At 71.2% G+C, this 42,823-nt stretch carries 45 protein-coding genes and 2 pseudogenes; 18 read left to right on the top strand and 29 right to left on the bottom strand.

The window, feature by feature from the left end; genetic code table 11:
• The 5 genes from ABD785_RS38720 to ABD785_RS38700 all read right to left on the bottom strand — a co-directional run.
• Positions 1-1,072: hypothetical protein (locus tag ABD785_RS38720; protein WP_344839109.1), on the bottom strand; the 1,072-nt coding region annotated here is incomplete at its 3' end.
• Positions 1,073-1,208: 136 nt separating this feature from the next.
• Entirely contained in the window at positions 1,209-3,380 is a 2,172-nt protein-coding gene (locus tag ABD785_RS38715; RefSeq protein WP_344839106.1) for a protein kinase domain-containing protein, read from the bottom strand.
• 130 nt (positions 3,381-3,510) lie between these two features.
• Positions 3,511-3,906, bottom strand: coding sequence for a VOC family protein (locus ABD785_RS38710; protein WP_344839103.1), 396 nt, complete (start codon positions 3,904-3,906; stop codon positions 3,511-3,513).
• Between the two features lie 33 nt (positions 3,907-3,939).
• Positions 3,940-5,406: an amidase gene (locus tag ABD785_RS38705; protein ID WP_344839101.1), complete on the bottom strand. Its 1,467-nt coding sequence runs from the start codon at positions 5,404-5,406 to the stop codon at positions 3,940-3,942.
• Between the two features lie 143 nt (positions 5,407-5,549).
• Complete coding sequence (locus ABD785_RS38700) at positions 5,550-7,028, bottom strand: MFS transporter (protein ID WP_344839099.1); 1,479 nt, start codon at positions 7,026-7,028, stop codon at positions 5,550-5,552.
• Between the two features lie 86 nt (positions 7,029-7,114).
• On the opposite strand from ABD785_RS38700, the gene ABD785_RS38695 reads away from it, so the two are divergent.
• Both ABD785_RS38695 and ABD785_RS38690 read left to right on the top strand, forming a co-directional pair.
• Entirely contained in the window at positions 7,115-7,582 is a 468-nt protein-coding gene (locus tag ABD785_RS38695; RefSeq protein WP_344839097.1) for a MarR family winged helix-turn-helix transcriptional regulator, read from the top strand.
• 103 nt (positions 7,583-7,685) lie between these two features.
• On the top strand, positions 7,686-9,302 hold the full coding sequence (locus ABD785_RS38690; protein ID WP_344839095.1) for a GMC family oxidoreductase: 1,617 nt from the start codon (positions 7,686-7,688) through the stop codon (positions 9,300-9,302).
• Between the two features lie 72 nt (positions 9,303-9,374).
• On the opposite strand, the gene ABD785_RS38685 is transcribed toward ABD785_RS38690, so the two are convergent.
• The 4 genes from ABD785_RS38685 to ABD785_RS38670 all read right to left on the bottom strand — a co-directional run bounded on the left by ABD785_RS38685 (position 9,375) and on the right by ABD785_RS38670 (position 12,621).
• Complete coding sequence (locus ABD785_RS38685; RefSeq protein WP_344839093.1) at positions 9,375-10,334, bottom strand: pirin family protein; 960 nt, start codon at positions 10,332-10,334, stop codon at positions 9,375-9,377.
• 30 nt (positions 10,335-10,364) lie between these two features.
• Positions 10,365-11,018 (bottom strand): phosphatase PAP2 family protein, encoded by a 654-nt coding sequence (locus ABD785_RS38680; protein ID WP_344839090.1) that lies wholly within the window; start codon positions 11,016-11,018, stop codon positions 10,365-10,367.
• 71 nt (positions 11,019-11,089) lie between these two features.
• Positions 11,090-11,941, bottom strand: coding sequence for an alpha/beta fold hydrolase (locus ABD785_RS38675; protein ID WP_344839088.1), 852 nt, complete (start codon positions 11,939-11,941; stop codon positions 11,090-11,092).
• Between the two features lie 53 nt (positions 11,942-11,994).
• Positions 11,995-12,621: an isochorismatase family protein gene (locus ABD785_RS38670; RefSeq protein WP_344839085.1), complete on the bottom strand. Its 627-nt coding sequence runs from the start codon at positions 12,619-12,621 to the stop codon at positions 11,995-11,997.
• 129 nt (positions 12,622-12,750) lie between these two features.
• Here ABD785_RS38670 and ABD785_RS38665 point away from each other — a divergent pair, with 129 nt between their 5' ends.
• From ABD785_RS38665 to ABD785_RS38650, 4 genes are all read left to right on the top strand, one after another.
• Entirely contained in the window at positions 12,751-13,335 is a 585-nt protein-coding gene (locus ABD785_RS38665; RefSeq protein ID WP_344839083.1) for a TetR/AcrR family transcriptional regulator, read from the top strand.
• A gap of 71 nt (positions 13,336-13,406) precedes the next feature.
• The gene (locus tag ABD785_RS38660) at positions 13,407-13,940 is read left to right on the top strand and encodes an MFS transporter (protein ID WP_344839081.1); all 534 of its coding nucleotides are present in this window, start codon (positions 13,407-13,409) and stop codon (positions 13,938-13,940) included.
• A gap of 74 nt (positions 13,941-14,014) precedes the next feature.
• Positions 14,015-14,689: a YcnI family copper-binding membrane protein gene (locus ABD785_RS38655; protein WP_344839079.1), complete on the top strand. Its 675-nt coding sequence runs from the start codon at positions 14,015-14,017 to the stop codon at positions 14,687-14,689.
• Entirely contained in the window at positions 14,686-15,177 is a 492-nt protein-coding gene (locus tag ABD785_RS38650) for a copper resistance CopC family protein (protein WP_344839076.1), read from the top strand. The genes ABD785_RS38655 and ABD785_RS38650 overlap by 4 nt, the downstream gene beginning before the upstream one ends.
• A gap of 1 nt (position 15,178) precedes the next feature.
• Here the strand turns inward: ABD785_RS38650 and ABD785_RS38645 are convergent, their stop codons facing one another.
• Complete coding sequence (locus ABD785_RS38645; protein ID WP_344839074.1) at positions 15,179-16,585, bottom strand: bifunctional phosphatase PAP2/diacylglycerol kinase family protein; 1,407 nt, start codon at positions 16,583-16,585, stop codon at positions 15,179-15,181.
• A gap of 95 nt (positions 16,586-16,680) precedes the next feature.
• Here ABD785_RS38645 and ABD785_RS38640 point away from each other — a divergent pair, with 95 nt between their 5' ends.
• Positions 16,681-16,890, top strand: coding sequence for an EF-hand domain-containing protein (locus ABD785_RS38640; protein WP_344839072.1), 210 nt, complete (start codon positions 16,681-16,683; stop codon positions 16,888-16,890).
• 58 nt (positions 16,891-16,948) lie between these two features.
• Complete coding sequence (gene recQ / locus ABD785_RS38635) at positions 16,949-18,964, top strand: DNA helicase RecQ (protein ID WP_344839070.1); 2,016 nt, start codon at positions 16,949-16,951, stop codon at positions 18,962-18,964.
• A 19-nt stretch (positions 18,965-18,983) separates the two neighbouring features.
• Here recQ and ABD785_RS38630 read toward each other — a convergent pair whose 3' ends face one another.
• The 4 genes from ABD785_RS38630 to ABD785_RS38615 form a co-directional block, all read right to left on the bottom strand.
• Entirely contained in the window at positions 18,984-19,553 is a 570-nt protein-coding gene (locus ABD785_RS38630) for a TetR/AcrR family transcriptional regulator (RefSeq protein WP_344839068.1), read from the bottom strand.
• Positions 19,546-20,379 (bottom strand): alpha/beta fold hydrolase, encoded by an 834-nt coding sequence (locus tag ABD785_RS38625; RefSeq protein WP_344839066.1) that lies wholly within the window; start codon positions 20,377-20,379, stop codon positions 19,546-19,548. Before ABD785_RS38625 ends, ABD785_RS38630 begins: the two co-directional genes overlap by 8 nt.
• 277 nt (positions 20,380-20,656) lie before the next feature.
• Complete coding sequence (rho, locus tag ABD785_RS38620) at positions 20,657-21,778, bottom strand: transcription termination factor Rho (RefSeq protein ID WP_425547870.1); 1,122 nt, start codon at positions 21,776-21,778, stop codon at positions 20,657-20,659.
• A gap of 255 nt (positions 21,779-22,033) precedes the next feature.
• Positions 22,034-22,918 carry a LysR family transcriptional regulator gene (locus ABD785_RS38615; protein ID WP_344839062.1) on the bottom strand — a complete coding sequence of 295 codons (885 nt, stop codon included), beginning with the start codon at positions 22,916-22,918 and terminating at the stop codon, positions 22,034-22,036.
• Positions 22,919-23,010: 92 nt separating this feature from the next.
• Between ABD785_RS38615 and ABD785_RS38610 the strand changes: the two genes are divergently transcribed.
• From ABD785_RS38610 to ABD785_RS38600, 3 genes are all read left to right on the top strand, one after another.
• Entirely contained in the window at positions 23,011-23,535 is a 525-nt protein-coding gene (locus ABD785_RS38610; RefSeq protein WP_344839060.1) for an anthrone oxygenase family protein, read from the top strand.
• A gap of 64 nt (positions 23,536-23,599) precedes the next feature.
• On the top strand, positions 23,600-24,292 hold the full coding sequence (locus ABD785_RS38605; protein ID WP_344839058.1) for a MerR family transcriptional regulator: 693 nt from the start codon (positions 23,600-23,602) through the stop codon (positions 24,290-24,292).
• Positions 24,293-24,375: 83 nt separating this feature from the next.
• Positions 24,376-25,221 carry an SDR family oxidoreductase gene (locus ABD785_RS38600; RefSeq protein ID WP_344839056.1) on the top strand — a complete coding sequence of 282 codons (846 nt, stop codon included), beginning with the start codon at positions 24,376-24,378 and terminating at the stop codon, positions 25,219-25,221.
• A gap of 19 nt (positions 25,222-25,240) precedes the next feature.
• Here ABD785_RS38600 and ABD785_RS38595 read toward each other — a convergent pair whose 3' ends face one another.
• Positions 25,241-26,152: a DUF5954 family protein gene (locus ABD785_RS38595; protein ID WP_344839053.1), complete on the bottom strand. Its 912-nt coding sequence runs from the start codon at positions 26,150-26,152 to the stop codon at positions 25,241-25,243.
• A 146-nt stretch (positions 26,153-26,298) separates the two neighbouring features.
• Positions 26,299-26,772, bottom strand: coding sequence for a VOC family protein (locus ABD785_RS38590; protein ID WP_344839051.1), 474 nt, complete (start codon positions 26,770-26,772; stop codon positions 26,299-26,301).
• Between the two features lie 153 nt (positions 26,773-26,925).
• On the opposite strand from ABD785_RS38590, the gene ABD785_RS38585 reads away from it, so the two are divergent.
• The 3 genes from ABD785_RS38585 to ABD785_RS38575 all read left to right on the top strand — a co-directional run bounded on the left by ABD785_RS38585 (position 26,926) and on the right by ABD785_RS38575 (position 29,113).
• Complete coding sequence (locus tag ABD785_RS38585) at positions 26,926-27,369, top strand: T3SS (YopN, CesT) and YbjN peptide-binding chaperone 1 (RefSeq protein ID WP_344839048.1); 444 nt, start codon at positions 26,926-26,928, stop codon at positions 27,367-27,369.
• Positions 27,369-28,265 carry a S1C family serine protease gene (locus tag ABD785_RS38580; RefSeq protein ID WP_344839046.1) on the top strand — a complete coding sequence of 299 codons (897 nt, stop codon included), beginning with the start codon at positions 27,369-27,371 and terminating at the stop codon, positions 28,263-28,265. Before ABD785_RS38585 ends, ABD785_RS38580 begins: the two co-directional genes overlap by 1 nt.
• A gap of 77 nt (positions 28,266-28,342) precedes the next feature.
• Entirely contained in the window at positions 28,343-29,113 is a 771-nt protein-coding gene (locus ABD785_RS38575; protein ID WP_344839044.1) for an arylamine N-acetyltransferase family protein, read from the top strand.
• Here the strand turns inward: ABD785_RS38575 and ABD785_RS38570 are convergent.
• The 4 genes from ABD785_RS38570 to ABD785_RS38555 all read right to left on the bottom strand — a co-directional run bounded on the left by ABD785_RS38570 (position 29,110) and on the right by ABD785_RS38555 (position 31,581).
• Entirely contained in the window at positions 29,110-29,541 is a 432-nt protein-coding gene (locus ABD785_RS38570; RefSeq protein WP_344839042.1) for an acyl-CoA thioesterase, read from the bottom strand. The two genes, ABD785_RS38575 and ABD785_RS38570, sit on opposite strands and share 4 nt — an antisense overlap.
• Positions 29,541-30,170, bottom strand: coding sequence for a TetR/AcrR family transcriptional regulator (locus ABD785_RS38565; protein ID WP_344839039.1), 630 nt, complete (start codon positions 30,168-30,170; stop codon positions 29,541-29,543). The genes ABD785_RS38570 and ABD785_RS38565 overlap by 1 nt, the downstream gene beginning before the upstream one ends.
• Before the next feature lie 95 nt (positions 30,171-30,265).
• Positions 30,266-30,727 (bottom strand): heme-degrading domain-containing protein, encoded by a 462-nt coding sequence (locus tag ABD785_RS38560; protein ID WP_344839036.1) that lies wholly within the window; start codon positions 30,725-30,727, stop codon positions 30,266-30,268.
• A gap of 92 nt (positions 30,728-30,819) precedes the next feature.
• Positions 30,820-31,581: an SDR family NAD(P)-dependent oxidoreductase gene (locus ABD785_RS38555; RefSeq protein ID WP_344839034.1), complete on the bottom strand. Its 762-nt coding sequence runs from the start codon at positions 31,579-31,581 to the stop codon at positions 30,820-30,822.
• Positions 31,582-31,711: 130 nt separating this feature from the next.
• On the opposite strand from ABD785_RS38555, the gene rnhA reads away from it, so the two are divergent.
• The gene (gene rnhA, locus ABD785_RS38550; protein WP_344839032.1) at positions 31,712-32,170 is read left to right on the top strand and encodes a ribonuclease HI; all 459 of its coding nucleotides are present in this window, start codon (positions 31,712-31,714) and stop codon (positions 32,168-32,170) included.
• 79 nt (positions 32,171-32,249) lie between these two features.
• Entirely contained in the window at positions 32,250-33,233 is a 984-nt protein-coding gene (locus ABD785_RS38545) for an endonuclease/exonuclease/phosphatase family protein (RefSeq protein ID WP_344839030.1), read from the top strand.
• Here the strand turns inward: ABD785_RS38545 and ABD785_RS38540 are convergent.
• Positions 33,215-34,252: an NAD-dependent epimerase/dehydratase family protein gene (locus tag ABD785_RS38540; RefSeq protein WP_344839028.1), complete on the bottom strand. Its 1,038-nt coding sequence runs from the start codon at positions 34,250-34,252 to the stop codon at positions 33,215-33,217. The genes ABD785_RS38545 and ABD785_RS38540 overlap by 19 nt on opposite strands.
• Before the next feature lie 134 nt (positions 34,253-34,386).
• Here ABD785_RS38540 and ABD785_RS41425 point away from each other — a divergent pair.
• Both ABD785_RS41425 and ABD785_RS41420 read left to right on the top strand, forming a co-directional pair.
• Positions 34,387-34,842: pseudogene (locus tag ABD785_RS41425) on the top strand (TerD family protein); the annotation flags it as partial.
• Positions 34,834-35,571: a vWA domain-containing protein gene (locus ABD785_RS41420; protein ID WP_425547871.1), complete on the top strand. Its 738-nt coding sequence runs from the start codon at positions 34,834-34,836 to the stop codon at positions 35,569-35,571. The pseudogene ABD785_RS41425 and the gene ABD785_RS41420, both read left to right, overlap by 9 nt.
• A gap of 16 nt (positions 35,572-35,587) precedes the next feature.
• Here ABD785_RS41420 and ABD785_RS38530 read toward each other — a convergent pair whose 3' ends face one another.
• The 8 genes and pseudogenes from ABD785_RS38530 to ABD785_RS38495 form a co-directional block, all read right to left on the bottom strand.
• Entirely contained in the window at positions 35,588-36,796 is a 1,209-nt protein-coding gene (locus ABD785_RS38530) for a hypothetical protein (protein ID WP_344839022.1), read from the bottom strand.
• Entirely contained in the window at positions 36,793-37,284 is a 492-nt protein-coding gene (locus ABD785_RS38525; RefSeq protein WP_344839019.1) for a SigE family RNA polymerase sigma factor, read from the bottom strand. The genes ABD785_RS38530 and ABD785_RS38525 overlap by 4 nt, the downstream gene beginning before the upstream one ends.
• A 75-nt stretch (positions 37,285-37,359) precedes the next feature.
• A complete protein-coding gene (locus ABD785_RS38520; RefSeq protein WP_344839017.1) occupies positions 37,360-38,190 on the bottom strand; it encodes an NBR1-Ig-like domain-containing protein in 831 nt (276 codons plus the stop codon).
• A gap of 126 nt (positions 38,191-38,316) precedes the next feature.
• A complete protein-coding gene (locus tag ABD785_RS38515) occupies positions 38,317-38,535 on the bottom strand; it encodes a hypothetical protein (RefSeq protein ID WP_344839014.1) in 219 nt (72 codons plus the stop codon).
• Entirely contained in the window at positions 38,532-38,774 is a 243-nt protein-coding gene (locus ABD785_RS38510; protein ID WP_344839011.1) for a hypothetical protein, read from the bottom strand. The genes ABD785_RS38515 and ABD785_RS38510 overlap by 4 nt, the downstream gene beginning before the upstream one ends.
• Before the next feature lie 224 nt (positions 38,775-38,998).
• Entirely contained in the window at positions 38,999-41,503 is a 2,505-nt protein-coding gene (locus ABD785_RS38505; RefSeq protein WP_344839009.1) for a hypothetical protein, read from the bottom strand.
• 664 nt (positions 41,504-42,167) lie between these two features.
• Positions 42,168-42,455 (bottom strand): hypothetical protein, encoded by a 288-nt coding sequence (locus ABD785_RS38500; RefSeq protein WP_344839006.1) that lies wholly within the window; start codon positions 42,453-42,455, stop codon positions 42,168-42,170.
• Positions 42,452-42,688: pseudogene (locus ABD785_RS38495) on the bottom strand (transposase family protein); the annotation flags it as partial. The gene ABD785_RS38500 and the pseudogene ABD785_RS38495, both read right to left, overlap by 4 nt.
• Positions 42,689-42,823: the final 135 nt, after the last annotated feature.

Raw genomic sequence — 42,823 nt, 5'->3', positions numbered from 1 at the left:
CGCCCTCCGGACCCCGGCCGTTCGCGCTGGCCGGGGGCTGCGGGAGGGGCGTCGCCGCGTCGGCGCGCAACCGCCCGGCCATGTCCGGGACGGCCGTCGTGTGGGCCGCGGCGCTCGCGGTGATGGGGATGACGGCGTTGAGGCCCGCGGCGTCCGGGGGACGGACGGAGGCGGCGTCCTCCCGGGGCCGGACGGTCTCGGCGGCAGGGGCGGCCGGGGCGGTCCAGGGCGAGGCGGGCCGGAGGTCCAGAAGGCCTTCGGCGTTGTAGAGGACGCCGAGCTGGCCGAGCAGCCGGTCGCGCTGCTCCTGCTCCGTGCCGAGCCCGCCGTGCTCGACGGCCCGTTCCATCGCGCGTTCCAGGTTCTTCATCGCGCGCCGCCGGGGGAGGCGCCGCAGCGGGCCGGTGCTGTTCCTGAGATCGCGGGCGCGCTTGGCGGCGAGGGCGAGGCGGAGCAGACGGCGGTCGGTGTCGGCCTCGCCCGCGGTGCGGTCGGTCGGGTCGGCCAGGCCGAGCCGCACGAAGATCCGCTCCGGGGTCAGCTTCCAGTTGATCCGGGCCCGGCCGGTCAGCCGGATCCGCTCGATGGCCATGCCGCGCTCCCACAGCCAGGCCGCGACGAGCGGAGCGGCCAGCCGGAACACCGCCTCGCCGAAACTGCGCGAGTCCAGCGACGACAGCACGGCCGACAGGCAGGTCAGGACCCACACGGCGAGGCCGTCGACGCCCGCGGTGTGCCGTTCGCGCATCGACCGCCTGGCCCGGACGGCCGACGACAGCACCGCCACCTCGATGAACGCGAACATCATCACCCGGAGCGGGCCGGCGAGCTGCAGCACGTCGCCGAAGAAGCGCCACATGCCCTGCGCCGCCACCGCGGTCGCGATCCCCGCGGCCACGAGGGTCAGCGCCTGGTCGGCGGCCACCCGCCCGCGGCTTCGCCGCCATCCCGCGACGGCGATCCCCAGCACGAGCACGGCCCCGGCCCCGATCGCGACGGCCATGACCGGGTTGGCCTCGACCGCCCGGACCACCGGGTCGGCGGCGGCGGGCTGGGGGGAGCGCGTGATCATCTCGTTCCTCTCACGGGGACACCGGGTCGACTTCGGCCGATCTTCGCTGCGCCAACCCTACGACCGGCCCCCCGCGAAAACCACCAAACCCACCCGAACCGGAATACCCGCTGGTAACGCCGGTGGGTTCGGGACGTCATGGCGCGGGCGACCAGACGGCCGAGGTCAGTGGGGGCTTCAAGGGGAGGGCGGACTTGCCGTCGGTCGCGGAGAGATCGGTGGAGCGGAGACGGCCGGGGGCGGTGAGCTGCACGGCGTCCGTGGTCACGGTGACGGTCCCGGTCTCGGTGAGACGCCAGCCGCGGACGGACGGGGTGTCGAGGAGCAGGCCCGGGGTCGTGAGGGTGAAGCGGCCGCCCGTCAGGCAGTACTTGGCGGGCGCGATGGTGCGGGTGCCGATGCGGGGCGTCCGGGATCCCAGGTCGGCGTCGTAGGCGGTGGCGCACAGGCGGCCCTCGGGGTCGCGGAAGGCCTGGAGGATCTCGACCCCGCCGTTGTCGAAGATGCCCTCGACGACCTTCCGGTTCTCCAGGTCGATGACGCGGATCAGGACGTTCCGGGGCGGATCGCCGCCGCCGCACTCGAAGGGCTCGCTGAACGTCCGCATCATCAGGGCGCGGTCGTCCTGGTAGAGGGGCAGGCCGCCGCAGACGGTCTCCTGGCCGCCGGAGAGGGTGTGCGCGGAGCCGGGGAACAGCGGTGAGACGGTTCCGGAGGCGTCGATCCGGACGGTCAGGACCGAGTAGAGGTCGTCGGCGCCGCCGTCGGAGGCGTCGAGGGCGGCGATCAGGGAGCCGCCGACGATGCCCACGGGCTGGACGGTGCTCCAGGTGCCGCCCTGCGGGGCCTTGGGGAGGCCGCGGAGGGGGACCTCCCGGACGGTGCCGCCGGTGGCGGGCATCAGGCGGAGCTTCGGCGCCGCCTCGGTGGTCGAGGTGGCGACGAGATCATCGCCGAGGAATCCGGCGAAGGCGCAGCCCGAGGGCTCGGCGGTGGCGCAGAGCGGGAGCCGGGACGTCCGCCCGGTCGCGGCGTCGGCGACGAGGACGGTGCGGTTGGCGTCGTCGTAGGGGGCGTCGCGCCGCCAGGCGACGAGGCGCCCGTCGGGGGACCATCGGGGCACCTGGGTGGCGAGGGCCCGGGGGAAGGTCGCCAGGACACGGTCCCGTCCGTCCGGGGTGAGGACCCTGAGCTGGGTCTCGTTGGTGTAGGCGAGCGACGGCCGAGCGGCGGCGGCCGCCACCGGCGGCTCGGGCTTGTCGGCGGTGACGGAGCGGACGGTGAACACCCCGCCGGTGACCAGCAGGACCGCGGCGGCTCCCGCACCCGCCCCGGTGATCGTGCTCGCCCCCGATCCGCCGAACAGCTTGGCCAGGACGCCGCCGGACTTGGGGACCACGGTCGAGACGGCCAGATCGGTGACCGGGGTCGCGGCGGGCCCGCCGCCGAGGAGCCAGGCCAGGCCCGCGGCGGAGACCAGACCACCGAGCGCGGCCGCCAGCGCGTCGCGGCCGTGCCGCTCCCAGTCCGGACCGTACGCGGCGGCCGCGACCGTCTCCAGCTCGGTGGCGAAGGCCCGCGCGTCCGGCGGCCGGGCCGCCCGCTCCTTCGCCATGCCGGCCTCCACCAGCCCGGCGAGCCCGGGCGGGACGAGCTCCACCGGAACCGGCTCCGCCAGATGGGCGGCCCTCAGCCGGGCGAGGGCGGCGGCCGGGTAGGGAGGACGGCCCGCGACGCACTCGACGAAGACACAGGTCGCGCTGTAGACGTCGGACGCCGGGGTGACCGGGTCGCCCTGCCACTGCTCGGGAGGCATGTAGCGGGCGGTCCCCGCCGGCGTGACGGGCTCCCCGACGGCTACCGCGATCCCGAAGTCGATGAGCTTGCTGGTCCCGCCGGCCGAGACGATCACGTTGTCCGGCTTGTAGTCACGGTGGACGACCCCGGCGTCATGCGCCGCCGCGAGCCCCAGCAGCGACCCCTTGAGCACCGCCAGCGCCGCCTCGGGCGGCATGGCCCCGCCGGCGATGACCTCCTTCAGGCTCCGCCCCTCGACCGCCTCCATCACGATCGCCGGCCCGCCGTCGTCCGGCGGCACGTACTCGTACACCCGTGCTACATGCGGATCCCGCACCGCCGCCAGCGCCCGGGCCTCCCGGGCGAGCATCGCCGCGCCCCCGGCGGAGGCGTTCGCCAGGTACTTGACGGCGCACGCGGTCCCGCTCGCCCTCTCCACGGCCAGGACGACCCTGCCGAACGCCCCGGCCCCGAGCTCCCGCCCCATCTCGAACCGCTCGGCCCACACCACTCCGCCCTCCAGCCGTCACCCGGAACACCGGTACCGATGCCGTGCTCCGGCATCAGACCAGGATCCCGGCTCGGCCTGGTGCGGGAACACCGGCCCCGGGGCCCTGCCCGGCCGCATGCGGTCAGGGTGTTCAGGCGAGGGGGCGGAGGCCTTCCGGGGGGCCGACGCAGAGGCAGAAGGGGTGGCCCGCGGGGTCGAGGAAGACGCGGAAGGACTTGCCGTCGTCGGGCTGGTGGGCCGTCTTGGTCGCGCCGATGGCGAGGGTCAGCCGTTCGGCCTCGTCGAGGTCGTCGACGGTGAAGTCGAGGTGGAGCTGCTGAGGATGGGCGGGGTCGGGCCAGCGGGGCGGAAGGTAGTCGGGGGTCCTCTGGAAGGCGATGCGGTGGCGCCCCTGGTCGGACAGGACGACCCATTCGCCGTCGTCGGCGATGATCTCGCCGTCGACCAGGTTCCGGTAGAACGCGGCCAGACCCCGGGGGTCAGGACAGTCCAGGACGGTCGTCCTGATGTGCGCGATGGCTGCCATGGCGTCCTCCTCGTCGGATCCTCTCCGGTCGGCCTACCCGGCGTCGCGCGGGGAAACGCCGGGACGCCGGTCCGAAGATCGGGATCCGGGTCGATCGGTGAGGACCGAGGGGCCGCGGCCGGACCAGGGGACGGCCTGTTCCAGATGGGCGGCGGTGCGGAGGAGGAGGTCCTCGCGGCCGTGCGCGGCCACGAGCTGGACGCCGATCGGGAGGCCTTCGCGGCTCTGGCCGAGCGGGAGGCTGATCGCGGGGTGGCCGGAGATGTTGAACGGGGCGGTGAAGGGGCCGTAGTCGAACAGGCGCCGCAGCCAGTCGCGGATCGTGGAGGGGGAGTCGTAGGCGAAGGAGCCGAGGGGCGCGGGCAGATGGCCGATGGTGGGGGTGAGGAGCAGGTCGTGGGCGGTGAGGAAGGCGGCGGCCGTCCGGGTCACGCGGTTCTGGGCGTCGAGGGCGCGGGCCACGTCGAGGAGGGTCGCCGCGGCGGACTCGGCGAAGACGCTCCGCGAGACGGCCTCCCATCTTTCGGTGGCGATCGGGAAGGGCAGCAGCAGGAAGGCGGCCCCGGCCGCGTAGGCGCCGAGGACGAGCCCCTCGACCAGATCGCCGGGGTCGAACGGGGGAGCGGCCTCGGTGACGGTGTGCCCCATCCATTCGAGGACACGGCCCGCGTCGGCCGTCACCTCGGCGACCTGGGGGTCGACGGACGTGCCCGACCAGGACGCCGTGGTCACCGCGACCCGGAGCCGTTCCGGACCGGCGGTGAGCTCCCTGACATAGGGGCGCAGCGGCCGCGGGGCCACCGACTTGTCACCGATCGGGGTGGCCGACACCGCGTCGAGGAGATGCGCCGCGTCCCGGACGGTCCTGGTGAGGGCGAACTCGACCGTCTGGCCGAAGCCGACCTCCCCGGCGAACGGGCCGCTGGGGGTGCGCCCCCGCGACGGCTTGAGCCCGACCAGCCCACAGCACGAGGCCGGGATCCGGATCGAGCCGCCGCCGTCGTTCCCGTGCGCGATCGGCACCGCCCCCGCCGCGACGAGCGCCGCCGATCCGCCGCTCGACCCGCCCGGGCTTCGGCCGAGAGCCCACGGATTGCGGGTCGGGCCGTACCGGACGGACTCGGTGGTGAAGTTGAGGCCCAGCTCGGGGGCCGTCGTCTGGCCGAGGCCGGCCAGCCCGGCCGCCCGGAACCGCCGCATCAGATCGTGGTCCTCCGCCGCGACCGCGCCCAGCACGCCCCGGCTGCCGAAGGTGAACGGCACGCCGCGGGCGAACGGCCCGCTGTCCTTGATCAGGAAGGGCACACCGCCGAGCGGACCATCCGGATCATGATCGAGCGCGGTCTCGAACGGCGGCATCGTGAGGGCGTTGAGCTCCTCGTCGGCGCGGCCGAGCGCCCGCCGGGCGACGTCCTCGACCTCGGCGGCGCTCACCTGCCGGGACACGATCAGCTCGCGCAGGCCGACGGCGTCGAGGGCGGCGTACTCGTGCAGGTCCACCCGCCCACCATGGCGCACCCTCCGCGAACCGGCGACCGGATTTCCCCCTGACACGGTGAAGGCCCGCCCCGGGGGGAGCCGGGACGGGCCTGATGACCGTGATCTGTTCGGTTGTACGTGATCTGTTCGGTTGCGGAGCCGGGTCAGGCGACCAGATCGAGTTCGCGCTCGCGGTCGAGTTCGTCGTCGAAGTCGGTCCTGCGCTGGTGGGCCCAGCCGCGGAGGGCGGCCGCGAGACCGATGACGGCGATGACCGTGATGAAGCCGATGGCCGGGTAGAAGGTGTCGGGCACCTCGCCGGGCTTGACCTCGGTGCTGCCGACGATCGCCGAGGTGATCGCCAGGACGACCGCCCCGCCGATCTGGAAGGACGTCTGGACCAGGCCGGAGGCCAGCCCCTGCTCGTTGTCCGCGACACCGGTCGTGGCCTGGACGTTCAGCGAGGAGAAGGCCAGCGCGAACCCGAAGCCGAGCAGCACCGCGGTCGGCAGGATCACCGTGACGAGGCTGGGTTCGGCGTCGGCCCGCAGGAACAGGGCGTAGGCGGCGGTGAAGGCGACCATGCCGATCGTGACGAGCGGCGCGGTGCCGTACCGGGTGATGAGCTTGCCCATGGTCGGCCCGGAGGTCGCGACGATCAACCCGGCGGGAAGCAGGGCCAGCGCCATCTCCAGCGGGCTCCACCCGAGGACGGTCTGCAGGTACAGCGCGACCACGAACTGGAAGGCGGCGTAGGAACCGAAGACCGTCATGGCCGCCAGGTTGGCCTGGACCAGCAGCTTGTTCTTGAAGATGCCGAGCCGGACCAGCGGGTGGGCGAGGCGGTTCTCGGTGAGGAGGAACGCGGCGGCCAGCACCGCGACGAGGACGAACGAACCGATGGTGCGGAAGGTGGCCCAGCCGGCCTCGGGCGCGCTGACCACGGTGAACACGAGCAGCAGCAGCGCGGACGTGGACAGGACCGCGCCGAGGATGTCGTGCCCGCCCTCGGCCTTCTCCGAGGTCTTCGGGATGAACTTGATGCCCGCGACCAGGGCGGCCAATGCCAGCGGCGCGGGCAGCAGGAACACGGCCCGCCAGTCGATCTCCGACAGCACGCCGCCGAGGATCAGGCCGGAGGAGAAACCGGACGCTCCGAACACGGTGTAGATGCCCAGCGCGCGGTTGCGCACCGGTCCCTCGGCGAAAGTGGTCGTCAGGATGGAAAGGCCGGCGGGCGCGGTGAACGCCGCGGCCACGCCCTTGATGAACCTGGTGGCGATCAGCAGGGTGCCGTTGTCGACGAACACGCTGAGCAGTGATGCCCCTGCGAACACCGCCAGCGCGATCAGAAGGACCCTGCGGCGGCCGAGGAGGTCGGCGGTGCGGCCGCCCAGCAGGAGCAGGCCGCCGTAGCCGAGCACATAACCGCTGACGATCCACTGGAGGGTCGAGGTGGACAGACCCAGATCCGCCTGGATGGCGGGAAGCGTGACGCCGACCATCGAGATGTCGAGGCCGTCGAGGAACAACACGGTGCACAGGACGAGCAGGGTGCCCCAGAGACGGGGGGTCCACCGGGCGTCGGGTGTGTCCTTGGCCGCGGAAGCGGACGTGGGGGGTTCAAGGTTGCTCTCGGTCATGGAGAGAACGTTACATGCACGCGCATTCAATGCGCAAGCATCAAATGTATTTGCATAAGATTCTCGCGCATGGTACCCTCGGCGTTGTGAGCGAGGTAACAGAAGCGGTGGACGCCTGGCGGGAGATCGCCCGGCAGGTCGCCAACGTCAGCTGCCGCCTGGACAAGGCGCTCGGCGACGGTTACGGCCTCGGCATGAGCGAGTTCGAGATCCTCGATCGCCTGGCCGAGAGCGAGGAGGGCTCGCTGCGCATGCACGAGCTCAGTCAGGCGGTCCACCTGACCCAGAGCGCCCTCTCCCGCGCCGTCGCGCGGCTCGAGAAGGAGGGTCTCGTCAAGCGCGAGATGTGCACCCAGGACCGTCGCGTCGTGTTCGTCTCCCTCACCCGGCCCGGCAAGGCCCGCTGGGAGCTCGCCTGGCCGGTCCACCGCAAGGTCGTGTGCGAGGTGTTCGGCCACGAGGGCGTGATCCTCGCCGACGTCGCGTGCGACGCCGCGGACTCCCCGGACGGCGCCGCGGCCCCCGAGGAGGCCCCGGTCTCGGCCGCGATCTGATCGCGCCCTCCGGCACTTGACCAAGCGCACGCTTGGTGGAGTAGATTGCGCCGTGGGCTGCGGTTTCCCGTGGTTCTCCGTCGCGTTTTGCTGTGAGGTCTTCATGGGTCAGACCGCCGACTATGTCATCGTGGGAGCGGGCAGCACCGGCTGTGTGCTGGCCAAGCGCCTCGCCGAGTCCGGCGCGAGCGTCATCCTGCTCGAGGCCGGCGGCTCCGACCGCACCGCCCTGGTGCGCAAACCGGGCCTGATCGCCGTCTTCCACAACATCCCGCAGCTCAAGAAGAAGCTCGACTGGGGCTTCTACAGCGCCCCGCAGGCCGACGCGCTCAACCGGGTGATCCCGCAGACGCGGGGCAAGGTCCTCGGCGGCTCCGGCTCCATCAACGGCATGGTCTTCGTGCGCGGCAACCGCAGGAACTACGACGACTGGGCGGCCGACGGCTGCGCGGGCTGGTCCTACGAGGACGTCCTGCCGAGCTTCAAGAAGATGGAGAACTGGGAGGACGGCGGCACCGACCTGCGCGGCGAGGCCGGCCCCATCAAGGTCACCCGCGCCAAGGACATCACGCCCGCCACCGAGGCCTTCATCGAGGCGCTCGCCGAGACCGCCGGGGTCAAGAAGAACCCCGACTACAACGGCGAGGAGCAGGAGGGCTCGTCCCTGTTCCAGCAGAGCGCCCACGGCGGGCTGCGCTACAGCTCGTCGGTCGGGTACCTCGACGACCACGTCGACGGCAAGCCCGCCCTTCCCAACCTCACGGTCACCACCGGCGTGACGGTCGCCAGGGTCGAGATCTCCAAGGGGCGGGCCACGGGCGTCCGGCTCACGGACGGCACCACGATCAGCGCGTCCCGCGAGGTGATCCTGTCGGCGGGCGCGTTCGGCTCCGCCCAGCTCCTCATGCTGTCGGGCGTCGGGCCCGCGGCCCACCTCGCCGAGCACGGCATCGAGGTCGCGGCCGACCTTCCGGTGGGCGACAACCTGCACGACCACATGTTCCTGCCGATGAGCTTCCTGATGAAGTCGGCGCGGAACAAGGGCACCGCCCCCTACTTCGCGCGGGGCGTCATCAAGGAGTCCCTGCGCGGCAACACCTGGGTCGGCCGCAGCGTCTTCGAGGGCGTCGGCTTCGTCCGCAGCCCGCAGGCCACCGACATCCCCGACCTGCAGATCCACGTCCTCCCGTGGGGCTATCCCGGCCCGAACCAGGACGCGCCGATCCGCCACAAGGTCGACCCGCGCCCGTCGCTGACCCTGCTGGCGACCCTGATCTACCCGAAGTCGCGCGGCACCCTGCGCCTGGCGAGCGCCGACCCGACCGCCGCCCCGGTGATCGACCCGAACTACCTCCAGGCCGCCGAGGACCGCCTCCTCCTCCTGGACGGCATGGAGCTCGTCCGCGAGACGATGGCCAGCAAGCTGATCTCCAGCGGAGTCTCCGGCGAGCTGAACCCCGGCCCCTCCTACAAGGACCGCGCCGCCCTCGAGCCCGAGGTCCTCAACCGCGCCACGACCGTCTACCACCCGGTCGGCACCGTCCGCATGGGAGCCGACTCCGACCCCCGCTCGGTCCTCACTCCCGACCTCAGGGTCCGCGGCATCGAGTCCCTCCGCGTGGCCGACTGCTCGATCATGCCCTCCATCACCGGCGGCAACACCAACGCCCCCGCCATGATGATCGGCGAACACGCCGCCGCCCTCATCCTCACCCCCTGACCCCGGCCCGAGAGGGTTCCGGAACGGCGAAAAGCCCCGGCCTCGGCGGAGGTCGGGGCTCTTCTGGGCGGGTCAGGCGTGTTCGGCGGGGATGACGCCCAGGCGGCCGGCCTGGAAGTCCTCGAAGGCCTGCTGGAGTTCGGCGGTGGTGTTCATGACGAAGGGGCCGTAATGGGCCACGGGCTCGCCGATGGGGCGGCCGCCGAGCAGGACGACGTCGAGGTCGGGAGTGGGGGAGTCGGGCTTGTCGGTGGCCGACAGGGTGATGGAGCCGCCCTTGCCGAAGACCGCGAGCTGGCCGTCGTGGATGGGACGCAGGCCGGTGCCGACCGTTCCGCGGCCGGACAGGACGTAGGCCAGGCCGTTGAACTCGGGGTTCCACGGCAGGGTGATCGAGGCGCCCGCGCTGATCGTCGCGTGGACCATCGTGATCGGGGTGTGGGTGATGCCCGGGCCCTCGTGCCCGCCGAGCGAACCGGCGATGACGCGCAGGAGCGCGCCGCCGTCGGGCGTGGTCAGCAGGGTGACCTTGTCGCGCTTGATGTCCTGGTAACGCGGGGCGATCATCTTGTCGGCGGCGGGCAGGTTGACCCAGAGCTGGAGACCGTGGAACAGGCCTCCCGAGATCACCAGGTCCTCCGGCGGGGCCTCGATGTGCAGCAGGCCGGAGCCCGCCGTCATCCACTGGGTGTCCCCCGGGCCGATCTTGCCGCCGCCGCCCGCGGAGTCGTGGTGGTCGAAGCGGCCGTCGATGAGGTAGGTGACGGTCTCGAACCCGCGGTGCGGGTGCCACGGGGTGCCCTTGGGCTCGCCCGCGGCGTAGTCGACCTCGCCCATCTGGTCCATCATGATGAACGGGTCGAGATGGCGTGTGTGGACGCCCGCGAAGGCCCGGCGGACGGGGAAGCCCTCGCCCTCGAGACCGCTCGGGGCATTGGAGACGCCCAGGACCTTACGCGGCTCGTCGACCATCGGGTCGGGAACGGGGACGCGCGGAAGGGTGAGCGGGTTCTCCACGGTGACGGCGGCCATGACGCCCTCCTCTTTCTTCGAGTACACCACCTATAATGGTTGAGCTCTCAAGTTTATTCCAGGGTCTCCGGAGCCCGATTCCAGCGCCCCCATCCCGAAGCGCCCGGCGGACCAGGTGATCGCCGACTGGCCTCCCCAGCCGAACAGCAGGCCGAGGGCGTAGCCGGTGATCGTGTCCGTCGGCCAGTGGTAGCCCAGCACGACGGTCGCGACCGAGGCAGCGGCGGAGATCCCGTAGGCCCACCACAGCGCCTTGCGGCGGAGGGAGTCCGAGCGTCCGAGGGTCACCAGGACCACGACCATCACCAGGCAGGACGCCGACATCGCCGCGTGCCCCGACGGATACGACAGCTTCCCTGGCACCCACAGGGCGTCGTAACCGGCGTGCGGGGCGGGCCGTTGGAGCCACTTCTTGATCGCCAGCAGGATGATGTTGATGACCACGATCCACACGCCGGTGACCAGCGCGGGCCACCAGCGGCGGATCCGCCACGCGGCCAGGCAGCCGGCGATGCCCGCGAGGCCGCCGACGAGCCAGAACTGCCCGGCCCAGACGATCGTGCGCCAGAAGACGTGCCAGAACCCGGGATCCACTTCGAGGGTGCCGGGCAGGAGCATCGAGCTCCTGTCCCAGCGGGTCAGCGGTCCTGTGAAAAGGACGTCCAGGGTGGTGACAAGCACCACCACCGACATGATGACCACCCATATCCGACGCCCCACGGCACGATCATTTCATCTGCCCGGAGCGGGGCGGTTCAGCGCGTCTCGCGATCGAGGAACTCCTCGATGAGGGTGGAGATCTCGGGCAGATGGGTCTCCAGGGCGAAGTGGCCGGTGTCGAAGACGTGGAGTTCGGCCTCGGGAAGATCGCGGAGATAGGCCCGGGCGCCGGCCTCGGGGAAGAAGGCGTCGTTGCGGCCCCAGACGATCAGCGTCGGCGGGCGGTGGTCGCGCAGCCAGCGCTGCCAGTCCGGGTAGAGCTCGACGTTGGAGTGGTAGTCCAGGTGCAGCGGAAGCTGGGCCGGGACGTTCCTGTCGAGGAAGTGCTGGTCGAGGGTCCATCCGTCGGGGTCGACGAGCTCGGCGTCGGCACCGCCCTCGTACTGGCCCCGGGTCACCTCGAGGTTCAGGATGCCCCTGATGTTCTCCTCGGCCCCCGCGACGCCCGGCCGGTTGGCGATGAAGCCGCGGGCCAGGTCCGACAGCCCCTCCTCGTAGGCGTTGGCGTTCTGGATCACGAGCCCGGCGATCCAGCCGGGGTGGCGGGCGGCGAGCCGGAAGCCGACCGGGCCGCCGAAGTCGAAGGCGTAGAGGAAGAACCGGCTGAGCCCGACGGCCTTCACGAAGCCCTCGACGACGTCGGTGAGGGTCTCGAAGGAGGAGGTGAACCCCTCGGGGACCTCGGTGTGGCCGAAGCCCGGATAGTCGGGGGCGATCAGGTGGTAGCGGGTCCCCAGGGCGTCGATCAGCCGCCGGTACTGGTGCGAGGAGGCCGGGAAGCCGTGCAGGAGCAGCAGCGTGGGGGCGTCCGCGGGGCCGGCCTCGCGGTAGAAGACCCGGACGCCGTCGACGTCCGCGAACCGGTGCCGTACCTGGGGGAGCAGCATGGCTTTCCTCTTTCTAACGGGTTGATCCATGAGGATTCTAATGGATCTAACCGTTAGAACGCGACACCTCTTCCCAGTTCCGTGCTCGCGATAAGGTCCGGCTGCGGCAGCGGCTCGCCCGAGCGCACCGCGGCGATCCACTCCGCGGTGGTGGCGACCGCGGAGAACCGCGCGTGCAGGCTGATCAGGGTGGACTCGTGCAGACGCTCGGCGCTGGCCCAGCCCGCCCGGTTCGACATCGCCAGCGTCCCGGACGCGTCGGAGAGGATCTCGACGGCCAGCCCCCGCTGGGCGGCCTCCCTGGCGGTCGCGTCGAGGCAGATATTGGTCATGAATCCGGCGAGGGTCAGGGTGTCCACATCGTTGTCGGCCAGCCACCAGTCGAAGTCGGTTCCGGTGAAGGTCGAGGGGTAGGCCTTCTCGATCAGCTTGTCGTAGGGCCGGGACGTCACCACCGGATGCAGCCGCCAGGCGCGGGAGCCCCGGGCGAACAGCGCGAACTCCGGCGGGGCGCTGTGCTGGATCACCGCGATCGGCACGTCGCTCAGGTGGGCGGTGTCCATGGCGCGGCCGATCTGGGGCAGGCTGCCGGAGGTCTCGGGGAAGCCGATGGGGAGCGCGCCGGCGACGTGCTCGTTCTGTACGTCGATCACGACCAGGGCGCGTTTCAAACGTTCCACACCTCACCTTTCGGTCCGGCCGAAGGTTGAAAACTGAACTAATGCGAAGAAGCTTGCGTTAGCCTGAGCATGTCAGGAGAGGTGTCACTAATGCAAGACGATTTTTCTTTGGAGCCACGACCGGGGAGCGTGCGCCCCGGTGGACGGACCGCGCGCACCCGCCAGCTGGTGCTGGACGCGGCCCTGGCCGAGGTCTCCGAGAGCGGTTACGCGGGCGTGAGCATCGAGCGCATCGCGAAGCGCGCCGGGGTCGCGCCCTCGACGGTCTACCGGCGCTGGCGGACGGTCGAGAACGTCGTCCTCGACATCGCCGACAAGATCGCCACGGAGCACATCGAGCTGGCGCCCTCGCAGGACCTGGAGTCCGACCTGCGGGCCCTGACCCGCGGGATCGTCACGCTCTACCGCGTCCCGGTGCACCGCACCTGGATGGACGTCATGGTCTCCTCGGCCGTCCGGGAGGAGCGCGCCCGCGACACCCTCCACCAGACCCTGATGTCGCGCATCGCGACCACCTCCGCCATGGTGGAGCGGGCCATCCTGCGCGGCGAGGTCCCCCCGGACACCGACACCGAGGAGGTCGTCCGGGTGGCAGCGGCGCCCCTCTACTACCGGATGTACATCACGTGCGAAGAGATCGACGAGGAGATCGCCGACCGCTGCGCCCGTATGGCCGCCCTGGCGGCGAGAAACGGAATCCTCACGAAGAGGTAACCCCGACGGGCGGAACGTCACCGCGGGTTCCGTGGGGAGCATCGAGAGGGTCATGGCAGAATCGGGGCGCCATGGGTGCCCCTTTCCGTCTCGCGCGCGCGACCGCCTTCTCCGCGGTCTGCGTGAGCCTGACCCTGGTGGCGCACTGGCTGGCCGCCGGTGACCCGCTGTCGTTCCGGGCGGTCGCCACGGCCTTCTGCGGAGTGGGCGCGATCGCCTACCTGGTCGCGGGGGCCGAGCGCTCGCTGCCGGTGATCATCGGCCTGCTGCTCGGCGGGCAGTTCTCGCTGCACGCGTTTCTCGCCTCGGCGGGCGGCCACCACGGGGCGATCGAGGTCGGCGAGACCCTTTCGCCGGGAATGTCGGCCGCGCACCTGCTGGCCGGGCTCCTGTCCGCGCTCTGGCTGCGTCGCGGTGAGCGGGCGGCCTGGGCGATGGCCCGGCGGCTGCTCACGCCCCTGCTGGTGAGGGCCGGTGCCGTCCGGCTTCCGGCGCCCCTCCTCGTTCTCCCGGCGGCGCCCGAGGCGCCGGTCCGGCCGGTCGCGGCCCTGCTGCGGCACGCGCTGGTCCTGCGGGGTCCTCCCGTTCGTTCCCCGGCGCCCTGAGACGGGGCGCTCCTCGTGTCACGGAACCCGCCCGCGGGTTCTTCACCCATGGAACGAAAACGGAGTCTCCCCCTATGTCCACTCTCGTGCGCCGTGTCGCGGCCGTCACCGCCGCCTCCGCCGTCGCCGTCGCCGCGCTGGCCGTCCCGGCCTCCGCCCATGTCACCGTCCAGCCCGGCACGGCCGAGCAGGGCTCCTGGTCGAAGGTGTCCTTCCGGGTGCCGAACGAGCGCGACGACGCCTCGACGACCAAGATCGTCGTTGATCTGCCGCAGGACCACGCGATCGCGTTCGTCTCGGTCAAGCCCGTCGCCGGCTGGACCGTCAAGGCCGAGAAGAACACCCTCGCCACCCCGATCAAGAGCGAGGACGGCGAGATCACCAAGGCCGTCACCCGGATCACCTGGACGGGCGGCAAGATCGAGCCGGGTCAGTTCCAGGAGTTCGACGTCTCTCTCGGCCCCCTGCCCACCGACGTCGACCACCTGACCTTCAAGGCCGACCAGACCTACTCCAGCGGCGAGGTCGTCCACTGGAACGAGGAGTCCGCCGAGGGCAAGGAGGCCGAGCACCCGGCTCCCGTCCTCAAGCTGACCCCCAAGGCCGCCGCCCCCGCCCCCGCCGCCGTGGCCGAGAAGGAGAGCGGTCTCGACGACGGCACCGCCCGCCTGCTCGGCGGGCTCGGCCTCGCGGCGGGCCTGGCCGGGCTGGTGCTCGGTGCCCTCGCCTTCCGCCGGAAGAGCGCATGATCCGCCGGCTCGGGACGGTCGTCACGGTCGCGCTGCTCGCAGCGCCGGCCGTGGCGGCCCCCGCCTCCGCGCACACGCAGCTCATCGACGCCGCGCCCAAGGCGGGGAAGATCGTCCCGGTTCCCGCCGAGATCGTCCTCACCTACGCCGATGACGTGATCCTGCCGAAGGTCGTCCTCAGTGACCGGGCGGGCAAGCCCGTGACGATCGGCAAGGCCACGGCCACCGACAACGTCGTCAAGGTCCCGCTGACCGGAAAGCTGAAGCCGGGACCCTACACGGTGGCCTGGAGGGTCGTCTCCAACGACGGCCATCCGATCTCCGACACCTACAAGTTCACCGTCGAGGGCGTCCAGGAGACGGCCGCGCCGGAGGCCGAGGCGGACTCCGGGGAGAAGCCCGTCTGGCTCTGGGGCCTGCTCGGCCTCCTCGCCCTGGCCGCCGTCGGCGGCGGGATCGTCTGGGCCCGCAGGACTCCCGCCGAGTGACTCAGCCGGCCGCCTTCGGGACGAACACCCGCAACCGGGTGAGGTGCTTCTCGAAGACGACCGGCGCGGCGGTGTCGCGGGTCTCCCCGTCGTGGGCGATCCGCAGCGTCCTGCCCTCGTAGTCCAGGCGCAGCGACGGCGTCTGCCAGTGCTCGTACTCGCGCGACAGGTGCAGGTGGCCGACCAGGACGGCGCTCAGCGCCCGCAGCCGCCGCAGCCTGTCGCCCGCCTCGATGATCCGGACGTCCAGGAGGCCGTCGTCGAGATCGTCCCGCCAGGTGGGGGCCGCGCCGCGCGACTGGTAGGAGCAGTTACCGATGAACGCCAGCCAGACCCGGCGGGGCTCCCCGTCGATCTCGACCTCGACGGGCTCGGCCCGGTGCAGCACCTTCGCCGCCGCGACGGCCAGCGCCGGCCACTTGCCCAGCCGGTTCTCCAGCTTCTCGCGCCGGTCGACGAGCTCGGTGTAGGCGCCGAAACTGGCCGTGTTCAGGAACGGGACGCCGTTGACCATGCCGACGTCGACCTTGGCCAGGCAGCCGTTCCGGTAGGCGTCGAGGGCCTCGGCGACGGTCTCGATGCCGAGCGCCCTGGAGAAGTGGTTGAGGGTCCCGGTCGGGATGACCAGCAGCGGGACGTCGTGGCGCAGGGCGGCGTCCGCGGCGGCGCCGACCGTCCCGTCGCCGCCGCAGACCGCCAGCACCTTGGCCTTGGCGGCGGCGGCGTCGAGCTGCCCGGGGATGTCGTCGCCCGCGGCGATGAACTCGGCGTCGGGCAGGAGCTCGGTGAGGTCCTCGTCGGTGTTGGCGAACACCACGACGCCCTCGCCCGACGGGGTGACCTCCTCGGCCGTCCGGGTCAGCCGCGCCACGTGCGCGGGGCCGGGGTGCGGCGGCCACAGCAGCCGGGTGGCGAGCCCCGCGGCGACGCCCGAGGCCGCTCCGGCCAGCACGTCACCCGGATAGTGGGCGCCGGTGTAGACGCGGGAGAAGCCCACGGCCGCCGCGACGGCCGCCACCGGGACGCTCACCTTCCACGGCACCTCCATCGCGAGGGCCGTGGCGAAGGCCGCGGCGCTGGCGGTGTGACCGGAGGGGAAGGCCGGAGAGGTCGGCAGCCGGTGAATCCTGATCTTCGGGACCAGGTTCACGCGCGGCCGACGCCGCCGGAAGATCTGCTTTCCCACGAGATTGACGGCCGGGCTGGCCATGCTCAGGGCGATCAGCCCGCGCAGCGCCCCCCGGCGGTGGGCGGGCCGCCCGGACGCCCCCAGGACCGCGGCCGTCCCGAACCACAGGACTCCGTGATCGGCCACCCGTGACAGCCTGGGCAGCACGAACTCCAGCCCGGTGAGCTTGGCGGCGGCCACGCGGTCGAACGCATCCTGATCTATTTCGGTCAACCTCATGCCCGCTCCATCCCCGCGAGTCGTCCGGTTATGCCGTGTGGGAGATCACGGCCTATGTAATGATGCGGTGATCAGCCAGCGTAAAGGAGTCTGAATTGACCGTCGAAGGCGTGCTCACAGCGTTCCGGACCGTCGATGCCAAGGACAACGGCAAGCTGGACCTGGTCGGATTCACGCTCTGTCTCGAAGAACTGGGCCTGACCTGGAGCAAGGCCGAGACGCAGGAGCACTTCGAACGCGCCGACGTCAACCACGACGGCTTCATCACCCTCGAAGAGCTCCAGGCACTGCTCGACACGCTTTAAAGCGGGTCGTCCACAGGACTTGCCGGTGCCGGTCGGGGGATCTTCATACACTGACGTGGTGACTTCCCCCGACGAAGCCCTTGAGGTTCTCAGCCGAGTCTTCGGATATGACTCCTTCCGGCCCGGCCAGCAGGAGATCATCGACCATGTCGTGAGCGGCGGCGACGCGCTCGTGCTCATGCCCACCGGTGGCGGCAAGTCCCTCTGCTACCAGATCCCCGCCCTGGTGCGCCCGGGTGTCGGGGTCGTCGTGTCACCGCTGATCGCCCTGATGCAGGACCAGGTCGACGCCCTGAAGGCGGCGGGCGTCAATGCCGCGTTCCTGAACTCGACCCTCAGCCTCGACCAGCGTCGCGAGGTGGAGCGGGCGTTCGTCGCGGGCGAGCTCGACCTCCTCTACCTGGCGCCCGAGCGGCTGGGCGTCGACAGCACGCTGCGGCTGCTCGACCGGGGCAAGATCGCGCTGTTCGCCATCGACGAGGCGCACTGCGTCTCGCAGTGGGGCCACGACTTCCGCCCCGACTACCTCGCCCTGTCGGTGCTGCACGAGCGCTGGCCGGACGTGCCGCGCATCGCCCTGACGGCCACCGCGACCGAGGCCACCCACAAGGAGATCGCCCAGCGGCTCGATCTCACCGGGGCCCGGCACTTCGTCGCGAGCTTCGACCGGCCGAACATCCAGTACCGGATCGTGGCCAAGAACAGCCCGCAGAAACAGCTTCTGGAGCTGCTGAAGACCGAGCACCCGGGCGATGCCGCGATCGTCTACTGCCTGTCGCGGGCGTCGGTGGAGAGGACGGCGGAGTTCCTGGTCGACAACGGGGTCCAGGCCGTGCCGTACCACGCGGGCCTGCCCTCGGACGTCCGGGCGCGCAACCAGGCCAGGTTCCTGCGCGAGGACGGGCTGATCGTCGTGGCGACCATCGCCTTCGGCATGGGCATCGACAAGCCGGACGTCCGGCTGGTCGCCCATCTCGACCTGCCGAAGTCGATCGAGGGCTACTACCAGGAGACCGGCCGCGCGGGCCGCGACGGGCTGCCGTCCACGGCATGGATGGCGTACGGCCTCGCCGACGTCGTCCAGCAGCGCAAGATGATCGAGTCGTCGGAGGGCGACTTCGCCCACCGCCGCTCCCTGTCCCTCCATCTCGACGCCATGCTCGCCCTCTGCGAGACGGTCTCCTGCCGACGAACCCGACTTCTGGCCTATTTCGGTCAGCAGGATTCGGGCGTCACGTGCGGCAACTGCGACACCTGCCTGGCGCCGCCCGAGTCCTGGGACGGCACCATCCCCGCCCAGAAGTTCCTGTCGGCGGTCTTCCGGCTCAAGAGCGAGCGCAACCAGAAGTTCGGCGCGGGCCAGGTCATCGACATCCTCCTCGGCAAGCAGACCGACAAGGTCACCCAGCACCGCCACCACGAGCTGAAGGTCTTCGGCATCGGAACCGAGCTGGGCGAGTCCGAGTGGCGCGGCGTGGTCCGGCAGCTCCTGGCCCAGGGCCTGCTGGGCGTCGAGGGCGACTACGGCACCCTGGTCCTCACCGACGCCAGCGCCGAGGTCCTCGGCCGCAAGCGCGACGTGCCGATGCGCCGCGAGCCCGAACGCGTCCGCGCCGCCTCCGCCCGCACCAAGAAGCCCGTCACCCCGGTGGACTTCCCGGCCGAGGCCCAGCCGCTGTTCGAGCACCTGCGCGCCTGGCGGGCCGCGCAGGCGAAGGAGCGCGGCGTCCCGGCCTACGTCATCTTCCACGACGCCACCCTCCGCGAGTTCGCCACCCGGCGCCCCGCCACCGAGGCCGAGCTGGGCGGCATCTCGGGGGTCGGCGAGGCCAAGCTCGAACGCTTCGGCGCCTCCCTGCTGGAGGCCCTGGCCGAGTTCACCGGCGGTGCCCCGGCCCCGAGTCCCGTCCCGGCTCGGGCGAGTGCTCCCGCACCCGTCCGGGCGGCGTCCGCCGCGGCCCCGTCCCGGCCGGCGCCGCAGAGCCCGGCCCGGCAGCGGCCCGCTCCGGTCGCGGCCGCGGACGACGACCAGATCCCGCTCCCCCCGGAGCCCGACTGGGACGACGAGGGGTGAGGCCCGCTCCCCGCCCGGCTCAGGATCGGGCGCGCAGGCCCCGGTCCAGGAAGTCGATCATCCAGGTGAGGGCGGTCGCGGTCTGCTCCGGCCACTGGAAGCCGTCGGCGCCGCTGAGGGTGGCGAAGCCGTGGAAGGCCGAGCGGAGCATCCGGAGGGCGTGGGTGGTGTCCTCGGGCGGCAGGTCGTAGTCCCGCAGCACGGCGCCGGTCGACTCGAGGAGGCGGGTGCCCGCCTTGACCAGCGGATCCTCCTCCGGGCCGTGGGTGGGGCGGCCGAGCGTCGCGGTGTACCGGCCGGGATGGTCGGCGATGTAGGAACAGAAGGCCCGGGCGAACGCGTCCAGGGCGTCGCGGCCCGACCGGCCCTGGAGGGCGTCCCTGACCCGGTCGGCGAGCTCGGTCATGGCGAGCGCCGCGATCTCCTGCTGGAGATCGGCGATGCCCTCGACGTGCTTGTACAGCGACGGCGTCCTGACCCCGAGCCGTTCGGCGAGCGGGGCCATCGCCAGGTTCGCGTAGCCGGCCTCGTCGGCCAGCGCCGCACCGGCCCTGATCACCTCGGCCCGTGAGAGGCCCGCCCTAGGCAACGGCGTGCTCCTTCAGGAAGGGGACGATCAGCGCGGCGAGCTCGGCGGGGACCTCCGCGTGCGGGTAGTGGCCGGCGCCGGGCAGGGTCGCGACGGTTCCGATCCCGGCGGGCATGAGGGCCACGACCGCGTCGCCCTCGGCCTTCGGGTCGGCGAAGTCGGGGTCGTCGAGGCCCATGACGATCAGCGCGGGGCTCTTCACGTCGCCGAGCCGGGCGTGGGCGTCGGCGGGCGTCGACTTCGTGGTCTTCATGAACTCGGCCATCCGGCCGGGCTCCCGGAGATTCGCCGCGAGCGCCTCCATGGCCTGGTCGTGGTCGGCCGGCCTGGTCACATGGGCGTGGTCGAGATAGCGGAGCCACATCTTGAGGCTCTTGAAGATCTGGGTCCCGGCCAGCCGGAGCAGGCCCTTGCGGTAGCGCTGGTTCGTGAACAGGCCGCCGAGGTCGATCGACTGCTTCCTGGTGAACGGGTTGAGCTCGACGATCGCCGAGACCAGTTCGGGCTCCATGGCCGCCGCGATGGTGGCCGACCCGCCCGAGAGCGAGTGACCCACGATCATCGCGGGCCCGCCCAGCTCCCTGATCACCGCGAGCAGGTCCTCCGCCACGTCCGTGCGGGTGATCGACGCCCAGCCCATGCTCGATTCGCCGTGACCGCGCATGTCCACGTTCGCGACCCGGAAACCGGCCTCGGCGAGCAGCGGCGCCAGGTGCCGGAACGCCTGCCGCTGGTTGCCCATCCCGGGAGAGAGGATCACCAGAGGTCCCTCGCCCCGCACGTCATAGGCGATCCGCCCACCGCTGACTTCCACGAACCGGGTCATCTCGAACTCCTTAGGGGTTACTGCTGATAGCCATAAAGCTAATCTAATTAGCTTTGCCCGTCAACCCCGGAGCCTGCGGCAGGTCTGGATCCGCGCGGTGCAGAACGACGCCACGCGCTGGAGCGTCATGACCTCCTTCGGGAGGCCGCTGTGGAAATCCGCGCTGATCGTCTCGGTGCGCGGCGCCTTTGACGGCGACCCGGACGCCCTGGGCGTCGTAACCCTCGTAGACGACGCCCTTCCCGCCCGCTTGGTGAGCGTGTGCATGCCTGGGAGGTCAGGGGAGTTCTGCGAGGAAAGCGGTGTTCGTCCGGGTTTCCTTGACCTTGGCCAGCAGGAGTTCGAGGGCCTGGGTGTCGTCGAGCGCGGCGAGCATGGAGCGCAGGCGCCAGGTCCTGGCGAGCTCGTCGGCCGGGACGATCAGCTCGTCGCGGCGGGTGGAGGAGGCGGCCAGGTCGATGGCGGGGAACAGGCGGCGCTCGGCCAGCTTGCGGCTGAGGCGCAACTCCATGTTGCCGGTGCCCTTGAACTCCTCGAAGAAGACCTCGTCCATGCGGGAACCGGTCTCGACCAGGGCCGTCGCGATGATCGTCAGCGAGCCGGCCTCCTCGAGGTTGCGGGCCGCGCCGAAGAACTTCTTGGGCGGGTAGAGCGCCGACGCGGCGACGCCGCCCGCGAGGATGCGGCTGGAGCCGGGGGCCGCCAGGTTGTGGGCGCGGCCGAGCCGGGTCAGTGAGTCGAGCAGGATGACCACGTCGCGGCCCTGCTCGGCGAGGCGCTTGGCGCGTTCGACGGCGAGGTCGGCGACGGCGATGTGCTCGCCCGGCGGACGGTCGAAGGTCGACCAGACGACCTCGGCGCCCGGAACGCTCTTGCGGAGGTCGGTGACCTCCTCGGGGCGCTCGTCGATGAGCAGCAGCATCAGATGGCATTCGGGGTGGTTCGCCGCGATGGACCTGGCGAGGGACTGGAGGATCATGGTCTTGCCCGCCTTGGGCGGGGCGACGACGAGGCCGCGCTGGCCCTTGCCGATCGGGGTGACCAGATCGATGATCCGGCCGACCGGGTCGGGGCCGAGCGTCAGCCGCTCGTGCGGGTTGACCGGGGTGAGGTCGTTGAAGGCGGGACGGTCCGGCATGGTCGGGGCGGTCACCAGCACCGGGCGGGACCGGCCGTTGCGCGTCCCGCCGTTGCGGGGGAGCCGGGCGGTGCCGAGGACGTCGTCGCCGGCGCGGAGGCGGTACTTGCGGACCATGGCCAGCGGGACCTGGACGTCATCGGGCCCCGGCGCGTAACCGGACACCCTGACATAGGCGTTGTTGTCGTCGACGGCCAGAATTCCGGCCACCGGAAAGACTGCGGATTCGGCGGCCGTCTTTTCGGGAGTGATGGTGCTCATTGGGGATTCCTTGTGGGGATGAGGGCGCGCTGAAGAGAATGCGCGGCACGGGAAACACCTGCACACGAGCGGTGCAGCGTGCTGAGTACGCGAAGAAACGCCCGAAAAGGAAACTGATCCCTGCCGAAGAAAGCGGCTTCGCGTGGTGGAGCAGATCGGTGTGGTCATACCCACTACCGAGGGAATGAGGCGAACTTTCCGGCCTCTTTCGCAGAGTAACACAGACCCCGCCGCTGATGGCAACGCCCGGTGGCGTCAGTCCATTCCCTGGCCGCTCGCCGCCAGGTCGCGGGCCGCTTCCCGGTAGGCGCGCATCCGGGTGGTGTCGCCGGCCGTCCGCCAGACCAGGCCCCACTCGATCGGCGGAGCGTCGGAGATCGGGACGTAGACCACGTCGGGGCGCAGGTAGTACCGGTTGACCTGCTCGGCGACCGGATAGACGCCCTGGTCGGCGCCGATGAGGGTGAGCATCTCCTGGATCGTGCTGAACGCCGGGCCGCGGCTGCCGGGCGAGGGCGCGAGATGGTCGTCCCAGTAGCCGGGGACCTGCGGCGGCGACGCCAGGACCCTGACCCGCGCCAGGTCGGCGAGCCTGACCGACCTCCGCTTCGCGAACGGGTGCCGGGAGGAGACCGCGAGCAGGGTGCGCTCGCGGACGAGGACGTCGCCGGCCGTCAGGTCGGGTTCGGCGAAGGGCAGCGCGGCGAGCAGGAGGTCGATCTCGTCGGAGCGCAGGAGTTCGAGGGCGTCGCCGAACTGGTTCTCGCGGATCCGCACCTCGCAGGAGGGGTGGAGCGTGGCGAAGCGGGCGTTGACCTTGAGCACGAACGAGCCCGCGGCGGCGCCCACGAACCCGACGCGCAGGACCCCGTCGATGCCCCGGCCCGCCGCGACGGCCCGTGCGACCGCCTCCTCGATCTGGCGGAACGCGGGGGCGAGGTCGTCGCGCAGACGCCGGCCGACCGGGGTCAGGACCACACGGCGGCTGGTCCGGTCGAACAGCGGTGTGCCGAAGCGGCGTTCGAGCAGCTTGATGGTCTGGCTGACCCGGGCGGTCGTGACGTGCAGGCGTTCGGCCGTCCGGGTGAAGCTGAGCTCGTCGGCCAGGGTCAGGAAGATCTCGATGTCGCGGCGTTCCACCCGGATCACTCTAGGGCCGTTAACACAGGGGTTAACGGTCGTTGCCGGAACGCGTCTTGGCCGGGGTCTCCGGCGCGGGCAGGCTCGGGGACATGAAGAACGCCTCGCTCCTCGCAGCCCTGCTCACCTCCGGCCTGATGGCCGGGCTCTTCGCCTCCTTCGCCTACGCGATCATGCCCGCGCTCGCCGGCGGGAGCGACCGCACCTTCGTCGAGACGATGCAGCGGATCAACGTCTCCATCCTCAACGGCTGGTTCATGTTCTGCTTCCTCGGCGCGCTCGGGTTCGCCCTGCTCGCCGCGGTCCTGCACTGGAACGGGCCCGCCCGGTGGTGGATCGTCGCCGGATTCGCGCTCTACCTGGTGATGTTCCTCATCACGTCCGGGGTGAACGTGCCCCTGAACGACCGGCTCGCCGCGGCCGGAGACCCGTCGGAGATCCACGATCTGGCGGCGGTCCGGGAGGCGTTCGAGGCCCGGTGGGTGCTGTGGAACGTGGTCCGCGCGGTCACCTCCACCGCCGCGTTCGGCTGCCTGGCCTGGGCGCTGGTCGTCGCCGGCCGGGTTCCGGCCGAGACCCCGCAGGCCCTGCCCGTGGCGATCCCGGCCGGCCGCTGACCTCGGGCGCGGTACCTCCCACCGCGCCCCGAACCGTTCCACCTGCGGTTGGTAAGGTCGGGCGGTGGAGCATGCCGGGGAGTACCGCATCGAGGATCTGGCCAGGGCCGCGGGGATTCCGGTGCGGACCCTGCGCTACTACCAGGAACGGCGGCTGCTGCCGCCGCCGCGCCGTGAGGGCAGGGTCGGCTGGTACTCGCCGGCCCATCTCGACCGGCTCCGGATGATCACGGGCCTGCTGGAGCGCGGCTACCGGCTGGACGGGATCGAGGAGCTGCTGGCGGCCGCCGGCGAGGGCCGTGAGGTGACCGAGCTGCTCGGGGTCGCCTTCGCCGCCGGGGATCCGTGGGCCGAGCAGAAGCCCGTCGAGATGTCGCTGGAGGAGGCCGCCGGGCTGTTCGGCGAGCAGCTCACGCCGGAGGTGCTGGCCGAGGCGGTCGAGCTGGGGTACGTCCGGATCGAGGGCGGCCGCTTCGTCCACTCCAGCGCCCGCCTGCTCGACGCGACCGTCGAGCTGGTCCGCTCGGGGGTGCCGCTGTCGGCGGTCGTCGCGATGAGCTGGGAGCTCGAGGCGGCCTTCGACCGGATGGCCTTCAGCTTCGTCCGCCTGGTCCGCGCCCATCTGACCGACCGTTCCCCCGAGGAGCTGGCGGCGACGGTCGAGCGCCTGCGCCCGGTCGCCAGGGCCGTGGCCGACGAGCACTTCGGCCGCGCCATGGACCGCCGCATCCGCGAGGAGATCGACCGCCGCTCCTGAGCCGCCCGATCGGGGCTACCGATCGGTAGCATTTTGCTCTACTCTCCTGACTGTCCCAGTGGGAACTGGCATTGAGGAGCGAGATGAGCGTTGCGGTGGTGACGGGCGGAGCCCGCGGACTCGGCGAACTGCTGGCCGGACGGCTCGCGGCCAGGGGGATGAAGATCGCCCTGCTCGGTCTCGAACCGGCCGAGCTGGCCCGGGTCGCCAAGGACTGCGGCCCGGACGCCCGGCACTGGGAGGTCGACGTCACCGACGACGTGGCGCTGGCGGCCGTCGCGGCGGAGGTCGAGGCGCACTTCGGCCGGGTCGATCTGGTCGTGGCCAACGCCGGGATCGCCACCGGCGGCCCGGTCGAGCTGTCGGACCCCCGGACCTTCGCCAAGGTCGTCGAGGTGAACCTGCTGGGCAGCGTGAGCACCGCCCGTGCCTTCCTGCCCGCGCTGCGCCGGTCGAAGGGCTACTTCTTCCAGGTCGCGTCGCTGGCGGCCCTGTGCTCCTCGCCGATGATGGCCGCCTACTGCGCGAGCAAGGCCGGGGTCGAGGCGTTCGCGCACTGCCTGCGCGCCGAGGTCGCCCACCAGGGCGTCAAGGTGGGGGTCGGCTACCTGAGCTGGACCGACACCGACATGGTGCGCGGCGCCGACGAGCACCCCGCCCTGCGCGAGCTGCGCGCCGGCCTGCCCTACCCGGCCAGCAAGACCTACGCGCTCGAACCGACCGTGGACCGCATGGTCAAGGGCATCCTCAAGCGCAAGCCCGCCGTCTACGGCCAGTGGTGGCTCCCCGCGATGAAGATCGCCCGCCCGCTGGTCCCGGCCGTGGTCACCCGGCAGGCGGGGCGGCTCCTCAAGGACATCGACGCCCGCTGGTCGCAGGCGGGCGACCCCGGCCTCGTCGGGGCGGGAGGCTCCGCCAACGACGTCTGACGCCGTCCGCGCGGGCTTCTCAGATCTCGTCGTGCGGGCGAGGGGGCTCGGGGCCGTCGGGGCCGACGCGCAGCGCCCGGATGATGCGGGCGATGCGGAAGGCATGGCCGTCGGTGGTGAAGTCGGGACGGGTCTCGGACTCGATGGCCCGGGCGGCGGCCTCGAACTCCGGCGGGACCGGGAGGCCGGGCAGCTCGTCGCGGAGGAAGTCGGCGAGGGCCTGGCGGGTCGACTGGGGGCCGTCCCCGTGGACGAGCGGATCCCAGTCGTCGTCGCCCAGGCGCTCCAGCCCGGTGAAGCAGACCGGCAGCAGGATGACGCCGGGATGGCCGAGGATCGCCTCGATCGTCGCCTGCCACTCGGAGTCGGACATCGCCTCGCGCGGCGGATGCTGGTTGACCAGCTCCAGCCGGACGGCGGTCTCGGTGAGCGTGGTCGGCGCCATCGGGTCGAGCCAGAACCCGGCGACGGAGGAGATGGGGCCGATCGGCTCGGTGTCGGTGTGGCGGGCCGGTTCGGGGCCGTCCTCGCCGAGCAGGGCGTAGCCGTCGACCCGGACGATCCGGTAGCGGCGTCCCGCGGCCACCCACTCGTGGCGGGGGCGGGGGACGGCCGGATCGAGCCCCAGCTCCAGATCGCGGGCCAGCCCCAGGAGCTCGTCGCGGTCGTCCGGTGAGTCCTCGATCTCGGCGCGGTCGGTGAGCCAGAGAGCGAGCTCGTCCCTGGCCTCGCGCGGGCACCGGCCGCCCAGATTGAGGATGCGCCAGTGCCCCTTGACCTGCTCGGCGCAGCCGAACTCGGTCTCGACCGGCGCGATCCGGCCGTAGGTCTTCATCCGCTCGATGGCCTCCTGCTCCCGGACGGCCAGCACGGGATCGACCGCCTTGATGGCATTGATCAGGTCATATCCCTGCATTCCCTCGAACGCCATGCGTCCATGCTCCTCCGATTCGCCCCTTCTCGCCCAGGGAATCGACGGACTGCTGACTATCAGTCATCCATCGGTCACCACAGGGGCGGGCCGAAATCGGTACCGGAACGGCGCCGCCCCGGACGGGCGCCGTTCCGGGCCGGTGATCAGCCGTCGTAGGCCTGCTGGAGCACCCGGACGTCGATCTTCTGCATGCCGAGCATCGCCTGCATGGCGCGCTGCGCTCCGGCCTGGTCGGGACCGCTGATGAGCTCGGGGAGGGCGGTCGGGATGATCTGCCACGACAGCCCGAACCTGTCCTTGAGCCAGCCGCACTGCGACTCCTCGCCGCCGTCGGCGGTGAACTTCGACCACAGCTCGTCGACCTCGTCCTGGGTCTCGCAGGAGACGTACAGCGAGACGGCCTCGGTGAAGGTGAACTGCGGGCCGCCGTTGAGGGCGAGGAAGCGCTGCCCGGCGAGCTGGAACTCGACGATCATGGCCGTCCCGGCGGGGTAGGGGCCGCCGTCGCCCCAGCGCTGGACGTCGAGGATCTTGGCGTCGCCGAACAGCGAGGCGTAGAACTCGGCGGCCTCCTCGGCCTTGCCGTCGAACCAGAGGTAGGTGGTGATCTTCTGCATGGTCTTTCTCCTTTTTCCGTTGCCTACCCCCGCGTCGAACGGCGGGACGCGGGATCGACACGTCATTCCAAAAGTTTTCTTCCAGGGCCGCAAAGGCGGCGAATCCGTAGGATTCGGTCTGATCGCCCCCTGAAGATCTTGGAGAGAAGACCCATGGCCTACGTCGAGATGGCCCGTGCGTACGTCGAGAAACTGCTGATGGAGGTGCTGAAGACCGACAGCCTGAAGGTCGACAGCGACGGCGACGTGCCCATCAGGCACGGCAGCTCGGTCGCCTACGTCCGCGTGACGCAGTCGGGGAACACCACACGGGTGCGGGTGTTCGCCGAGGTGCTGCGCGGCGTCGAGGGAAGCCCCGAGCTGTACGAGAAGCTGAACGAGATCAACGGCGGGATCCTCGGCGCGCGGATCTACCACCGGCACGGCATCGTGACCCTGTCGGCCGAGCTGCTGCCGGAGAACCTCCAGGTCGAGGAGCTGCGGTTCGCGGTCGACTGCGTGACCACCCTCGCCGACGACCTCGACGACGATCTCCACGGCCTCTTCGGCGGCGAGAAGGCCGTCGACGACGACCATGACCGGGCCGTGGAGATCTGATGTCCCTGCTGCGCCAGTTCAGCGACGACCTCACGCGGCTGATCGCCGGGGTGCTGCCGTCGGTCGTCGCCCTGTCCGACGCCGACAGCCACTCCGCCGGATCCGGATTCCTGATCGACGCGTCCGGCCATGTGGTGACCAACTACCACGTGGTCGCCGAGAGCGAGAAGACCGTCAGGGCGTCGCTGCCGGGCCTGCCCGACCAGGACGCCGTCATCCTCGGCCTGGACCAGTTCACCGACCTCGCCGTGCTCCGGCTGGAGACCCCGCCGAGGGACTTCGTCCGCTTCCGCGACGATCCGCCGCGCCTCGGCGAGCTGTGCTTCGCGGTCGGCAGCCCGCTCGGTTACCTGACCGAGAGCGTGTCGATCGGGATCGTCAGCGGGCTGGCCCGCACGATCAACCACCAGATGACGACCCGGCCGATCGAGCGCTGCATCCAGGTCGACGCCGCCATCAACCCGGGCAACTCGGGCGGGCCGGTCTTCGACGCCGACGGCCTCGTGATCGGCATCGCCACCGCCGCCCGCGGCGACGCCGACAACGTCGGGTTCGCGGTGACCGCCGCGACGGCCAGGAACGTCGTGCCGGAGCTGATCGAGCACGGCAGGGTCGTCCGGGCCTCGCTGGGGATCGGGGTCGCGCCGCGGACGGTCGAGGTCAGGGGGCACGAGGTGCCGCGGCAGGCCGTCGTCAAGGTCAGCGCGCGGGCGGCTCGGTCGGGCTTCCTGATGGGCGACGTCATCCTGACGATCCAGGGGACCGACGCCGACGAGCGCGCCGACCTCTACGACCATCTCGGCCGCGACAGCATCGGCAAGCCCATCGATCTGGAACTGCTGCGCGACGGCGAGATCGTGCGGCTGACCGTCACGGCGGACGCGCCGCCGGCGTGAGGAGGCGGGTCCCTCGCCGGAGGGACCCGCGCCCCGGGCATCCCCCGGGGGGACACGGCCGGTGCGAGACTGGCCGGGTGGACACCAGCAGAGCCGGCCGCTACCTGGCCCGCATCGGCGCGGAGGCGCCCGCCGCCCCCGATCTCGCGGGCCTCACGGCGCTCCAGCACGCGCACCTCACGACCGTCCCGTTCGAGAACCTGAGCATCCACCTGGGCGAGGACATCGTCCTCACCGAGGACGCCCTGTTCGAGAAGATCGTCACCGGCCGGCGGGGCGGCTTCTGCTACGAGTTGAACGGGCTGTTCGGGGCCCTGCTGACGGCGCTGGGCTACCGGGTGGAGCTCCTGTCGTGCCGGGTCTTCGGCCGCGACGGGGTGCCGGGGACGCCCTTCGCCCATCTGACCCTGCGCGTCGAACTCGACCGTCTGTACCTGGTCGACGTCGGGTTCGGCTCGTTCAGCGACGCGCCGCTCCGGCTGGACCTCCGCACCCCGCAGGACGATCCCGCGGGCGTCTTCACCGTCGAGGAGTCGGGGGAGTTCCTAAACGTCCTGGAGAACGGAACCCCCGGCTACCAGATCGACCCCCGGCCGTACGCGCTGTCCGACTTCGTCCCCCACTGCTGGTGGCACCGGACGTCGCCGGACTCGCACTTCACCCAGTCACTGACCTGCTCCATCCGCACCGCCGACGGCCGCACCACCCTGTCCGGCGACCGTCTCATCACGACCGCCGGCGGCGAGAGGTCCGAACGCACCCTCCCCGCCCCCGAGATCGTCCTCGCCGCCTACGAGTCCCACTTCGGCCTCACCTTCGACGAGGTCCCCGTCCTCCGCCTCGGTTAGGCCGGGGCGGGTTCGCGCAGGAGGGTGTTGCCGACCTCGAGGGTGCGCTCGCTCCAGGTCTTGGGCAGGAAGGTCCGCGGGTCAAGGTTGACGTTCACCCGGTGGCCCTCGGCATGGACGGTTCCGCCGTCGGCCGACAGCACCCGGAAGCCGTAGACGGCGCTGGTGCGGCCGATGCGCTCGACCCAGAAGTGCACGTGGACGTCGCCGGGGCCGATGATCGGGGCACTGTAGGTGATCTTGAATTCGCGAACGGCGATGTAGATGTCCTCGAAGGCCGAGCGCGCCGGATCGAAGTTCCAGCCCTCCACGGCCCAGAAGTCGTTGACGGCCCGCTCGACCAGCAGCGCGTACCGCGAGTTGTGCAGAAGGCCCATGGCGTCGAGGTCGTCGAAGTGGACCCGGACGGGGAGCGTGCGACCGTTCATCATTCCTCCGGAAGGAGTTCGGGGACGGGGGAGAGGGATTTCAGCCGCTGGAGGACGGCGGCGCGCGACCGGCGCAGGGCCGGTTCGCGGTCGAGGAGACGGGTGTGCGGGACGACCGCGCCGCCGAGGGCGTCGATCTCGAAGGCGAGCAGCTCGGGGTCGTCCGTGGTGAGCTCGCCCGACTCCGCCGCCGCGGTGATGACCGAGACCAGGAGCCCCATCCAGGAGCGCTTGGCCTCGAGGAGACGGTCGCGGACCGGCCCCGGACGGTCGTCGAAGTCGCACTCCGCCGTGTGGAAGAAGCAGCCCCCGGGCAGTACCTCTTCCGCGTAGAACCGGAGCCGCCACTCGTGCAGGCCCCACACCCGGCGCACGCCCGCGGGCTCACCGAGCGCCGGGGAGACGATGAGGTCGACCCACTGCCGGGCGGCCCGCCCGATGACGTCGACCTGGAGATGCTCCTTGTCGGGCCAGTGTGTGAAGAACCCCGACTTGCTGACGCCCGCGGCCACGGCCAGCCTGCCGAACGTCAGCCCTTCGAGCCCGTCGACCGACGCGAGCGCGACGGCGGTCTCGAGGATCGCCTCACGGCTCCGCCGCCCGCGTACCAGCCGTCCGTCCACCATCATGGACCCACCGTACCAATAAGACCGACCGATCGGTCTTTTTAATCCGGTGACGTGGATCACCCCATGGTCTTCCGGGCGTCGAGGGTCGCCCGGTCTCAGCCGGACGGGCGGAGGTGGAGTTCGAGGGCCTCGACGACGAGGGCGTGGTCCTCGGCCTGGGGCAGGCCGGAGACGGTGACGGTGCCGATGAGGCCGGCGTCGGCGATGCGGATGGGGAAGCAGCCGCCGTGGGCGGCGTAGCGGGCGGGGTCGAGGCCCGACTTGACCTCGAAGGTCGTCCCCTGGTCGCGGTAGCGCTGCCCGACGCGGAAGGACGCCGCCTCGAACCGGCGGACGACGCGGATCTTGCGCTCGATCCAGTCGTCGTTGTCGGCGGTGGTGCCGGGACGGGCGTGGTGGAAGAGCCGGTGGTCGCCGCGGCGGATGTCGACCGTCACGGCGAGATCGCGCTCCCTGGCCATCTCGACGAGGCGGACGCCCAGGTCCCAGGCGTCGTCGTTGGTGAAGCGGGTGAAGACGAGGCGGCGTTCCTGCTCTTCGAGTTCGGCGCTGTTCATGGTTCCTCCGTGGTCGGGGCGTCGCGGCGGACGCCCCTCGGAGGGTACGGACGATCACGTCCGGCACGCACGGCGGCGTGCCGGACCGGGTCTCAGGAGGGCGGCCCGAGCCAGGTTCCGCCGGACACGTCCACGACCTGGCCGGTGATCAGGGCGGAGTCCGGCGAGCACAGCAGCGCGACCGCCGACGCGACCTCCTCCGGCAGGGCCATCCGGTTGTAGACCGACAGGCCGTCGACCATGGCCTTGAGCTCCGGAACGGCATGGACGAAGGCCATCATGTCGGTCTCGGTCGCCCCCGGGGCCACCGCGTTGACGGTGATCCGCCGCGGTGCGAGGACGGCGGCGAGCGTCCGGCTCATCGACTCCAGGGCCGCCTTGGACATGGAGTACTCGATGATCGTCGGTGTGGCCAGCCGGGCGTTGACCGACGAGAGGTTGATGATCCTCCCGTCGTCTCGCAGCGCCGGGAGGAGCGCCTGGACCAGGAAGAACGGCGCCTTCATGTTGATCGTGAACAGTTCGTCCCAGGCCCGCTCGGTGACCTCGCCGACCGGCGCGTTGTTGAGGATCCCGGCGTTGTTGACCAGGATGTCGAGCCCGTCGCGGAACTCCGCGCACACCCCCTCCGCCAGCTCCCCGGCCGCGCCGGGCGTCCGCAGGTCGGCCCGGATCGCGAACGCCTCGCCCCCGGCGCCCCTGATGTCCGCGACCGTCTTCGCCGCCGCCTCCTCGTTTCCCCCGTAGTGCACCGCGACCGTCGCCCCCTCGGCCGCCAGCCGTGTCGCGATGGCCCGCCCGATGCCCCGGGATCCCCCGGTGACGAGCGCCGTCCGTCCCTCTAGTCGACTCATGCCTCGAAGATCCACTGAACCTCCGGAGCGCGACAATCCCCGCGGAAGGGACATCCCCCTTCTCCCGATCCCGGGAACGCGTCCGGGTGGGCCATGATGATTCCCGTCCGGCGGCGAGGGGGAGGTTTGCGTGGACGAGAGGGTCGTCATCCACACCGACGGGGGGTGCACCCCCAATCCGGGGATCGGCGGATGGGGCGCCGTGCTCCGCTACGGCGAGCACGTCAGGGAGATCCGCGGCGGCGAACCCGACACCACGAACAACCGCATGGAGCTGATGGCCGCCATCCAGGCCCTGGAATCCCTGAAGCGCCCCTGCGCCGTCCGCCTGTGCACCGACAGCCAGTACGTCCGGCTCGGCGTCACCCAGTGGACCGCCCAGTGGAAGCGCAACGGCTGGCAGACCTCGGGAAAACAGCCCGTCAAGAACGCCGACCTCTGGCTCCGCCTCGAATCCGCCACCGAACGCCACGACATCATCTGGGAATGGGTCAAGGGCCACGCCGGCGTCCCCGACAACGAACGAGCCGACCAGCTCGCCACCCAGGCCCAGTCCGACCTGAAAGCCGGTCTCGCGGAGTCCGTCTAAGTTTCCCCTCGCGGGCGCGTTCGTCCTTCTCGCCGGGGGGACGGGCTGCGACAGTGGGAGGAAGGACGCGCGTCGGCGGATGGGGATCGCGATGACGGTGATCGGGTCGTGGAATCTGGAGAACCTGTTCCGGCCGGGGGGTGCCTTCGGGCCGAAGGACGAGGCGGCGTACCGGGCCAAGCTGAGGGGGCTGGCCGCGACGGTGCGGAGCGTCGGGGCCGATGTGCTGGCCGTCCAGGAGGTCGGGGATCCGGCGGCCCTCGCCGACCTGGTCGCCGAGCTCGGGGACGGGTGGAGCGCGGTGACGAGCACCGTGTTCGAGGCCAGGCATCCGATCCGGGTGGGCGTGCTGTCGCGGCTGCCCGTGCGGATCGTGAAGGAGGCGGCGGCGTTCCCCGCGGGGCTGGCGCCGGTCCAGGTCGGTGACGCGGGGCCCACGGTCACCTCGACGACGGCCATGGGACGCGGCGCGCTGGCCGCCGAGATCACCGAGGCGTCCGGCGGGAAGCTCACCCTGGTGTCGGTCCACCTGAAGTCGAAACTGCTGTCCTTCCCGCCCGGCCCCGACGGGCGTCCGCGGTTCTCCCCGCGCGACGAGGGGGAGCGGGCGAGGATCGCCGCCTACGCGCTCGGCCGCCGCGCCGCCGAGGCCGTCACGATCCGGGCCCTCGCCGACCAGCTCCTCGAGGGCAAGGGCAAGGAGCGCCCGCTGATCGTCGCCGGCGACTTCAACGACGGGCCCGAGTCCGCGACCACCCAGATCTTCTACGGCCCGCCCGGCTCCGAGCTGGGCACGCCCGGTGCCGCCCAGCCGGACAAGGGCGACGTCTCCCGCCTGTGGAACCTGTCCCCCCGGCTCCCGGAGGGCGAGCGGTTCTCCCGTGTCTACCAGGGGCGCGGCGAGCTGATCGACCATCTGCTCGTCTCGCACGCCCTGCTGGCCAGGGCCACCGAGGTCCACACCGCGCATCCCGGCGTCCTGCCCTCGATCGCCGACGATCCGACCGTCCGCCGCGACGCCCCGGCCTCCGACCACGCCCTGATCTACGTCCGCCTGGCCTGAGCCCAGGAGGCGAAGTGGTCGAGGATCGTCTCGGCCGCGGGCCGGTAGGCCAGGCCCAGCCCGGTGCGGCTGCGGGAGTTGTCGACCGCGAACCGCACGCCCAGATGGTTGCGGATGTAGGACTGCGTCAGCCCGAACCGCGGCCCGAGGATCCGCACCGCCCAGTCCGGGACGGTGTGCCGGGGGATCAGGTACCGGCGCGGATGGGCGTCACGGATGACGGCCGAGATCTGGGCGAAGGAGTACATCTCGGGCAGCGCGACGATGTAGCGCCCCTCGGCGGACGGCTCCTCGGCGGCCCGGACATGGGCCTCGGCGACGTCGCGGACGTCCGCGATCGTGAAGCTGAAGTTCGGGGCGCCGTAGAAGAACAGCCCGCGCATCAGCTCGTCCATCAGGAAGAGGCTGCCGGAGTCCGACGCGGGCGTGAAGGAGGGGCCGAGCACGAGGCCCGGATTGATCGTCACCAGCGACCAGCGGTCCTGGCCGCGGACGGCCTCCCACGCCTCCTGCTCGGCGACCGTCTTCGCGTAGTGGTAGGGGTTGTTCTCCAGTGTGCTGGTGGTGTTGAAGTACTCCTCGCTGAGCGTGCGGTCCCTCATCTCCAGGACGTCCACGTAGTCGCCGAAGATCGCGCCGACGGTCGAGGTGAGGACGAGCCGCTCGACCGACTCCGTGGCCGCGACGGTGCCGAGGACGTTGCGCGTCCCCTCCAGGGCGGGTTCGAGCATCTCGGACCGGCCGTCGCGGATCTTCTCGGGCATCCGGAACGGCGAGGCGACGTGGAAGACGAAGCGGCAGCCGTCCATCGCGGGGCCGAACGAGCCGGGCCGCAGCAGATCGGCCTCGAAGATCTCCAGCCGCTCCTGGCCCGCGAGCCCGCGCAACGGACCGGTCTTGGCCTCGTCGCCCAGATCGCGGACGGTCGTCCGCACCCGGTATCCGCGTTCCAGCAGCATCCGCACCAGATGGCTGCCCACGAAACCGCTGCCGCCCGTCACCAGGACCAGATCGCCCATCCCGCCTCCTCAACGCGTCGCGCGAGCTTAGCTGTTGCCCGACATTCCGGGCAGATCCCTTACTTTCCGGCGTGTGTCAGACCCGGCGAGTAGCCTCGGACGCGGGCTGATGACCTGCGAGGAAAGGTGGCCGCGTGCTGGCCAAGGGGGAGAACGCGCCGTTGCCGGGGAGCGGCGTCCGGGTCGCGGTGGGCGCGGGGGAGACGCCGATCGACGTGTCCGCCGTGCTGCTGACCGGCGCCCACCGGGTCCGCTTCGACGACGACCTCGTGTTCTTCGGCCATCCGGAGCAGGACGGCGTGCGTCTCGACGGCCGCACCGTGTCCGTCCGGTTCGGCGAGGTGCCGCCGGAGGTCGCGGTGATCGCCGTCCTGGCGAGCGTGGACGGCGCGGGGACCTTCGAGGGCGTCCGGGTCGAGGCCGCGCTCGACGACCGGCCGTTCTTCGCCGCCCCCGCGTTCACGGCGGGCGAGAGCGCGGCGCTGGTCGCCGAGGTGTACCGGCGCGGCGACGGCTGGAAGATCCGCGCCGTGGGCCAGGGCTGGGCCACCGGCCTCGCCGGCCTGGCCACCGACTTCGGCGTGACGGTCGCCGAAGAGCCCCCACCCGAGATCATCAACCGGATCTCCCTCCGCAAGGAGGCCGTGAAGGCCTCCCTGGTCAAGAAGGGCATCCCCGGAGTGCGGGCGCGGGTCGCCGTCGTGCTCGACGCGTCCGGCTCGATGCGCAGGCTCTACAGGGAGGGCGTCGTGGCCGACGTCGTCGAGCGGATGGCCGCCATCGCCCTCCAGATCGACGACGACGCCAGCCTCGACGCCTGGATCTTCGCGACGACCTTCGCGCGCCTGCCCTCCGTCCAGGTCGGCGACCTCGCGACCTGGTCGAGCGAGCACATCAAGATGGCCGAGGCCACCACCGCCGACGGCACCCACGTCACGCTCGGCGGCCGCAACAACGAACCGGAGGTCATCAGGGACATCATCGACTTCTACGCCGACCGCCCGGGCGAACCCGTCCTCATCCTCTTCTACTCCGACGGCGGCGTCGCCAGGGACGCCCAGATCGCCAAGCTTCTCCGCGACGCCTCCGACCGCCCCCTCTTCTGGCAGTTCATCGGCCTCGGCACCCACCGCTACGGCATCCTCGAACGCCTCGACACCCTCAGCGGCCGCCTCGTCGACAACGCCGGCTTCTTCTCCGTCGACGACATCGCCGCCCTCCCCGATCCCGCCCTCTACGACCTCCTCCTGTCCTCCTTCCCCGCCTGGCTCCGCGAGGCCGCCCGCCACGACATCCCTCTCGGCACCAACCGCCCCTGACCCCTCGCCACGCGGGTCAGGGGATCTGCTCCAGGTCGACGACCAGGTGCCGGCCCGGGAGGTGCTGGTGGAAGAGGCGGCTGGTGGGACCGGCCAGAGGGGACTGGCCGGCGGTCGGCGTGGTGGACGCCGCCCGGCCGGTCTCGAGGTCGACGAGGAGACGTTCGGTGGCCGTTCCGTCCTCGGCGTTGACGGTCAGGGTGATGAAGCGGTCGAGGGAGGGGATCAGCAGATCCTCGTAGGAGACCGGGGGGAGTTCGATCGTCCGGGAGCCGTCGCGGGTGCGGGCCGAGCGGTCGCCGAAGCACCAGGTGATCCCGCAGTCCCACAGGCCGCCCATGCGGGGGACGGGGAACCCGGCGGTGAGCGTCCGGCCGGTCTGCAGGTTCGTGATGGTGCGGAAGGGGAGGCGGGTCTTGTCCTCGGCGTTCTCGCCGGGAGTCCCCGCCCACGGCCAGATCAGCAGGTGCAACCCGGACGATCCGGGCACCTTTTCCGGCTGCCCACCGGTCAGCGGCAGCCGGTGGACACCGTCCCCGTCCGACCACAGCAGCCGCCCGCCGGAGATCTGGAGCCGCTCCACCGGCCACTCGAACTCCCCGTGCGCGACGGACAGCACCCGGACGGCCTTCCCTCCGCCGATCGGCGCCGTCCAGATCTCCGCCCGATCACCGGTCCAGACGTCCCACGCCGTGGAGCCGTCACCGGTGACGAACCCGCCGAGCCGGGCCCCGGACGGCACCCGCAGAGAGGCGATCGGCGCCGTCTCACGCGTCCGGACGTCGTACCGCAGCAGCCGGGACGGCCGCTCCTCCGGCCCCGTCGATATCAGGACGTTCCGGTCGTCGATGATGTCCCGGACGTCGAACGGCGTCCCGTCGCCCAGCGTGTCGGGAAAGGTGCGGACCGCCCCTCCCCACAGGGACTCCAGCGGCTCCGGCCGGAGCCCTCCCGCCGGCCGCCGGCCCTCGGGGCCCGAGACCGCGGGCCCCGGCGTGACGATCGGCCCCGCCTCCCGGTCCCCGGCCCGGACCGCCACGACGACCGTCGCCGCGACCAGCACCGCGGTCGTCACGGTGGCTGTCACGGTGGCCATGCGGATCCTGCGCGTGCGCCGCCGCCGGTGCGCCCGGACGGCCTCGGCCATCCCGCCGGGAACGGGAGGAGTCCGGCCGGCCCGCGCGGCGAGGACACGCGTCAGCGCCTCCTCCAGCGACTCGGTCATGAGCTTCTCCCTTCCAGGACGGCCTCGCCCCAGACCAGGCGGAGCTTCTCCAGCGCCCGGGACGCCTGGCTGCGCACGGTCCCCCGCGAGATCCCCAGCAGCGAAGCGATCTCCGCGTCGCCGAGCGCCTCGTAGTAACGGAGCACCAGCACGGCCCGCTGCCGCCTGGGCAGAGTGCCGAGCGCCCGCCAGAGCGCGTCGTCGGCGGGGGAGGAGTCCTCGTACGAGCCCTCGGGCACCTCGTCCACGAGGGTCTCCCGCTGCCTCCGCCGCCACACCGAGATGTGCAGCCGCGCCATCGTCGTCCGCACGTACCCCTCGGGCGAGCTCTTGTTGACGACCCGCGGCCAGGCCGCCGACAGCCTGATCAGCGCGTCCTGGACCAGGTCGGCGGCGTCATGCCGGCTCCCGGCCAGCACATATCCGTAGCGCAGGAGGGCCTGGAGGCGCGTCGCCACGAACTCCTCGTACGCCGGGGCGTCGTCCACGGGGGCATCCCTCCTCACCCCAAGGACGCACGGAACCGCGGAACCGTTGCATCTCCCCCGCGAACCCGCCGGAGATCAGTCGCTGACGACGACCGTGAAGAAGATGGGCCGGGAGGCCGGAAGGAACGGACGCCCCCTGCCGTCGATCATCTTCCAGGCGACCCAGCACGAGCCCTTGCTCGCGGGGGCCGTCACCGGGACGCTGATGAGCACGTTCGTCCCGGCGGGCGTGTCCGGAATCGGCACCTTTCCGGGCGTCGAGCAGGTCCCGTTGTCCTGCGGCGAGGAGATCCGCTCCAGGTAGCGGTTCTTCCAGAAGATCGTCCCGACGTTGGCGATCTCCCAGACCTTGGTGAACCGCTCGTTCGGCTTGACGACCGTCCCGTCCGGGATGGTCCGGTCGGCGACGAACCTGCTCCCGTCGCCCTCGACCAGCGGTTTCTGCAGCTCGGTCGGCGTGGGCCCGGTCGCGGCGATCGCCTTGGGCCCCTGCCCGGCCCCGCCGCCGTCCGGCCAGAGGAACGGCACCGCCGCGATCGCCACGGCCGCCGCGCCGGCGATCAGCACCGGCCATCCCCTCCACCACCGTCCGGGCTCCTCGGCCGCGGCCGGCTCCGCGATCTCCTCCGGCGCCCCGTCCTCGACCGGAGCCGCGGGGTCGCGGGCGTCCTGCCAGCGTTCGAACCAGGCCTGCTCGTCCCCGCCGCACGCGGCCACGAACGCCCGGGTCGTGGTCCAGCTGGGAAACCGGGTGCCCGCCGCGGCCTCATGCAACGTGGCGTGGCTGACGGTGCGCCCGGCGGCCGCGGCCATCGTCCGGAACGACGGATTCCCCGCCTTGACCCTCAGTTCGCGAAGCTCCGCAGCGAACCGTTCGCGCTCGAGGCGCCCCTCCGTCTTGCCCATGCAGCGGCTCCGTCTCCGATGGGCGAGATCCCGAAAACGTTCCCCATAGTGCCCGCCCGACCCTCAATGATCAAGCCTCCGCGAGCCCCGCCGCACCCCGGCGAACACCGGCTTCCAGAACCCCGCTCAGCCGGACGGCGTGGCCGACGGCGAAGGGCTCCAGCTCGCCGGCGGGAACTCACAGGAGATGTTGCCGACGTCCCGGTCGCCGTCCCACTCCTCGACCATCACATAGGTGCAGACCCGCCCGTGCCGATCGATGAACGACCGTTCGACGGCCTTCTCCCCGCACCCGCCGACCAGGAGCACGGCCAGCCCGACCCCCACCACCCTGCCGACGCTCACGGTCGCTCACTCACCTTCGGAGAGGGGGGATAGTCGCAGTCGACGTTCCGCGCGTCCAGGTCCACCGAGGAGTCCTCACCATCGTCCTGGTCACGATCCTTGACGAGCACATAAGCGCAGGCCCGCCCATAGGAGTCGGTGAACGACCGCTCCTCGACCTCATCGCCGTTAGCCGCACATCCACAGAGCAGGACGGCACCCGCGACCACCACCACGCCGGAACGCCGGAATCGCCCCACACCGTCATCGTAGGACCCTTTCCCCGAATCCCCCAGAAACCGTCCGTCACCACCGACTCCCCGACGAACACCCCCAGCTCCCACCCCCACCCTGCCCCTGACCGCTACCGGTCATCGGTCCACCTACGCTCCCGGCCACCGCCCGACCCGACGGGAGACGGCTTCCCCACGCACGCGTCCTCCCTCGGCTTGAGGTTCCGCATGTTCCCGAGCGTGATGTGGATCTAAGACACGGACTTCGGGCAGGGGATCTTCTGCGCGGGGGCCGGGGGGCGGGGGCCCACGGGAGTGCTGAGGTTTCCGCACGTCATCCAGAGCCGGGGGCGCGCCTCCAGGGTGAGTTCGAGCATGAACATGACCCTGTCGGGAGGGGAGTGGTTGTCGGCGTCGAGGGTGAGGGAACCGGAGGTGCCGACGATCGTGATGCCGGGTTTGGCGAGGGTGGAATAGAGCTGCGGGGACTGGAAGCGCTCGGGGGTCTCCTCGAGGGACTTGTCGCTGGAGTAGACGGAGTCCATGGCGGTGGAGACGATTCTGAGGCTGTCATAGCCGCCGGCGGCGTTGCCCTCGGCGGTGGAGCCGGGGAAGAGGGCGGTGAAGGTCTGCTGGAGAATCCTGTCGGAGCCGAAGCCCGCGTCGGCGGCGTCGAACATGACGTAGAACATGCGCAGGTGCGGATGCGTTTCCAGGAAGGCCGCCGGTTCCTCCAGATAGCGGGTGGCGACGCTCTCGGCCACGATCGCGACCGGCTTGCCGTCCGGATTGCGGCAGTCGGGGGCTTCCTCGAGCTGGTCGAACAGACGCGGCATGACGCCCGTACGGCCGAGATAGGCGATGAATCCGCCGGTGCGGCGCACGGCGGCGCAGACGTCCTGGGCCACGTCCCTGACGTCCTGATCGTTGCGGTGCTCGTAGTAGGGCACGGTGGCCGCGGGGCGGACATGGCGCTCGAGCTTCGTCTTGAGATCGATGCTGAAGTACTCGTCGTCCGGGTCGTAGACCACGACCGCCTTCCGGGACGGACCGGCCAGCTCGCGGAGCTCGGCGGAGCCCCGGATGAACGCCGCCATGAACGGCGCGATCACCCCGTTGTGGGGTGAGACCTGGAAGTAGTAGCCGAGCGCGGGGTTCTCGAGCATCTTGCTGCCCGTGACGTTGCTGCCGACGACCGGAATGTGCGCCGCGGACAGCAGCCGCACCGCAGCCGCCGAGACCGGCCTGCTCTGAGTGATGCCGGTGACCGCGACGATGGAGTCCTGCTTCCTCCGCTCGACGATCTTCCTCGCGATCTCCTCGCCGAAGACGAAGTTCTTGCCGGCATTGGCGACCAGCAGCCGGATCTGGACCGTGTCGCCCTCGCGCCTGTTCTGGTAGTACTGCGCGGTGAGAGCCCCACGCAGGGTCTGGACGCTCACCGGCGTCGAATCGCCCGGTTCGGTGGTCAGCGGACCGAAGAACACCACCGATCTCCAGGGCCGTCCGCTGGCCAGTGCCGCCGCGTTCTGCCGGCGCAGCTTGTCCTCGAGGAGCGGCAGATCGGGGTCGCGACCGGGCGAGGCCAGCTCGCAGCTCCCGTCGGTGATACCGATGGTCTCCGTTTTCCCGGGCTCGGCGGATCCGGGCGCGGAGAAGCAACTCGGCGGCTCCACGGCCGCGACCGGCTGCGGCTTCTCGTGGAACCCCTCGCCCAGGAGGACCACGGCGGCCGCGACCGCCGGCGCGAGGGGGACGGCCGACGCCAGGACCAGACGCCGCCACGGGAAGGCCATCCGGACGGCCGGTTTGGTCCGGAGGAAGGTCCGCGCGGGCCCGTCGTCGGTGCCGGAGGGCAGGCTCACCAGGCAGATCGGCGATGAGTGCCGAAGGCAGACGGCCTCAACCTGGTGGGCGGCGGTCTCTCCGGCCTCGGACGGGCAGCGCTCGGCGAACGACGGCGGTTCCCCCGCGACGGCGCCCAGCACCAGGAGCGGAGTCGTCTCACGGCCCGCCCTGTCGTGACGCACCACGTTGTCATAGGCCACGAGGAACTGGTGGACCGGAGTGTCCTCGCCGCCGACCGTCGGCAGCAGCAGCACGAACAGCCGCGGCCGCAGCAGGCGCCGTCCCCAGCGGAGGGTCGGACGCGCCGCGGCGAGGTCCTGGAGCAGCGCCGCGAGCAGCATGCGCTGGATCAGCTCGTGATTGTTCCGCTCTGTGCCGTCCGCGGCGACCGCGGCCGCCATCCGCAGGAAGGTGCGGCCCCTCGGCCGCTGCGTGCCCGCCCGCCGCGCCGACCAGGGAGTACTCAGGAAGAGCCGGTAGACCAGCATCGGGAACAGCACGGGAAGGAGCAGGACGACCGTCGACCACAGGCCCCGCTGCTGCACAGTGGGCGCACCCGGGGCGTAACCCGCGACCTTCGCGCACAGGCCGAGCACCGGCCTGCGCCTCAGCAGCTGCGGGTACAGAGCCTCGGCGAGCTGCTCGCTCCGCCCTGTCGAGGCGCCCCCTCCCACGGTCGCCTCCAGCACCGCCCGCAGCGTGTGGAAGCGCGGCAGCCGCAGGTCCCCGGTCCGGTGCGGCATGGAGCCCTCGAGCTGCTCGACCAGCCGGTCCAGCAGCGCGAGCCACGGCTCTGCCGCCGAAGCGGGAGGATCCTGGACGACGGCGTGGGAGACCAGATCCCTCGGACCACCGACTCGCGGTTCACTCAGCCTCTTCGCATACCCCTCGACGAAACGGCGGGGCATCGTGTCGTCCGGACCTCCGCGGAACAGGAGAACCGGAAGGCGCCGGCTTCTCTTTCTACCTTCGACCCGCGCGTCGAGCTCGTCCAGCAAGGCGTCTATGCCCAACGGAAAAGGCGGTTCCACCAGATCGTCCCACTTTCGCAGCTCTCTTCGGGGTGGCCAAAGATAGCCGAGATCACACTATGCAGGTTGAATTTATTGATTTCTGGAATGGGGCGTGGTTTTGGCTAAATAGTACAATTCCTAATTAAATCGGACAGGCGAGGTCGCATCCGCCAGGCTCGTCGGAACCGGTTCGGAGCCCGCATCCGGCGTCCGCCCGGCCAGGCCTACCGAAGATCGCTGGCATCCTTCACAAAGGCGGCCACCGACTTGGTGCCGCTGACCGAGCCGCTCATCTGCGTCCGGCACCACATCACTCCCGGCGGGGAGCTGACCCGTCACCTGATCGCGAACCGCACCTCAAGGGTTGGGGGCCCTCATGTTCGTCCCACATTCTGTGGGCCAGGGACGTGAGGTGGGCGAGGCGCAGAGCCGCGGCGTACCCGAAGGTTGAGCCGCATCTTCCGCCACGGCGGCGGGGATGACTGCGGTACGCCGTAGCGCCGTCCGCAGGATCCGGTTCTCGGCGATGTCGGGGAATCGACCCGTTAGATGTCGCACGTCAAGCTAACTGAACCTTCGCAGCGAGGGCGGTGGGGTTGCAGGGACCGAGGAAGTCCTCAATGCGCACCGCGGACGTTGGGAGATAACTGCGGTACTCGGCAACGGCTAGTACGTAGGTCCAGGCGCGGAGGCGGACGGCGTCGAGGAGAGGATGAAGGGAGAGCTCTGCTATCCGGTCTTCGATGGTGGCGGGGCCGTCTTGGATGGCTACCCAGAGGGCCGCTTCTGCGTTGATGTCGCCGGTCGCGCCCATGGGGTCAATGGCGTACCAGTGAACCTTTTTCATCCTCGGGTGACCTCGTGGTTCTGTAGGACGGCGATGGCTTTGACGAGGTGGCCGGCCTTGCAGGGGCTGCACCGTAGCTTCCAGAGGATCTTCCAGTTTTTGAGTTGGGCGTTCGCGCGTTCGCCGGGTCCGCGGAGCTTGGCGTGGGACCGGTTCGCCGGCTTCTGTGACTCCGGCTTCTTGCGGCCCTTGTACGGAGTGATGACGACCGATGTTTCGGCTCCTTGGTAGCCCTAATGGGTTCAGAACGGGCACGGGCCCGGTGGGGACTCCCTAATGGGTTCAGAACGGGCACGGGCCCGGTGGGGACTCCCTTGGTAGCCCTGGTCCTCGAGGCCTCTTAGACAAGGCTGGCGCCGCGCCGGGCC

Origin of the sequence: Actinocorallia longicatena, from assembly GCF_039534125.1 — a bacterium.
In the GTDB taxonomy this organism is placed as follows: Bacteria; Actinomycetota; Actinomycetes; order Streptosporangiales; family Streptosporangiaceae; genus Actinocorallia; species Actinocorallia longicatena.
This window is presented reverse-complemented; position numbering and strand designations above follow the sequence as displayed.

Coding starts and splice junctions, on each gene's coding strand:
- ABD785_RS38710 (WP_344839103.1), bottom strand. CDS start 3,906: ATGGCAGCCATCGCGCACATCAGGACGACCGTCCTGGACTGTCCTGAC.
- ABD785_RS38700 (WP_344839099.1), bottom strand. CDS start 7,028: ATGACCGAGAGCAACCTTGAACCCCCCACGTCCGCTTCCGCGGCCAAG.
- ABD785_RS38690 (WP_344839095.1), top strand. CDS start 7,686: ATGGGTCAGACCGCCGACTATGTCATCGTGGGAGCGGGCAGCACCGGC.
- ABD785_RS38685 (WP_344839093.1), bottom strand. CDS start 10,334: ATGGCCGCCGTCACCGTGGAGAACCCGCTCACCCTTCCGCGCGTCCCC.
- ABD785_RS38675 (WP_344839088.1), bottom strand. CDS start 11,941: ATGCTGCTCCCCCAGGTACGGCACCGGTTCGCGGACGTCGACGGCGTC.
- ABD785_RS38660 (WP_344839081.1), top strand. CDS start 13,407: ATGGGTGCCCCTTTCCGTCTCGCGCGCGCGACCGCCTTCTCCGCGGTC.
- ABD785_RS38655 (WP_344839079.1), top strand. CDS start 14,015: ATGTCCACTCTCGTGCGCCGTGTCGCGGCCGTCACCGCCGCCTCCGCC.
- ABD785_RS38650 (WP_344839076.1), top strand. CDS start 14,686: ATGATCCGCCGGCTCGGGACGGTCGTCACGGTCGCGCTGCTCGCAGCG.
- ABD785_RS38645 (WP_344839074.1), bottom strand. CDS start 16,585: ATGAGGTTGACCGAAATAGATCAGGATGCGTTCGACCGCGTGGCCGCC.
- ABD785_RS38625 (WP_344839066.1), bottom strand. CDS start 20,379: ATGACCCGGTTCGTGGAAGTCAGCGGTGGGCGGATCGCCTATGACGTG.
- rho (WP_425547870.1), bottom strand. CDS start 21,778: ATGAGCACCATCACTCCCGAAAAGACGGCCGCCGAATCCGCAGTCTTT.
- ABD785_RS38610 (WP_344839060.1), top strand. CDS start 23,011: ATGAAGAACGCCTCGCTCCTCGCAGCCCTGCTCACCTCCGGCCTGATG.
- ABD785_RS38600 (WP_344839056.1), top strand. CDS start 24,376: ATGAGCGTTGCGGTGGTGACGGGCGGAGCCCGCGGACTCGGCGAACTG.
- ABD785_RS38595 (WP_344839053.1), bottom strand. CDS start 26,152: ATGGCGTTCGAGGGAATGCAGGGATATGACCTGATCAATGCCATCAAG.
- ABD785_RS38590 (WP_344839051.1), bottom strand. CDS start 26,772: ATGCAGAAGATCACCACCTACCTCTGGTTCGACGGCAAGGCCGAGGAG.
- ABD785_RS38585 (WP_344839048.1), top strand. CDS start 26,926: ATGGCCTACGTCGAGATGGCCCGTGCGTACGTCGAGAAACTGCTGATG.
- ABD785_RS38580 (WP_344839046.1), top strand. CDS start 27,369: ATGTCCCTGCTGCGCCAGTTCAGCGACGACCTCACGCGGCTGATCGCC.
- ABD785_RS38570 (WP_344839042.1), bottom strand. CDS start 29,541: ATGAACGGTCGCACGCTCCCCGTCCGGGTCCACTTCGACGACCTCGAC.
- ABD785_RS38565 (WP_344839039.1), bottom strand. CDS start 30,170: ATGATGGTGGACGGACGGCTGGTACGCGGGCGGCGGAGCCGTGAGGCG.
- ABD785_RS38560 (WP_344839036.1), bottom strand. CDS start 30,727: ATGAACAGCGCCGAACTCGAAGAGCAGGAACGCCGCCTCGTCTTCACC.
- ABD785_RS38555 (WP_344839034.1), bottom strand. CDS start 31,581: ATGAGTCGACTAGAGGGACGGACGGCGCTCGTCACCGGGGGATCCCGG.
- ABD785_RS38545 (WP_344839030.1), top strand. CDS start 32,250: ATGGGGATCGCGATGACGGTGATCGGGTCGTGGAATCTGGAGAACCTG.
- ABD785_RS38540 (WP_344839028.1), bottom strand. CDS start 34,252: ATGGGCGATCTGGTCCTGGTGACGGGCGGCAGCGGTTTCGTGGGCAGC.
- ABD785_RS38530 (WP_344839022.1), bottom strand. CDS start 36,796: ATGACCGAGTCGCTGGAGGAGGCGCTGACGCGTGTCCTCGCCGCGCGG.
- ABD785_RS38520 (WP_344839017.1), bottom strand. CDS start 38,190: ATGGGCAAGACGGAGGGGCGCCTCGAGCGCGAACGGTTCGCTGCGGAG.
- ABD785_RS38505 (WP_344839009.1), bottom strand. CDS start 41,503: ATGCCCCGCCGTTTCGTCGAGGGGTATGCGAAGAGGCTGAGTGAACCG.
- ABD785_RS38500 (WP_344839006.1), bottom strand. CDS start 42,455: ATGAAAAAGGTTCACTGGTACGCCATTGACCCCATGGGCGCGACCGGC.